Below are 57,326 nucleotides of genomic sequence, written 5' to 3'. Positions count from 1 at the left end.
GAATGATGTAAACCGACCGCGGCAATCCCTAATTTCTGAGCACGTTCAATGCCCAATTTCATTGCTTCCCAAGCGGCAACCTGACCAAAGCCCTGATTGGCATGCAGCGTCAACACCGCACCAGCGTCTTTGGTCAGCGTTGGGCGCTGATTAAGCTGCAAATGACCTTGTGCCAACGACGCCATGTAGCTGGGGATCATACCTACGCCGTGGGAGTCGTGTCCTGCCAGGTTCGCAGCAACTAAATGATCGGCAACCAAGCCAGCTTCTTCTGTTGTGCTGCCGGCATAAAGCCAAATCGCCTGAACAAACTGATGTAATCGACTGGCATTAATACGATGCAATTGACTCACGCTAATCTCCTTTTTATGAAGGGTTTTCATCCTGCAGTGAAAGGTAGGCCAGCGGCAAGTGTTGGTTAGATATCAAGGGGCTTTTTAAGAGCAGGGCCGCAAAATGCGGCCCAAAGTTTTGAGGATTAATGGGGTTGTTCGAAACCGGCTTTCACCATCTGTTCGCGCAGTGCACGCGCTATTTCGCGGTTACCACCCGTGACAGGATAAATCACGTTATTTACCACATCGTCTAAATAGGGTTCATCAAACTCTTGCAAGGTAAGTTGAGTACCGCCTTCATCATTGATAGCGAAAGAACCCTTGATGTGATCGCCGCTATTTTTAGCCTTAAGACTATAGCGACCCATGCTGGTATTAATCGTGCTCATAAGATCTCCTTGTTACTGATTTCAAATTCATCACAATTCTGGCCTGCCTTTGCCGCTTAAATTTTAGCTGGCCCTGCTTCGCTAAACGAAGCGGTGTCCCAGAAATAATGATTATCTTGCGACCTGTCTCGCAGAAAAAAAATGGACACTAAGCGGCTTAACGGGGCAGAGTTGGTCTTTGAGAGCGAAGCAGCAAAGGTAAAATTTTCACCTATACTGTTTACAGGAAAGGCTTTTTTATTAGGTAAGGGAGAGGGAAATGAAAATAATTTTGTGGGTCATCGCCATCATTTTTATCGTTGGGCTGTTAACGCTGACAGGGGTGTTCAAACTCATTTTCTAATAAAGCGGGCACCTTACCGGGTGCCCGAATTTCCTCTCAATTGCCTGAATCTCTGTTTTGACGTACGGGTGAACAGGGCGAGAGGGGGCTGTTACGCGTTACAGGTAACAAATCTTTTACCGCAAGATGTTTCTTACAGTATGCACAACAGGCGCCGTGGAAAGGTTTCAAACTTGCTTTGCAATCAATAAAGGTAAACTTTGCGCTGCCACATGCAGTGCAGCGAATTTTCATCACCATGGCATCTTCGCCTCCTTCCTGGAATTGAATAAGACCAATCTTATCAAAAACACATCAAAAATAGTTAAGATTTTCTAATTTATAACACGTTGCGATCATTTCTTTTAGCGCATTGAATCTAAGAATATTTTCCTGTTTCGTAGCTGTTTTTTGAGCAATTCAAGCTCCGCAAAAATCCTTTTCATTGATAAGGATCATGTTTTTTAGCTGTTTGCGGATAATCTCGCCATCAATGGCCTGTTTTCGCATTTAATGTGACCAGATGCGAAAGTTCTTGGCGGTGCCTCACCTCTTTCTGCGGCACAATTTCTTAAAATCGACTTCATGTTTATCTCCAGTTTGGAGCGCCTCATTAAGATGCCCGCTTGGCTTCAACACTGGGTTTAGAACTCGCCATTTAAAAAATCGGCAGGAAAAAGCAGTGAACAGGTATTGTCTTCTCGTGATCTGGCCTCTTGTTCCAGCACTCATGCTCTCATTCTCACTTCAGGCCGCAACGTTGCTTCAGGGAGTGCAGTCAGGTTGGGAAACCTTAAATCATAATGTGCAACAGACCTGGCAGCAGCCAGACAGCGTGGATGTCTATGTGCCAGCGATAACCTGGCATAACCGCTGGACCTACGATGAGGAACATATTGATCGCTATAACGAACATCCATGGGGCGCGGGTGGCGGCGTTTCTCGTTATGACGAAAAGGGGAACTGGCATGGCCTGTATCTCATGGCCTTTAAGGATTCTTTCAATAAATGGGAGCCGATCGGTGGATACGGTTGGGAAGCGACCTGGCGACCGTTAGAAAATCAGTCATTCCACTGGGGCGTAGGTTTTACTGTGGGAGCCACAGCGCGAGATAACTGGAATTACTTCCCCGTTCCTGTGCTATTACCCTTGGGTTCAATAGGTTATGGCGCATTGAGTTTTCAAATGACTTACATTCCGGGCACTTATAACAATGGAAATGTCTATTTTGCCTGGCTACGTTGGGCATTTTAGGCAAGCGAAAGAAACATAAAGTGTGACGCATCTAAAGAATGTCGATATTTATCACTTTTCCATCAATTCAAGCTGGACAAATCTCTCTGCAATTGCTGTACTAGACGCCGACACAGTTTAGTGTCCATTTTTCATGTAAAGGTAATATTAGATGTCTAAGATCAAAGGTAACGTTAAGTGGTTTAATGAATCTAAAGGATTCGGTTTCATTACTCCTGAAGATGGCAGCAAAGATGTATTCGTACACTTCTCTGCAATCCAGAGCAACGGCTTCAAAACTCTGGCTGAAGGTCAGCGCGTTGAGTTTGAAATCACCGACGGCGCGAAAGGCCCATCTGCTGCTAACGTTATCAGTCTGTAAGTTAACAGTCAGAATTCTAAAAACCCGCCAATTGGCGGGTTTTTTTATGCCTGTTATTCCTCAATTGCCATGCATTGATATTCCTCTAGCCCTCCTGCCCACCACCGTAGCAATGCCCGATCTTGGTGACTGAATCACTCTTTTTCCACGAACCGGCATCAGGTGCGTTGAAGATGCAAATTTAATGGCTTACGGATGACGGCGCACATTCTGCGGTGTCAGTCACAAATAGTTCTCGTAACATAATCATAACAAGCGTTACTTGCAGATTTTTCATTCTCAACGCTATATAACAGAACGACAGGAATTACCCCCTTCAGGAGAGAAAATGAATATACGTCAGGCACAGGCAAAGGACAGTTTCGCATTGAGCGCGTTGTTAGCGGAGCTAGGCTACGGCGGAACGGAGAGTTTTATTGACCAGCGCCTTGCTCAGCTCATCACGCATCCGAATGAAATGCTTTTAGTTGCGGAGCATGGCACGCAGGTGCTGGGCTTTTTGTCGATGCATTTTATTCCACAGCTGGCGTTGGCCGGTGATTTTGCGCGTATCAGTTATTTCTGCATTGCTGAAGGTGAGCGCAGTAAGGGTGTCGGTCAGCAGCTTATTCAGCACGCTGAAGCCATGGCGTCACAACGCGGTTGCGACCGCATGGAAGTGCATTGTCACGTATCACGACTAAAAGCTAATCAGTTTTATGCGCGAGAAGGCTACGAAGAATCGCCGAGTTATCATGTCAAAGATTTACGCCCAAACTGATTTCATGTCCGGCAGCAATCACCAGCGCATTGGCGATCATTTCCAACTGTTGCTCGTTCATACAGGCAATACTGACGCGAATAAACTGCGTGTTGCCCAAGCGGCAGCGTTCGCCTGGCAGCACAGCGATACCGCGTGCCGCCAAGGTGATCATCGCAAATTGTTCTGAGAGTACGGGAATATAAATACTCAATCCATCCCGCGCTTCAAGTACTAATCCACGATTCGCTAAAGCCAGCAAGAGTTTCTCCCGCCGTTGGCGGTAAGTTTCCCGGGCGACGTTAATGTGCTGTTGAGTCGCTGCGTCCTCCAGCATCCACGCAACGGCATCCTGCAAAATACGGCTGGTCCAGCTAACGCCAAAATTACGCCAGGCCTGAATGCGTTTGACCATATTTGATGTAGCAGAAAGCACCGCCAACCTTAAATCTGGCCCATACGCTTTGGAGAATGAGCGTACGTGTATCGTGCGGTCGGGAAAAACTTCCCCCAGGCTCCAGGCAGATTCCACGGAAAGATCGCCAATGCCGTCATCTTCGATAATCAGCGTCGAGCTGGTTGCTAATACATCTGCCAACGCCTGACGACGCCCGCGGCTGATATTGTGCCCTGTCGCTGAATGCGTGCGCGGTTGATAAATCACCATCACCGGCGACTTCTCTAGCAATGTTGTTAGCACCTCTGGCAACGGGCCTTCGCTGTCACAAGCTAGAGGCAGGATTTCAGCGCCAACGTTGTCGAGCATATCCAGCAAGCGTGTCGCTGTCGGATCCTCAATGATGACCCGATCGCCAGGCGAAACCAGCGTTTGCACCACTAAATTCATCGCATCAAAACCACCATCGGTCGCTAAATAAGCTTCTGCCGGATAAGGCCAGCGAGGTTGAATCGCGCTGAGCAACTGCGGCGAAATGGCTTCACGATAGTAGCTGTTGAGCTGTGGAGAGTTAAGTGCCGCCTGTAAAGCGGACGATAAATCAGGCAGCAAAGCGGTATCAGGCGATGCCATTGCCAGGTCAGCTTGAATGTTATCGCCATAGTTACCAATTTTCTCAAAGCGAATAGGGCGAGGCGTTACGTTATTTCCACTCACCCAAACGCCACTTCGGCCTTTACCTGCCAGCACTTTCTGCTTCTTTAACTGCGCCCAGGCAGCTGAAACGGTTGCTGGGCTTACGCCTAACACTTCCGCTAAGTCGCGTACCGACGGCATCTGCATGCCAATCGCAATTTGGCCGTCACGTATTAGCGTGGAGGCAGCCAGCGCAATGCCTTTTACGGAAGCATCATTAATTTGGCTACTTAGCCAGTGAAGATCTACGGTTTGCGTCATAAGAAAATAATTTGTTCAGTAACAAAGAAAAGATTGTTCAGGATAGTGTTCCAGATCTAGTATCAAATTCAAGCACTATTTGGTGATTAAATCATCGCAGCTCAACTGCATTGGCAGAGACGGGGAAAAAATGGAAAGGCTTACCATCAGACTAGCGGTACGTGACTGGGACTATTTTACGCCGCTGGCACTTGGCGACATCAAGCCGGAAGGCTTTGATTTAAAAATTGATCGCGTCGGGACGCTGGTAAATGACATTGCAACCAGCCCTGATTACGACGCAGGCGAAGTCTCCTTTAGCCGTTACGCGCAAGGCCGGGCGAAAGGTGATCACTCGCTGCTTGGCCTGCCGCACTTTTTGATGCGTGGCTTTCGCCAGCGCTGCATTATCACCACCACCGCAAGTCCGCTCACTTCGCCAGCACAGCTAAAAGGAAAGAGAATTGGTGTTACGGGTTGGCAAGATTCAGGTAACACCTGGACGCGCACAGTGCTGCGTGAAGCGGGAGTGGAAATTGATGATGCTTATTGGTTTGCCGGTCGATTAACTGCCGACCATCCGATTGTTGACCGTTTGGCAGGATTTGGCCGTCCGGGCCGTATCGAACCTGCGCCAGAAGAGCGCCCACTGATTGAGTTGCTGAAAGCGGGTGAGCTGGATGCTGTGTTTACCCCCTTCATGCCAGAAGGTTTTTTCCTGGCGGAATCGGGCTTACGTCAACTGCAAACCGATTTTTATCAGGCCGAGCTTGATTATTTTAATCGTGTTGGATATGTGCCAGGCATCCACATTTTGGCAATGAAACCCGCGCTGGCGGAGCAGCATCCTTGGCTGCCTCAGGCGTTGAGTGACCTCATTACCCGTTCCTATCACGTATGGATGCAAAAGCGCGAAAAGTATGCCGACACCACGCCGTGGTTACTGGACGATTTGCGACGTACCGCGCAGGAATTGCCAGCCAACTGGAATGAAAACGGTTTTACCGTTAACAAGAAGATGATCACGGACTTTGCCAATGAGCTGTATCAACAAGGTCTGACCAAAACATTGCTGACGCCGGAGCTTCTATTCCCGGTGGCAGGTAAGGGGGAATGATGATGAAAGTCGCGATGGGGCAATTTGCCGTTAGCCGTGAATGGCAGGATAACGCGGATATTTGCCTTGATTTAATGAGCCGGTCCTTAGCGGGTGGCGCGCATCTACTGGTACTGCCTGAAGGCGTATTGGCGCGTGATATCGCCGATCCCGATTTAGTTCTGAAAGCTGCGCAGCCGCTGGATGGCCCATTTTTAACCCAACTCTTGGCAGCCAGTAAAGGTAACGACCTCACCACGATGATGAGTGTCCATGTGCCAACGCAAGAGCAAAAGGCGCTCAACGTCCTGATCGCCATTCGCAATGGTGAAATCATTGCTGCTTACGAAAAGCTGCATCTTTATGACGCCTTTGCCATGCAAGAATCACAGCGCGTTAATCCCGGCCATGTCATTCCACCCTTAGTTGAGGTGGCGGGTATGAAGGTGGGATTAATGACCTGTTATGACGTGCGTTTCCCGGAGCTGGCGCGCCGTCTGGTGCTGGATGGTGCCGATGTGCTGGTACTGCCTGCCGCCTGGGTCAAAGGGCCGCTGAAAGAGATGCACTGGGAATTACTCACTACCGCGCGGGCACTGGAAAACACCTGCTACATGGTCGCGGTGGGAGAATGTGGACCACGCAATATTGGCAATAGCCTGGTGATTGATCCGCTCGGCGTCGCGATTGCAAAAGCGCCGGAATCCACCGCGTTGGTGTTTGCCGATCTCGATCCGCAGCGGATCGCCTACGCTCGCAGCGTTTTACCGGTCCTTGAAAATCGTCGTTTTGCACGACCAGAACTAAAAACACACTGACAGCATTGGGGAAAATAATGAAAAAGATAGCGACCGCACTCACGCTGGCTTTAGGTATGACTGCAACTTTAGCCCATGCTGCTGATGCCATTGCGGTTCAAAAAGTGGATCAGGCACTGCACGATTGTCTGCCAGAAGAGATCAAAACAGCCGGGAAAATGATTTCAGTTAACAACGGCTCCTTTCCTCCGTATGAAATAGTCAATGGCCCACACTCAATGGATGGCGCATCCGCTGACTTAACCACAGCGCTCAGCCAGCTGCTGGGCGTTAAAATTGAACATGCAACGGTCAGTGGTTTATCAGGCGTATTGGCTGGGATTAATTCGGGACGCTATCAGTTAGCAATCGGTCCGGTAGGCGATTATCCAGACCGCCAGCAAAAAGTCGACTTTATCGATTACGTGCAAGAGTTTGTGGTTTTTGGCGTTCAAAAAGGCAATCCGTCAAAAATTAATAGTCTGGACGACACCTGCGGCAAGCGGATTGCGGTTATGGCTGCCGGCTCTGCCGAACAAGTTATTCGTAAGCAATCTGCCGCTTGTACCGCTGCCGGTAAACCGGCGGTCACTGTGCAATCTTTTACCGACCAACCCTCCTCTATTTTGGCGGTACGTTCTAAGCGCTCTGATGCCTTTTTCTCTTCACAAGCGCCGCTGACTTATTTTGTTGAACAGGCGAATGGTCAGCTTGAACTCGCAGGCACAGGTCAGAAAAATGGTTTTGGCGATATCTTCCAGGGCACCGTTGTGCCGAAAAACTCTCAACTGGGTAAAGTTGTACTGGATGGTTACAAAGCGCTGTATCAAAACGGTACTTATGCAGCAATCATGAAAAAGTGGAAGTTGGACGGCAACATGATTACTGAACCGGGCGTTAATCTGGCGAAAGGGGCGGCTAAATGAGTTTACACACCAACGATTCACGAGCCATGGACAAGGCCAACGTGCAACAGCGCGACGTGGCTTTTGCCCACAGTGCGCCCTCATATGGACGCTGGGTCTCCTGGATTGTGGTGCTGGTTATTGGCTCGAACCTGATGTGGCTGGTAGCGACCAATCCCAATTTCGAATGGAAAGTGGTGCTGCAATGGTTCACGGAAGGCACAGTCTTGAAAGGGTTGCAGGTCACGCTCGGACTCACGGTGGTGTCGATGATTCTCGGCACCCTGTTGGGTTTAATTCTGGCGGTCTGGCGTTTGTCAGAGAATAAATTACTGAGCGGTCTTTCCGGTCTCTATATCTGGTTCTTCCGGGGTACGCCGCTGTTGGTGCAACTCATTTTTTGGTACAACCTGTCGACGCTGTTCCCGACCTTATCGATTACTGTGCCCTGGACCGACATCACTTTTGCCAGCTGGAATACCAATGATCTCATCACACCGCTGACGGCAGCAATTGCGGGACTGGCGTTGAATGAAGCGGCTTATATGGCGGAAGTGATTCGTGCTGGCCTGCTCTCGGTCGACAACGGTCAGGTAGAAACCACTCAGGCCTTTGGGATGAGTCGAGCGCGTGCACTGCGCCGCATTATTATTCCACAGGCGATGCGTTCCATCATTCCACCTACTGGCAACCAGCTCATCAGTATGATCAAAGCCACTTCGTTGGTGAGCGTTATCGCGATGGGCGATCTGCTTTATTCCGTGCAGGCCGTCTACAACCGCACCTTCGAAATTATTCCAATGCTGATGGTGGCGGTAATTTGGTATCTGCTCATCACCTCAATTCTCAATGTGGGACAGTCCGCTATTGAACGCTACTACGCGCGTGGTACGAAACGCGTGGCGGTTACGGCCAAACGTGCCGCTACGCCATTTGCCAATACGTCGTTGGTGCGTAAGGAGGACGTATGAAAACAGCTGAACCTTTAGTCAGCGCGCGAAACGTGCAGAAAAGTTATGGCGACAATGAAGTGCTCAAAGGCATCGACCTTGATGTCTATCCCGGTGAAGTGGTGGTTATTCTTGGCCCATCAGGGTCGGGGAAATCTACTTTTTTACGCTGCATTAATCATCTGGAAGATATGAACGGCGGCTCGATTATGGTCGGCGATCAGCAGATTGGTTATGAGCTAAAACGCAGCGTGTTACATCGTTTGTCACCGCGAAAAATTGCCCAGCAACGGCAGAAAATTGGCATGGTGTTTCAGCAGTTCAATCTCTACCCCCATATGACAGTGCTGCAAAACATCATTGAAGCGCCGATTGGTGTGCATAAATTTCCCCGTCAGGCAGCGTTAGCGCATGCTAAAGAGCTGCTGGCAACGGTGGGGTTGAGCGACAAAGCGGATGCCTGGCCGCGACACCTTTCTGGTGGACAGCAACAGCGTGTCGCCATTGCTCGCGCATTAGCGATTAAGCCGACCTTAATGCTATTTGATGAACCGACTTCGGCGCTGGATCCTGAATTAGTGGGTGAAGTGCTGGCCACCATGCGCACGCTGGCCGATCAAGGCTTAACCATGATTGTGGTCACGCACGAAATTGGTTTTGCACGCGAAGCAGCCGATCGCGTGGTGTTCATGGATGGTGGGGTGGTGGTGGAGCAAGGAACGCCGGATGAGGTCATTGCGAATCCGCAGCATCCACGAACGCAGGCTTTTTTAAGTCGTTTTATTTAAGCGTTTATGATTAGGGTAGATTCAATCGATTTCGCGCAAAGCGATCTTACTCTGTTACAGATTGCAGTTGAGGTGATTGAGAAACTGCGCCTAAATAAGATTCACCGTTTTTCGCTAAGGTTTAAAAGTTAATTATGGAAGGTATCAGTATTGCCAAACTGCTGATCATCGGTGCGCTTATCGTACTGCTCTTTGGCACCAATAAGTTACGTTCACTGGGTGGCGATCTGGGATCCGCAATCAAAGGCTTCAAAAAAGCCATGAAAGATGATGACTCCAGCGCAACTAAGAACACAGCTGAAGAAATTCCAGCAGAACGCGTATCACATAAAGAGTAAATCAACGTCAGTTGACAATAAATGTTACTTTTTATTTCTGATGGAAGAGAGAAAACCAGACTTAATCAGTCTGGTTTTTGTTTTTTAATGCAGGCTGACCACTGAGTTGAGTTCGAGATCAACGTCAACCGGCCTAACCCGATCCCAGGCAAAACCGGTCTCACTTAGCGTTAGCGATAGCGTGTCGACAATCTCCGAAAGATCAATTTCAAAATCCTCAACGGGTAATGTAAAGCCCTGCTCGATCTCAGATTGCAGTAAAATAAATTCATCTTCTGGAATTAATAAATCTTCAGAAAACAGGGCAGTTACCGCTTCAAACATGTATTGACCGCTCACCGGCGCAAGCGTTGATGTTGAGCTCTGCAGTGCGTTTAGTTGATATAATCCTTCTCCCCAATTTTCAGGTTGCTCGGAAATCCATTGAACTTGTGCATCTGTTACGGTACTCCCCTCCAATATGCTGTTGAGATAGATGTCCATTAATGCATCAGCTTCTGAACTGCCATCAAACGTCAGGTTTGGCTGTGTTATCTCATCATCAGATTGATCCTTCGCATTATCCTTAACTGTTTGCTGATAACGTTCTGTGTTTTGTATCGGATGACTGTAGACATCGCTTAGCGGTGTGGGGACTTCCAGCAAACTGGACCCGATGAGGTTAAGCGTTTCAGGCTCAAAAGCAGCAAGCGACGAATGAGGCTCAATTTCAGCAGCAGAGCAACTCTTCCATTCTGACTGTGAAACTGATGCTGAATTTGATAAGGCATGGGCGTTGACGAATTCAGCGGAAGGATAAAGTGATAAAGGGAGTGTCGTCGCGGCAGGCGCTAATGGAGAAGTCTGCGTCTTGAGGCTTAGCTCAACAGCATAGCGCTGTTCAATATGAAGCGCAGTAGCCAGCGCGGCCATGCCGCAACTCGCGTGAGCCGTAAGGTTAGGATTAGTTGTGTTAACAGGCGCAGTTCGAATTTTTATGGCATCAAGATTTTCGTCTGAACCGCCAGACAACATATCGCTAGCCAGGTGATCAGTATCGTCCGGTATGAACCAATCGGGAAACGCTGAAGGGGTGGAATGAGGTTCCATAATCTGACCTATAAAAGCAGCTGAGGATTAAAATGACAAAATGGCTTATAGCCTCAGCGGATAAAGCGACAGATTAGTTGAAGAGATTAAGGGCAGGGGATAATCAGGCCGTACCAGGTGGCACGACCTATATAGCGTTACTTAACTTCCAGGCCTTTAGCCTGCATATCGGCATGATAAGAAGAACGAACAAAAGGACCACAGGCGGCATGCGTAAAGCCCATCGCCATCGCTTCTTCTTTCATCTCATCGAATTCTGCCGGGCTGACATAACGTTGAACCGGCAAATGGTGGCGACTAGGCTGCAAATATTGACCCAGCGTAAGCATAGTCACGCCATGGCGACGCAAATCGCGCATCACTTCCACAATTTCAGCGTTGGTCTCGCCTAACCCGACCATCAATCCTGATTTGGTCGGAACAGATGGATGCGCTTCTTTAAAACGCTCCAGCAGTTTGAGCGACCAGTCGTAGTTAGCACCAGGACGCACCTGACGGTAAACGCGCGGTACGTTTTCCAGATTGTGGTTAAAAACATCTGGCGGCGTTGCAGTCAGAATTTCCAGCGCACGATCCATACGGCCACGGAAGTCAGGCACCAGAGTTTCGATTTTGATGGTAGGACTTTTTTCACGAATAGCGCTGATGCAATCGGCAAAATGTTGAGCGCCACCATCACGCAAATCGTCGCGGTCAACGGAAGTGATCACCACATAACGCAGCGCCATGTCAGCAATGGTTTGTGCCAGCTTACCGGGTTCGTTAGCATCAGGCGCGTTAGGGCGGCCATGAGCAACATCGCAGAATGGGCAGCGACGGGTACAGATGGCACCAAGGATCATAAAGGTTGCCGTACCGTGGTTAAAACATTCGGCGAGGTTAGGGCATGACGCCTCTTCGCAGACCGAGTGTAAACCGTTTTTACGCATTGCCGCTTTAATGCCCTGGATACGACTGGAATCCGCAGGCAACTTGATTTTCATCCATTCCGGCTTACGCAACATCTCTTGCCGTTCGGTGGTCACAGTCTTAACTGGGATCAACGCCATTTTATCTGCGTCACGATATTTGACGCCGCGTTCCATCTGAATTGGTTTACTCATAAAATCTGCAGGTTCCGGTCGGATTGCGATTTGAAAGCTTTCTCACACATCGAGAAGGGTGCTTTCAACTTTATTTGAAAAAAGTGCAAAAATTATATCATCTGATTGGCCGGGAAGCAGCCATCCTGAGCGTTGAAACGTTACATATTTGTAAATACGCATTCACAGTTAACGCATTACTGGGTTTGGCTCAGTCTGCCACTCAACGTTTTCATAATTCAACAGGCGGGCAAATGCCGCTACTAGCAAAGGTTGAACCTCGTTAACGCTTACGTCACGATTAAAATGTTGCAGTTGCGTCATGCTCATTCCTGCATAACCGCAAGGATTGATACGCAAAAAAGGCGATAAATCCATGGCGACATTAAGCGCCAGACCATGGAATGAGCAGCCTTTGCGAATGCGTAAACCCAGCGAGCAGATTTTTTCATCACCAACATAGACGCCAGGTGCATCGGCGCGCGCGCGCGCTTCAACGCCAAAGTGCATGAGTGTTGCAATCACTGTTTCTTCCAGGGCCGTAACCAGTTGGCGGACGCCAATTTTACGTCGCTTGATGTCAATCAGCACATACATCACCTGTTGGCCGGGACCGTGATAGGTGACCTGACCGCCGCGATCGCTTTGTACTACAGGAATATCGCCTGGCATTAAAACATGTTCCGCTTTGCCTGCCTGACCTTGCGTGAAAACCGGATCATGCTCCACCAGCCAAATCTCGTCGCGGCTGCTGCCGTCACGTTGATCGGTATAGTGATGCATAGCTTCAGAAGTGGATTGCCAGTTGCAAAGACCTAACTGGCGAACAAGAAGAGTTTCGACTGACAAAACGCGGGTCCGCTAAAGGGGGAAAGGCTGAGTATAACGTCGGCAAACAGTAAGACCAACTCCCTTTGCCGACGTTATCATTTACAGCACCATACGAACGATTTCGATCTTGCCCAGCTCTTCGTACAGCTTTTCCACCTGCTCAATGTGCGTGGCGGTAATAGTAATATTGACGGAGTGATAGTTGCCCTTGCTGCTCGGCTTCACTTCGGGAGAATAGTCGCCGGGCGCATGGCGCTGCACCACTTCAACCACTTGATCAACCAGCTCCGGTTGTGCCAAGCCCATTACTTTATAGGTAAATGGGGTAGGAAATTCGAGCAGTTCATTCAGTTTGGTTTTCATATTGACTCCGGTGCATAAAAAAGGCTCCCGCCTGAGCGGGAGCATCATAATAACGTGATATGGGGGCGCTGTGGCGACTTTTCAATCGCCCGCAGAGATTAGCCGAACCAGTGATGGAACATCAGTTTGATGTAGTCGACGATACGGCTGAAGAATCCACCTTCAGTGATTTCGTTTAACACCACCAGCGGGCGCTGATCGATGGTTTTACCGTCCAGCTGGAAGTTAATGCTACCCACAACCTGATTTTTCTGCAGCGGTGCGTGCAGCTCAGTATTGTTCAGCACATAGCTGGCTTTCAGATCTTTCATCCGTCCACGTGGAATGGTCAGGTAGGCATCTTTATCTACGCCTAGCTGAACACGATCGCTGTTACCAAACCACACCGGCTCGGAAGCAAACTCTTTACCTGCTTTCAGTGGCGCGACGGTTTCAAAGAAACGGAAGCCCCATGTCAGCAACTTTTTGCTTTCGGTTTCACGACCTTTATAGGTATGTCCACCCATTACGGCAGAGATCAAACGCATCTGGCCTTCGGTAGCAGAAGCGACAAGGTTATAGCCCGCTGCGTTGGTATGACCGGTTTTGATCCCATCAACATTCAGGTTAGTGTCCCAAAGCAGACCATTACGGTTCATCTGACGGATATTGTTGAAGGTAAATTCTTTTTCTTTATAAACCGCGTATTCATCTGGCACATCGCGGATCAGTGCTTGACCAATCTTCGCCATATCGCGTGCTGAACTGTATTGACCTTCCGCATCCAAACCGTGAACCGTCTGGAAATGGGTGTTTGTCAGGCCGATGGCTTTTACGTAGTTGTTCATCAGGTTAACGAACGCATCCTGGCTACCGGCAACGTAATCGGCCATCGCCACACAAGCATCGTTACCTGATTGCAGCACAATGCCGCGCGTCAGCTGTGAAACCGGAACACGATCGCCAGGCTTCAGGAACATCAACGAAGAGCCTTTAAACACGGGGTTGCCGGTCGCCCAGGCATCCTGACCCACAGTAACAATATCGTCCTGATGGATTTTGCCGGATTTAACCGCTTGTCCAATCACATAGCTGGTCATCATTTTGGTCAGACTGGCGGGATCGCGACGCGCATCAGCATTCTTTTCGGCCAACACCTTACCTGAATGGTAATCGATGAGCACATAAGCTTCGGCATCAATGTCCGGTACGCCCGGAATCATAGTCTTGAGATTAACATCATCAGCAATAGCGGCATGGCTGAGAGAGAAAGCGATCAGTGATCCCACTGTCAGGCGTTTCAGCAAACGAGATGATTTCAGCGTGTTCATGTATAGGACTACAACATCCGTGGTTTTAAGGTTTAAAAAGATAACTCATCATAACAAATGCCTGATTTACAGGCATCTGGCTTAATGAATGGGTTGTTAGCAGACGTTACGACTAAGGTGATTTACATCACATTTCGTGACGCGCGCTGGTAATGAACGACGTAATTTGTGCCTCGGTATTTAATCGCTGTTGTAACGCAGCTGCTTCAGCGCGGGTTTTAAACCCGCCAAGTTGCACACGATAAACGTTGCCTGAAGCTTCAACGGCGCCGGGCACGCCAAAGCGCTGGCTTAAGCTTTTTTGCATTTGCTGCGCCCGAGCGGGATCGTTTAATGCACCGACTTGTACAACATAGCCGACCACCGGATGCGCGCTGTTACTGGATGAGGCAGGGCTGGCAGCAGATGCTGCGGCAGCGGTCGCGATTACTGGAGCGGGCTGCGGCTCGCTGCCCTCCAGTACGCCATTGGCTAGCGGTTGAGGGGCGCCAAGAAAGCCGCTGCTTTGAACCGGTGCGCCCATATTATCGCTGCTTTGCAATGTGCTGTTGCTGATAGCCTCAACGTTTTGCGGAGCGGGTTCTGATTGCGCTGCGCTGCCGCCGTTCATCACCGATCCGCCGCTCAAATCAGGGCGAGCAGGAAGTGAGTAGCTTTGCTTAGCGACAACGGTACCGATGGTGCCGGGTCCCGAAAGAGTGCCATCTGGTGCCACGTTAATGTAGTCAACGCGTACGCGAGAATTGTTGGAAATGTTGAGGCGATCTCCTGCGGCACGCGACAAGTCAATAACGCGACCTGGCGTATAGGGACCACGATCGTTAACGCGTACCACGATTTGACGACCATTGGCGATATTGGTCACACGAACATAGCTTGGCAGCGGCAGGGTTGGATGCGCTGCCGTTAAGGCATCGGGATCGTAGCTTTCGCCCGTTGCCGTACGATTGCCTTTTGCTTCATCACCGTACCAGGCCGCTATACCAACCTCGCTGAAATTCTGAGGATTTTGGTTGATGCGGTAGGTTTTGCCATTGACGCTGTAATCCTGGTTGGTGCCGGGATTGACGGGCTCATAACGCGGTTCCACACCAGGAATTTCAACCACCGGGCCATTATAAGCCGGTTGCGGCGGCGCACTATTTTGCGGTTCCGGGGTGGAACAGGCAGCCAAAATCATTGATGCCAGTGCAACGCCAAGCCAATCCTTACGCATCTGCAGCCTCTTAAACACTTTTAGATAACATTTTTCGGTGAGTATGGATCGACATCACAATGCCGAATCCCGCCATAAGTACGATCAGCGCAGAGCCGCCATAACTGACCAACGGCAACGGAACGCCAACCACCGGTAAGATACCACTAACCATGCCAATGTTAACGAAAACATAAACGAATAAAATCAGCATTAAACCACCCGCCATCACGCGGCCAAACGTGGTTTGCGCACGTGCTGCGATAATCAAACCGCGCATGATCAACAACAAATAAAGCGCCAGCAAAGCCAGCACGCCAACAAGGCCTAACTCTTCTGCCAGCACCGCAAAGATGAAGTCAGTATGACGTTCGGGTAAGAATTCGAGTTGTGATTGCGTACCTTCCAGCCAGCCTTTGCCACGCAGGCCACCAGAACCAATGGCGATTTTGGATTGGATTATATGATAGCCGGCTCCCAGCGGGTCACTCTCGGGATCAAGCAACATCATCACGCGGTCGCGCTGATAGTCATGCATCAGGAAGAACCACAAAATAGGTATGAAAGCAGCCACCAGCAATACTGCGACGCCAATTAATTTCCAGCTCATACCGGATAAGAACAGAACAAATAAACCTGAGGCCGCCACCAGAATTGAGGTGCCAAGGTCAGGCTGTGCCGCGACCAATAGCGTAGGCACAAAGATTAGAATCAAGGCGATGCCGGTATTTTTCAGTGTAGGCGGGCAGACGTCGCGGTTGATAAAACGCGCCACCATCAGCGGTACAGCAATTTTGGCGATTTCCGAGGGCTGAAAACGCACCACGCCCAGATCCAGCCAGCGTTGCGCACCTTTACTGATTTGACCAAAAGCATCGACTGCTATCAGTAAGATGACGCAAATAATATAGAGATAAGGCGCCCAGCCTTCATAAACCCGCGGTGGAACCTGCGCCAGGACGATCATGATTACCAGGCCCATGACAATCTGGCCAATTTTACGCTCCATCATGCCTGGATCTTGCCCGCTGGCACTCCAGATAACGATGGCGCTGTAGGTCAGCAGACCTAAAATAACTAACATAAACAATGGATCGATATGGATACGCGTCCAGATCGATCTTTTTTGCGGACTATCGTTCATGGACATGATTATTCACCTTCATAGCCGGGCGGCGTGGGCGCTGCGTCCGGCAGGACAGTATTGTTATCACCTAACATAATGTGATCCAGAATCTGGCGCATCACGGTACCGACCGCCGGGCCAGCGCCGCCGTTTTCCAGAATGATCGTCACGGCAACGCGTGGTTTGTCGTAGGGGGCAAAGGCTGTCATCAATTTGTGATCACGTAAGCGTTCGGCAATTTTATGCGCGTTGTACGTTTCGTTCTCTTTCAAACCGAATACCTGCGCCGTACCTGATTTGGCCGCGATTTTGTAAGGTGCATCCGCGAAGCTTTTGTGTGCAGTACCGTTTGGGCGATTGGCAACGCCATACATGCCATCTTTAGCAATTTCCCAATAACCTGAATGGATATCACCAATAGGGGCCGAGGGTGCCTGACGGTAAGGTACTATCGTACGGCCTTCGCGTGTGGCACGCAGCATATGCGGCACTTTAATCTCGCCATCGTTAATCAGGATCATCATCGCTTTATTCATCTGCAAGGGCGTGGCCGTCCAGTATCCCTGACCAATACCAACAGGAATGGTATCGCCTTGATACCACGGTTTTTTAAAGCGCTTCTGTTTCCATTCGCGCGTCGGCATGTTGCCCGCGCTTTCCTGTGGAAGGTCAATACCGGTGCGATGACCATAACCAAACTTGTTCATCCATTCGGAAAGGCGGTCAATACCCATGTCATAAGCGACCTGATAGAAAAAGGTATCGGCGGATTCTTCCAACGATTTGGTCACATTGAGGCGGCCATGTCCCCATTTTTTCCAGTCGCGGTAACGCTTTTCAGAACCGGGAAGTTGCCACCAGCCTGGATCGAACAGGCTGGTATTACGATTGATCACACCGGCACTTAAGGCAGAGACGGCGACATAGGGTTTAACGGTTGACGCTGGCGGGTAAGCCGCTTGTATCGCACGGTTGTAGAGCGGACGGTTTTCATCGGCCAACAAGGCGCGATAATCTTTTGACGAGATGCCATCAACAAACAGGTTCGGGTCATAGCTTGGCGTTGATACCATCGCCAATATTTCGCCGGTACGCGGATCGCTAACCACGACCGCCGCACGGCTTCCCGCCAGCAGCGTTTCAATATACTGCTGCAGTTTAAGATCGATGGTGAGATAGATGTCGCGGCCCGCCTGTGGCGACTCCTCATGCAGCTGACGAATCACGCGGCCGCGGTTGTTTACTTCAACTTCTTCATAACCTGTCTTACCGTGCAGCAGATCTTCATAGAAGTTTTCGATGCCCAACTTGCCGATATCATGAGTCGCTGCGTAGTTTGGCCATTTACCTTCTTTATCAAGGCGAGCGACATCGCGATCGTTGATCTTCGACACGTAACCCACAACGTGCGTCAGCGTCTGACCAAAAGGATAGTAGCGACGTTGGTAGCCTTTAACTTCGACGCCGGGAAAGCGATATTGATTAACAGCAAAGCGGGCAACCTGAATATCATTCAGGCCGGTTTTAACCGGAATTGAGGTAAAGCGTCGTGAGCGCTTGCGCTCTTTTTCAAAGGCTTCAAGATCTTCGTCGCTGAGATCGAGCACCGGACGTAAATTTTCTAACGTCTGTTTAAGATCATCGACCTTTTCTGGTACTAACTCAGCCTGATAAATAGTGCGGTTCGACGCCAGCGGCGTACCGTTGCGGTCATAGATGATGCCGCGACTGGGCGCAACCGGCACCAGTTTGATGCGGTTTTCGTTTGAGCGGGTACGGTAATCGTCGAAACGTAAAATCTGCAGGTGGTACAGGTTGACCACCAGCACGGAGGAAAGCACTAAAATACCGACGAAAGCGATCAACGCCCGGCGGACAAAGAGTTTCTGTTCGGCGCTATAATCGCGAAAGGCGTTGCTTTGTAATTTCATCCGCTACTTGTAAGGTCTGATGTGGGCTTATCGGTCATTCACGATGATAAGGGTGATTTGCCGTAATGCTCCATGCACGATAAAGACTTTCAGCAACCAGCACGCGCACCAGCGGATGGGGTAGCGTCAATGCTGAAAGCGACCAACTCTGCTCGGCCGCAGCTTTGCAGGCGGGCGCTAAACCTTCCGGGCCGCCAATCAGCAGGCTGACATCACGTCCATCCTGCTTCCAGCGCTCCAGCTGCTGCGCTAATTGTGGCGTTTCCCACGGATGTCCGGGGATATCCAGCGTAACAATGCGATTGCCTTTGCCGACCGCCGCCAACATCGCTTCACCTTCTTTTTCAAGAATGCGTTTGATGTCAGCATTTTTCCCACGCTTACCCGCCTGAACCTCAATCAATTCCAGCGGCATATCTTTGGGAAAGCGACGCAGATATTCCATGAAACCGGTCTGCACCCAGTCGGGCATTTTGGTGCCAACGGCAACGAGCTGCAGTTTCACGCGTTAGCTCCAGAGTTTTTCCAGTTCATACAACTGGCGACTCTCTTCCTGCATGATGTGCACAATAACTTCACCCAGATCAACAATGACCCAATCGGAAGCATTTTTACCTTCAACCGACAGCGGCGCCATACCCGCTGCGCGAGATTCCTGCGCAACGTGCTCGGCAATCGAAGAGACATGACGTGTCGAGGTGCCGGTGCAGATAATCATGCAATCGGTGATGCTGGATTTACCTTGCACATCAAGTGCAATGATGTCCTGGCCTTTAATATCATCGATTTTATCGATAACGAACTCTTGGAGTGCTTTACCTTGCAAAAGGTTCCCCTCAAAACTGGTGATGGTGGACCGGCTGAAAGCCCGGATAGTGCTCAGAATAAATGATGCACAGACTAAATGATGTACGGAATGACGCAGCCAAAAATCAAGCGGCGCAGTATAGCATGGGGAAATCAGTCGCGATATAAGCCAGCGCGGTCGATATAGGCAATAACGGCGGCAGGTAGAAGATCATCACAAGCGAGATTCTGATGGCGGCGCTGACGGATTTCAGTAGCGGAAATATTATACAACGGCGTTTCAGCCAGCCAGATACACCCTGCTGCCCGTTGATGCAGTTGCTGAACATCCTGCGTGATATGGTCATCAAGCCACGCCTGCATCTCGGGCGAATCCATTTCGGTGGCATAGCCAGGGCGTTTACAGACCAGCAGGTGACACAATGACAACAAATCTTGCCAGCGATGCCATTTTGCCAGCGTAAGCAAAGAATCCTGGCCAATAATAAAACCCAGCGGCTGCTGTTGGCCACGCTCAGCGCGCAGGGTTTCTAGCGTCGCGACGGTCCACGATGGCGTTTCACGTTGCAGTTCGCGCGTATCAATCTCAAACAGCGGAAGCGTTTCGGTAGCGCAACGCAGCATATCAACGCGCTGTGCGGCACTCGCTTCTGGCTGAGGACGATGTGGCGGCACGTTATTGGGTAACAAGGTAATGCGTTTTAATCCAACTTGTTGCGCCAACGCTTCAACAGGGCGCAAATGGCCAAAGTGAATCGGGTCAAAGGTGCCACCAAACAGCGCGTGTAGTTCAGACATGAGCAAAACTCGTTGGAAAGGCGCGGCTGGAAATCAATAACGACAACGTTTCGAGCTGAGGCCAAACAGGCTGACCATAATCTTGCTTTAAGGTTATCTCGATCTGTGCCAGCAAATGAATGGCGCGCTGTAAACGGACAGCATCCAGTCTTTGTAGTGCTTCGGTAAACAAAGCGCGACGATTTTGCCAGATGCGTTGTTGATCCATCAGCGTGCGCAGCGGCTGTTGCGTCTGATGGCGCTGCAAGTGCAGTAATGTCAGCAAATCGCGTTGCAGCGTGCGCATTAAAATTACCGCTTCGCTATCTTCTTTTTCTAACTGATGAAGGATATGCAGGGCGCGGCGGCTTTTACCCGCCAGCAAAGCATCCACCCAGTGAAAAGGGGTAAAATGTGCGGCATCGCTTACGGCTTCTTCAACGCGCGGCAAAGTGAGTTTGCCGTCGGGCCACTGCAGCGATAAACGCTCCAGCGCTTGTGCCAGCGCCAGCAAATTACCTTCATAGCAGTAACACAGCAGCTGCACGGCCGCGTCATCGATGTTTAACTGCATCGCTTTAGCACGGTTAACAACCCAACGTGGCAGCTGCGCCTGCTCTGGCGTCTGACAGGGTACTAACACAGCGTGCGCCGACAACGCTTTGAACCAGGCGCTGTTTTCCTGTGCTTTGGTCAGTTTTGCCAGACGGCAAATCAACAGAATATCGGCATGCAGCAGTCCAGACAGCTTGAGCAGTTGCTCTGCCATCGCCGCATTGGGGCCATTTTCGGGAAAGTGTAGCGTCAGGGTTTGGCGTTGTGCAAACAGGCTGAGCGACTGGCAGCTGACAAACAAACTGTCCCAGTCGGTGTGAGCATCCAGCGTGAAGCTGAAATGCTCTTCAAAGCCTTGCGCATTCGCGGTGACGCGGATGGCATCGGCACTCTCCTGCAACAACAAAGGTTCGTTACCGGCTAACAAATAACAGGCGCGCAGCCCCTCACGAAGCTGCGCGCTGAGTTGTTCAGGATAAATCCTGATCATTGCAAACTGGTAGCAGAGGAAGAGGGCACTTCCGCTGAATCTTCACCCGGCACCGGAATGGACGATTCAGGTAATGTCTCTTTGTTGTTGATTTGCGCAGCATGCACGGTAAGCAGCTTACGCACCAACTGCTCTGCAGCACGTTGACGCATCTCCTGAACGATCAAGTCCTGCTCGGCATCTTTTGCCAGCGCCGCATTCGGATTATCAAAGAAGGAGCGATAAACCGTGGTGCTGATGGGATAGATGCCTTTACCCGGCAACAGGACCTGCGCAGTTACCGTCATCACCAACTGATATTCTGCGGTGGTGCCGCTGATAAATACCGAAGCGGTGTCACGACCTTGCCTTTCTCCGCCAAGACGCAGCGTGGGGATATCGATGCGGTTCTGCTTAGTGTCCTGAACAATATTGACGTTATTAAGGCGCAGCTGCTGACGCACTGTACGTGTCAGCGGACCATAAGGATCGCCAGAGTTAACAATCAGCGTTTTCAACTCAGACGGCACCTGCGTGGTGCCGCGTGGATGAAAACCACAGCCAGCGGTGATCAACACCGCCAGCGTGACAAACAGCCTGATAATCGGATGTCGCACAGTTCCTCCTGAACTTAACCTACGACCAGGTTAAGCAGTTTGCCCGGTACATAAATCACTTTACGAATAGTCACGCCGTCAAGGTACTTCGCCACCAAATGTTCTTGCGCAGCGCGTGCCTGAACTTGCTCCTGAGTTGAATCGGCTGGAACGGTGATTTTACCACGCACTTTACCGTTTACCTGGACCACGACTAACAGTGAATCTTCAACCATTGCCGCTTCATCGGCTACTGGCCAAACTGCATCATCAATCGAGCCTTCGCCACCCAGCGTTTGCCACAGAACGTAGCACGCATGCGGAGTGAAAGGGTAAAGCAGACGTGTAACCGCCAGCAGCGCTTCGTGCATCAGGGCGCGATCTTGTTCGCTCTCCTGCGGCGCGCGCGCCAGTTTGTTCATCAATTCCATGATAGCCGCGATCGCCGTGTTAAACGTCTGACGGCGACCAATGTCATCGGCGACCTTGGCGATAGTTTTATGCAGATCGCGACGCAGCGCTTTCTGATCATCGTCCAGGCTGGCCACATCCAGCGCCACAGTGGCACCTTTTTGCGTGTGATCAAACACCAGTTTCCACACACGCTTCAGGAAGCGGTTAGCACCTTCGACGCCTGATTCCTGCCATTCCAGTGTCATTTCTGCTGGCGAAGCAAACATCATGAACAGACGCACGGTATCCGCACCATAGCGCTCAACCATCAGCTGGGGATCAATGCCGTTGTTTTTTGACTTCGACATTTTGCTCATGCCAGCGTAAATCACTTCGCGGCCCTGATTGTCAACAGCCTGAGTAATGCGGCCTTTCTCATCACGCTCAACGGTGACATCAACCGGAGAAACCCAGTTGCGCTCGCCATTGACGCCCAAATAGTAGAACGCATCTGCCAGTACCATGCCTTGACACAGCAGGCGTTTAGCCGGTTCGTTCGAGTTAACCAAGCCAGCATCGCGCAGCAATTTGTGGAAGAAGCGGAAATACATCAGGTGCATGATGGCGTGTTCGATACCACCCACATACTGATCAACCGGCAGCCAGTAGTTTGCAGCAGCCGGGTCCAGCATGCCTTCGTTGTAGTTAGCGCAGGTATAACGTGCGTAGTACCACGACGATTCCATGAAGGTGTCAAACGTGTCGGTTTCGCGCAGCGCAGGTTGGCCGTTTACCGTGGTTTTTGCCCACTCTGGGTCGGCTTTGATTGGGCTGGTGATGCCATCCATGACGACATCTTCCGGCAAAATCACGGGCAGCTGATCTTCTGGCGTTGGCATCACGGTGCCATCTTCCAGCGTTACCATTGGGATTGGCGCACCCCAGTAACGTTGACGAGAAACGCCCCAGTCACGCAGACGATAGTTTACTTTGCGTACGCCAACGCCTTTTGCTGCTAGCGCTTCAGCAATGGCATTGAAACCGGCAGCGTGATCCAGACCGCTAAATTCACCGGAATTGAACAGCGTGCCTTTTTCAGTCATCGCTGCCGCGCTGACGTCAGGCTCGCTGCCATCAAGGTTCAGGATAACCGGCTTGATTTGCAAATCGTACTTGGTCGCAAATTCCCAGTCGCGCTGATCGTGACCCGGAACGGCCATGACCGCACCGGTGCCGTATTCCATCAGCACGAAGTTAGCGACCCATACTGGAAGGGACTCACCCGTCAGCGGATGGATAACAGACAGGCCGGTAGCCATGCCTTTTTTCTCCATGGTCGCCATATCGGCTTCAGCCACTTTGGTGTTGCGACATTCGGCGATAAAGTCAGCCAGAGCCGGGTTGTTCACGGAGGCTTGAGTGGCTAAAGGGTGACCTGCGGCAACCGCTACGTAAGTTGCACCGATAAAGGTGTCTGGACGCGTGGTGTAGACGGTGACTTTTTCTTCACTGTTAGCCACGTCAAAAGTGATTTCTACACCTTCCGAACGGCCAATCCAGTTACGCTGCATGGTTTTGACCTGCTCAGGCCAATCTTCCAGCGTATCCAAATCGTTCAGTAATTCTTCAGCGTAGTCGGTGATCTTCACGAACCACTGCGGAATTTCTTTGCGCTCAACTTTGGTGTCACAGCGCCAGCAGCAGCCATCAATAACCTGCTCGTTTGCCAGCACTGTTTGGTCGTTCGGGCACCAGTTCACCGCCGACGTTTTTTTATAAACCAGGCCTTTTTCGTACAGCTTGGTGAAGAACCACTGTTCCCAGCGATAATATTCTGGCTGGCAGGTCGCTAGCTCACGGCTCCAGTCATAACCAAAGCCCAGCAGTTTTAACTGGTTTTTCATGTAGGCGATGTTGTCGTAAGTCCACGGCGCAGGTGCGGTGTTATTTTTTACCGCTGCACCTTCTGCAGGCAGACCAAACGCATCCCAGCCAATCGGCTGTAACACGTTTTTGCCGAGCATACGCTGATAACGCGCGATTACGTCGCCGATGGTGTAGTTACGAACGTGACCCATGTGTAGGCGGCCAGAAGGATAGGGCAACATGGAGAGGCAATAATATTTCTCTTTACCTTCCTGCTCAGTCACTTTAAACGTTTCGTTTTCATCCCAGTGCTGCTGCACGCGGGATTCAATCTCTTCCGGGCGGTATTGCTCTTGCATGGCTGCCTGTGGTCCTTAATGAATAACACTTTGCTTACTTTAAGATCCGCATAGCATACCCATAAGGCCGCGTATCAACAACACTTCCCACTTTCGCTGGCGCGATTTCTGCTTAAAGCGCCTGAGCCTTCACCCTTTTGTCATTCGCCTCTCAGACGACACGGCAAATATGCCAAAACGTCTAAACTTAGTGCAGGCATTGAGCGCATAAAGGAGAATTAAATGAACAAAGTGGCTCAGGAATATCGCGAGTCGTTAGCGGTTTTGACCGAGCGCCTTCGCCATGGCGATCGTAACGTTGATACGCTGATTGCTGAACGACGTAGCCAGTTGCTCGCCAGCAGTGACCTCAGCGTTGGTGAAGTCGATCAGGCGCTTTCATCGGTTCGGCGAGATTTAGAAGAGTTTGCACGCAGCTATGCTGAAGTTGAGGAGCCGTTAGGTGATTCAGTGTTTATGCGAGTGATTCGTGAAAGCGTGTGGAAAGAGTTGGCTGACATCACCGATAAGAGCCAGCTGGAGTGGCGGGAGGTGTTTCAGGATCTGCATCACCATGGCGTATATCAAAGTGGTGAAGTGGTGGGGTTAGGAAATCTGGTGTGTGAAAAGTGCCAGTTTACACGCGCTATTTACACGCCCGAAACTTTGTCACGTTGCCCGGAATGCGGGCACGATCAGTTTCAACGCCAGCCGTTTGAACCTTAATTTAAATGTTTGATAAAACAGGCGGGCCTCACAGCCCGCCTGTTTTTTAGTGCAGGATTTTAGCGAGGAAGTCTTTAGCGCGATCGGATTGCGGATTGTTAAAGAAGTCATCTTTATTGGTGTCTTCGATAATTTTACCTTCATCCATAAAGATCACGCGGTTAGCCACTTTACGCGCAAAGCCCATTTCGTGGGTTACCACCATCATTGTCATGCCTTCCTGTGCCAGTTCGACCATCACGTCCAGCACTTCATTGATCATTTCAGGATCGAGCGCTGAAGTCGGTTCGTCAAACAGCATGGCAATGGGATCCATGCAGAGCGCGCGGGCAATCGCCACACGCTGCTGTTGGCCGCCAGAAAGCTGGCCTGGAAATTTTTGTGCATGTGCTGCCAATCCGACGCGAGTCAACAGCTTTAGGCCTTTTTCACGCGCTGCGGCTTTGTCACGTTTCAAGACTTTGACTTGCGCCAGCACCAAATTATCGATGATGCTGAGGTGCGGAAAGAGTTCGAAGTTCTGAAACACCATGCCGATCTGGCTGCGTAACTTGGCCAGGTTAGTTTTCTTGTTGTTTACTTCGGTTCCGCTAACCGTGATGTTGCCTTGCTGAATCGGCTCCAGCCCATTGACGGTTTTGATCAAGGTTGATTTACCCGAACCGGACGGTCCGCAGACCACCACCACTTCACCGGTTTTCACTTCGGTTGAGCAGTCGGTCAGCACCTGAAAGTGACCATACCACTTAGAAACATTTTTCAGGTTAATCATTTAAACCGTCCTTTTTCTTTTTAGATAACTGACCAACAACGACGCGCTCAGGCTGATAACGAAGTAAACCAGACCGGCAAACAGAACCATTTCAACCTGGGTACCGTCACGCTCACCAATGGTAGAAGCGGTACGGAAGAAGTCAGCCAGGCTCAAGACATAGACCAACGACGTATCCTGAAACAGCACGATACCTTGCGTTAGCAGCAGCGGTACCATGGCGCGGAACGCCTGCGGCAGGATGATAAGTTTCATCGACTGCCATTGCGTCATGCCCAGCGCCAACGCCGCATTACCCTGACCGCGTGAGATACTAATGATCCCGGCACGGATAATTTCTGAATAATAAGCGGCTTCGAACAGTGAAAAAGCCACCATTGCCGAAATCAGGCGAATATCGGTTTTCGGCGATATCCCCAGAACCTGCTGTAAGAAGCTCGGCACCACCAGATAAAACCACAGCAGCACCATCACCAACGGCACTGAACGGAACAGGTTGACGTAAAGTTTGGCGAACCAGCTGATGGGCTTGAAAGTAGATAAACGCATTACTGCCAGCAAGGTGCCCCAGATAATGCCGAAGATCACCGCGGTGAGGGTGATTTTGAACGTGATAACCAAACCGTTTAGCAGGTAGGGCAGGCTGGGAGCAATGGAGCTCCAGTCAAATTCGTACATTATTTCCCTCCTACATTGCCAGGCAGACGCACTTTGCGCTCTACAAAACTCATCAACAGCATGATCACCAGGTTAATCGCCACGTAGGCCAGCGTAATAGCCGTAAAGGATTCATAAGCGTGTGCGGAATAGTCGAGCAGTTTGCCCGCCTGTGCAGCCATATCTACCAAGCCAATAGTCGAAGCGATAGCTGAGTTCTTCACCAGGTTAAGCATTTCCGATGTCATCGGCGGCACAATCACGCGATACGCATTCGGTAGTAACACATAACGATAGGTTTGCGGCAGGGTTAGCCCCATCGCCAAACCGGCATTTTTTTGTCCGCTTGGCAGCGACTGAATCGCCGCTCGTACCTGCTCGCAGACGCGGGCCGCGGTAAACAGGCCAAGACAGATCGTAGAGGAGATGAAAAATTGAATGTTGGGATCCAGCTCGGCTTTAAACCACATCCCTAAGTTTTCACCCACCAGTTCCGGTGCCACCAAGTACCAGAAGAAAAACTGAACGATGAGCGGGATATTACGAAACAGTTCCACGTAGCACGTACCAATGGTCGACAACAGACGATTGGGTACAGTGCGCAGAATGCCGAAAAATGATCCTACACAGAAGGCGATAATCCAGGCACAACAGGAGACGGCGATCGTCACCTGAAAACCGGACCACAGCCAGCCAAGGTAGGTCGTGTTACCGAACGGGGCCTGTTCGAGAAAAATGCCCCAGTTCCAATCGATACCCATAACGAGCTCCGGTAAAAAAGGGTAGCTAAGCTACCCTGAAGATTGATGAACGGCTTTTACTGCCTGTTTCAGGGGAACGACCTGTTACAGGTTTGTCTGTCCATGCCGCGGTTTCAGCAATCGAGAGGGCAGCGCGGCTGCCCTTGTTATCATTGTTAATTCAGTGCCTTGTCGTTAGGCTCTTTAAACAGGGCTTTCATGTCATCAGACAACGCAAAGTTCATGTTCAAATTCTTTGGTGGGATCGGCTGCTTGAACCAGGTATCAAACCATTTTTCTGCCTGACCAGAAGACTGCGCTTTAACGATGGTGTCATCCACCAAGGTTTTGAATTGTGGATCTTCTTTACGCAGCATGCAGCCATAAGCTTCTTTCGATTGCGGCGTGCCTAAAATTTCCCAGTTATCAGGTTTCTTCGCTTTTGCACGTTCGCCTGCCAGTAATGCATCGTCCATCATGAAGGCCACAGCGCGACCGGTTTCCAGCGTGCGGAAAGAATCACCGTGATCTTTAGCGCTGATAATGCGCATTTCCATTTTCTTCTCATCGTTCAGCTTATGCAGCAGAACTTCTGAAGTCGTACCGGATGTCACGACCACAGTTTTGCCTTTGAGGTCGGTGAAATCTTTAATCGGACCGCCTTTTTTCACCAGGAGGCGCGTGCCGATCACAAAAATGGTATCGGAGAAGGCGGCCTGTTTCTGACGCTCAAGGTTGTTGGTGGTTGATCCACACTCAAAATCGTAAGTCCCGTTCTGTAACAGAGGGATACGGTTTTGTGAAGTGATAGGGATCATTTTGACCTGCAGGTCAGGCTTGTTCAGCTTCGCTTTGATGGCTTCTACAATGGCGTTGGAATAAGCCTGAGAATAACCGACGACTTTTTGCTGGTTGTCATAGTAAGAAAAGGGAACTGATGATTCACGGTGCCCGACGACAATGACATCATTGTCATTAATCTTTTTCAGGGTGCCGCTGAGATCTTCCGCTTGGGCCGCTCCAGCTGCTGCGCTTAACAGCAGAAGAGATAATGCCACTTTGCGTATCTGCATGTTCCAACTCCTTCGTATGGAAATTGCACAGAATTTATCCTGTGCTGATTATGATGTTGTGTGTATTTTCTGCTGCTTTTCTGGTCATCCCACAGCGCAAGCGCGCTCAGAATAGTCACTAACATAGCGGATTGTTAACGTGATGAAACAAAAAAGTTTCTTTTTTGCGAGGCGATTCGCACCAAAAAAAGGCAAAAACACATCCATGCGCGATAGCGGTGCGCGGGATTGATTTCTTTTGGTGCAGACGGCCTGGCAACGCGTCATCAAATGGTATGTCTGCGAAAACTCCTGAGTTAAATAGCAATCATCGTGCCAGAAAGCGCGATCGAGTAGATGAGGATGCAGAGACGTTGGTAGCGGAGGGTGACGAAAAGAGGTGGGATACAGAGATTATGAGAAGAAAAAACGGCGAAGGAGCCTTCGCCGTTTTGCGTTGAGATAAACCTAACGCCGACGGCGGATAACAGCAATAAGCGCCGCTAAGGCCGTTAATATCCAGACTGGCCAAACGCCAGCGTGTGCATAAGGTGTTTCACCGGTAGTGGGCGTGACTTTTTCAGTTAATACGCCGCGGGTAAACTGCGACAGCATCTTCTCAACATCGCCATTGGCATTCACTACTGCGGTCACGCCATTATTGGTGCTACGTAACAGCGGGCGGCCTAATTCCAATGCACGCATTCGCGCCATCTGGAAATGCTGCCACGGGCCGATTGAGTGCCCAAACCATGCGTCATTGGATACCGTTAACAGGAAATCAGTATCGGGACGTAAATTGGCGCGTACCTGTTCGCCCAGCACAATTTCATAGCAAATCGCGCTAGTAAGGTGGTAGCCCGCCACGCTCAGTTGCGGTTGAATATAGGCACCGCGACTGAAAGAGGACATTGGCAGATCAAAGAACGGCGCCAGCGGGCGGAGTAAATCAGCCAGCGGCACGAATTCGCCAAAGGGAACCAAATGATTTTTTTGATAACGATTGGCGCTGAAGTAGTTATAAGGCTGTTCTCCACCCAACGCGATTACTGTGTTGTAGTCGTGGTAGCGGTTCTGCTCCAGACGTGAATCAACGATGCCGGTAATCAATGCGCTGCCACGCTGGTGTAATTCATCATCAAGTGAACGCAAAAACGCTTGCTGGTTGCTTTCTAAATCAGTGATAGCAGACTCAGGCCAAATAATGATCGGCGCTTTGCCCATCAGCGGCTGACTCAGGCTGGTATAAACGCGTAGCGTATTCAGTAATTGCTGAGGATCCCACTTCATCGACTGCGGGATATTACCTTGTACTAAAGCCACTTCAACGCTGCGCTGAGGCAGCGGTTGAACCCACTGGATGTAGCGTAGAGGCCAAGGCAGTGCCAGTAATATCAAGCCGGCGATCAGGCTTTTGCCGCTGCGTTGTTGCAGAGCATGCACCAGCAGGCCAGCAATAATCATCAGCACGAAGGTCAGCGTTTCTACCCCCGCCAGCGGAGCAAGCCCTTTGAGCGGACCATCAATCTGGCTGTAACCAAATTGCAGCCAAGGGAAGCCAGTTAGCACCCAACCGCGTAAGAACTCAGTGATTTGCCACAATGCTGGTGCGGCTAGCGCCAGACGCCACAATGTAGCGCGCGGCCAAAATCGATTGAGCAAACCTGCAAATAATGCGGGGTAGATAGCTAAATAGGCGGCCAGCAGAACCACCAAGAAAATATTCACCGGTCCTGGCATGCCACCAAAGGTCGCGATGCTGACGTAAACCCAGTTTATGCCGCTACCAAACAGACCAAAACCCCAAACGAAGCCGATGACTGTAGCCTGCGGGCTGGTTCGATTGAGCGTCAGGAGCTGCAGGCCACACAGCGAAAGCAGCGCAGCAGGCCAAAAATCATAAGGGGAAAAGGCGAGGGTGCCAAAGGCACCCATAATTAAAGCCAGCAGAAGGCGTACCCGCTGACGCGAGTAGAGAGAGGCTAAAACCATAAACTTATTCGTCATCCAAGTGAGGTAGCGGCGAATTTTCCGGAATTGTTACGTGAACCTGGATGATACGGCGGCTGTCAGCCATCGCGACTTTGAAATGGTAACCATCAATGTCAATACTTTCCCCACGTGCGGGAAGGTGGCCGAATCCCTGCATCACCAGTCCACCGATGGTGTCGACTTCATCATCGCTGAACTGCGTGGCAAACACCTCGTTAAAATCTTCTATTGGCGTCAATGCACGCACAGTGAAGGTTTGACGGTTTAGCTGGCGAATATCACGATCTTCTTCTTCGTCATACTCGTCTTCAATCTCACCCACGATCAACTCAAGAATGTCTTCAATGGTGACTAAACCTGAAACACCACCAAACTCATCGATGACAATCGCCATGTGATAACGCTGCGAGCGAAATTCTTTCAGCATGCGGTCAACGCGCTTACTCTCAGGCACCACAACCGCAGGACGCAGCACTTTTTCCATGCTGAACGGTTCTGATTCACTGCTCATAAATGGCAGCAAATCTTTTGCCATTAAGATGCCTTCGACATGATCTTTGTCTTCGCTGATTACTGGAAAACGCGAATGCGCGGATTCGATAATGAGCTCAAGGCACTCTTCGAGGTTCTGATTGCGTTTGAGAGTGATCATTTGCGAGCGTGGAATCATGATGTCACGCACGCGCTGTTCTGCAATGTCCAATACACCTTCGAGCATGTCGCGGGTATCCTGATCGATCAGGTCTTTATGATTGGAATCGCGGATCAGCTCCAGCAGTTCGTCACGGCTTTTTGGTTCACCGTGAAACAGTTGGTTGATCAACAGGGAAAAAAATCCCTTTTTACTACTGGGTGCATCGCTGTTTTGAGAATGGTCATCGCTCATGGCGGTTTTTGTCGATCTCTCTGATAAGAAAATAAAACTGTCGGCGTTAGTGCCAACAGCAGGATGACCTGAACCAAAGGCTCAAGCGTCTTCTTTCTCCGAAATGTACGGATCGGGATACCCAAGAGCAAGCATTATCTCGGTCTCGATTCCTTCCATTTCTTCGGCTTCTTCGTCTTCAATGTGGTCATAGCCCAACAAATGCAGCGTACCGTGTACCACCATATGCGCCCAATGCGCTTCAACAGTTTTGCCTTGTTCAGCAGCCTCTTGCTCGACAACCTGACGACAAATAATCAGATCGCCAAGCAGCGGCAATTCAATACCGGGTGGGGCTTCAAACGGAAATGACAGCACATTGGTCGGCTTATCTTTACCGCGATAAGTCAGATTAAGCTCATGACTTTCTGCTTCATCAACCAGACGAATAGTGACTTCACTTTCTGGTTGAAAGGGCATAACCGCCGCTTCCAGCCAACGCTGGAACTGTGTTTCTTCCGGCAAGCCCGTGGTGTGCTCGCAGGCGAGTTGAAGATCAAGGATTACCGAACTCATTTGCTCTCCTGCGCGGCAACATGCGCCGCCAGCGCTTCACGTTTACGCTCTTCAGCCTGTTGATCGCGACGTTTTTGATCGGCTTCTTCCCAGGCTTCATAGGCGACAACGATGCGTGCGACCACGGGATGACGGACAACGTCTTCGCTATGGAAGAAGTTGAAACTGATCTCTTCCACTTCCGAAAGCACCTCAATTGCGTGGCGCAGGCCAGATTTGGTGTGACGCGGCAAGTCTATCTGCGTGACGTCGCCGGTAATCACCGCTTTTGAATTAAAGCCGATACGCGTCAGGAACATTTTCATCTGTTCGATGGTGGTGTTCTGGCTCTCATCCAGGATGATGAACGCATCATTGAGCGTACGGCCACGCATGTAAGCCAGCGGCGCGACTTCGATAACGTTGCGCTCCATCAGCTTTTCAACGCGTTCAAAGCCCAGCATCTCAAACAGCGCGTCATAAAGAGGGCGCAGGTAAGGATCAACTTTCTGGCTGAGATCGCCTGGCAGAAAACCCAGTTTTTCACCCGCTTCCACGGCGGGGCGCGTCAGCAGAATACGACGAATTTCCTGACGCTCCAGCGCGTCAACTGCCGCAGCCACCGCCAGATAGGTTTTACCGGTACCCGCCGGGCCGACACCGAAGGTGATGTCATGGTCGAGGATATTCGCGATGTACTGCGCCTGATTAGGCGTGCGCGGCTTAATGACGCCACGTTTCGTTTTGATGTTCACCGCTTTGCCAAAATCAGGCACGCTTTCTGCGGTTTGTTCCAGTACGCGACTCTCTTTGATCGCCAGGTGAATTTTTTCTGGCTCGATATCGGGGATATCACCGCGAACGGGGGCCGTATCAACGTAGAGCGTTTTAAGGATATCTGCCGCCGCGTTCACGCACAGCGCGCGTCCAACTAACTTGAAGGCATTGTCACGGCGATTGATTTCAATGCCCAAACGACGTTCCAGTTGTTTAATATTGTCATCAAATGGACCACACAGGCTCATCAGACGGCGGTTATCGGCCGGTTCAAGGGCGATTTCACGAGTTTCGATATTCAAACGAATCCTTTGGGTCACTGAGGGCCAGTTGAAGTGGGGGTTTGACGCACCGTTTGGCTTAAACGAATGCGCCATAACGAAATTATTTATGTCGTAAAGCCTGGACGCAAGCTTCAGAAAAGATATTTGGGCGGCTCTTTCAGAAACCAAGTGCAACAAACTGAATTTGGCGGCAGCACTGCGCGCGCTGCCGCAAAGTAAAGCAGGGATCAAGGCTGGAAAGTACCTACGCCGATTTCGTTCTCTTTACGCGTACGCGCAATGACCGACGCCGGGCTTTCAACAACGCGTAGACCCATCTCATCCTCAGTGCGGACCAGTTTGCCACGCAGCGAATTGGTATAGACGTCGACAATCTCGACATCGACAAATTTGCCTATCATCTCTGGCGAGCATTCGAAGTTAACCACGCGGTTGTTTTCAGTGCGTCCCGTCAGTTCCATCACGTTCTTACGCGAGATGCCTTCAACCAGAATGCGTTGCACGCTGCCCAGCATACGGCGGCTAATGGCCAGTGCCTGCTGGTTAATACGATCTTGCAGAATCCACAGACGCTGCTTTTTCTCTTCTTCGCTGACGTCATCGGGCAAGTCCGCCGCTGGCGTGCCGGGACGTGCAGAATAAATAAAGCTATAGCTCATGTCGAAGTTGATGTCGCCAATCAGCTTCATGGTCTGCTCGAAGTCCTGCTGCGTTTCGCCAGGGAAGCCGATGATAAAGTCAGAGCTAATCTCAATCTCCGGGCGTGCCGCGCGCAGCTTACGGATAATCGCTTTGTACTCCAGTGCGGTATGCGCACGTTTCATCAGTGTCAGAATACGATCAGCACCGCTTTGCACCGGCAAATGCAGGAAGCTCACCAGTTCCGGTGTATCGCGATAAACCTCGATGATGTCATCGGTAAATTCGATGGGATGGCTGGTGGTGAAGCGAATACGGTCAATGCCGTCGATAGCAGCAACCAGACGCAATAACTCTGCAAAAGTGCAGACATCACCATCAAAGGCTGCGCCACGATAGGCGTTAACATTTTGACCCAGCAGGTTGACCTCGCGAACACCTTGCGCAGCCAGTTGGGCAATTTCCAACAAAATGTCGTCGCTCGGACGGCTTACTTCCTCGCCGCGGGTATAAGGCACCACACAGAAAGTACAATATTTATTGCAGCCTTCCATGATGGAAACGAAGGCGGTTGGGCCTTCTGCACGCGGTTCTGGCAGACGATCAAATTTCTCAATTTCAGGAAAGCTGATATCAACAACCGGGCTTTTGCTTCCGCGTACGGTGTTAATCATTTCTGGCAGGCGATGCAGGGTTTGTGGACCAAATACGATATCCACGCAAGGCGCGCGCTGGCGAATATGATCCCCTTCCTGTGACGCTACGCAACCGCCGACGCCGATGATCAAATCAGGGTTGCGCTCTTTTAATTTTTTCCAGCGGCCCAACTGGTGGAAAACCTTCTCCTGCGCTTTCTCTCGGATAGAGCAGGTGTTAAGCAGCAGGATATCCGCCTCTTCAGCTTCCTCAGTCAGCGTGTAGCCATGCGTACTGTTCAGCAGGTCAGACATCTTAGATGAATCGTACTCATTCATCTGACATCCCCAGGTTTTGATATGCAGTTTTTTTGTCATCGAACTAGCCATTGATTCAGAGCAGTGAAGTGCAGGGCGCGTATTGTAATGCTTTGATGCTGTTGTGACCAGCCTAAGGGCTTTTCTGATCGTGCCGGATTTTTTCCGGTACACTTTGCTTAATCGGTCCCGCTCGCTGCTGAAGCTGGCGGAGAAAAGTAAAAGGATATGAGCAATGCAGGATAATCAGTTTGATGTCGTGGTGGTCGGCGGTGGCATGGTCGGAGCAGCACTGGCTTGCGGATTGGCGCTGGAAAAATTTCGCGTAGCAGTGATTGAGCGCGCGGAGCCGGCACCGTTTGTGGCTGACAGCGAGCCTGATATTCGTATTTCTGCCATTGGTTCTTCTTCTGTAGCCATGCTAAAGCAGCTTGATGTCTGGTCACGTATTGAGGCCATGCGCTGTGCGCCGTATCGCAAGTTAGAAACCTGGGAATGGCAAACCGCGCAGGTCAATTTTGATGCGGTGTCGCTGGGATTGCCAGAATTAGGTTTTATGGTGGAAAACGGTGTTTTGCAGCGGGCTTTATGGGAGCGGATGCAGCAGCTGGAGGTTACGCTGATCTCACCGGCAACGTTAGAACATCTACAAGAAGAAAATGGTGGCTGGCGGCTGAATCTCGATAATAGCCAAACTTTGCATGCGCGTTTGGTGGTGGGCGCAGATGGTGCCAATTCGCAGGTGCGGCAGATGTCGGGCATTGGTATTCATGGCTGGAGTTATGCGCAGTCATGTTTATTGATTGGTGTAACTTGTGAACACCCAGCAGGCGATACAACATGGCAGCACTTTACTCCACAAGGCCCACGTGCTTTTTTGCCGCTCTATGGTAATCATGCTTCGCTGGTTTGGTATGACTCGCCAACGCGCATTCGTCAATTACAGACGATGGCACTGCCACAGCTAGAAAAAGAGATTGCTGCCCATTTCCCTGCGCGTTTAGGCCGCTTTAAAGCGCACGCTGCAGGCGGTTTTCCGCTGGTACGCCGTCATGCTTCTCGCTATGTTCTTCCGGGGTTAGCGTTGGTAGGTGATGCAGCACATACCATTAATCCGCTAGCAGGACAGGGCGTAAACCTTGGTTATCGCGATATTGACGCCTTAATTGATGTGTTGAGCGAATCGCGCAGTCAGGCAGAAGATTGGGCCTCTGAACGTGTGCTGTTACGTTATCAACGACAACGACGCAACGATAATTTGTTGATGCAAAGCGGCATGGATCTGTTCTATTTCGCCTTTAGCAATCACCTGCCACCGCTTAAATTTATACGTAACCTTGGGTTGATCGCTGCAGAGCATTCTGGCGTGTTAAAACGTCAGGCGCTGCGTTATGCATTAGGACTGTAATGACAACGAAATAATGGGTGGATCTGCGTAGAGGATGAAACGCGTTGAAATCTGGCGCCTCTGGATATACGGACATTACACTTCTGAATTTTAATGTTCAGGGTGTAGAGGCGTTTTTTGATATGTCGATGCTGTGCGGTAAGTGTGCGCGGGGCTATTGAAAGGTGAACTGCAACAGACAGAAACAATAAAGCCCGCAAAAGCGGGCTTTATTATGCAATTTGGCTGGGGTGCAGGGATTCGAACCCCGGAATGCTGGTATCAGAAACCAGTGCCTTACCGCTTGGCGACACCCCAATTATGGGAATCAAATTGTCTTTATATGGCTGGGGTGCAGGGATTCGAACCCCGGAATGCTGGTATCAGAAACCAGTGCCTTACCGCTTGGCGACACCCCAATAAAATGGTGGCTACGACGGGAATCGAACCTGTGACCCCAGCATTATGAGTGCTGTGCTCTAACCAGCTGAGCTACGTAGCCTAATTTTATTGCGTTTATTGCTTTGCTTTTTCGAAGATGGCTGGGATACCTGGATTCGAACCAGGGAATGCCGGTATCAAAAACCGGTGCCTTACCGCTTGGCGATATCCCATTCGTCGACTCGCAACCACGAGAAACTTCGAAAATTGGCTGGGGTACCTGGATTCGAACCAGGGAATGCCGGCATCAAAAGCCGGTGCCTTACCGCTTGGCGATACCCCATCCACGCTTGCCGAATCATGAAATGGTGCGGGAGGCGAGACTTGAACTCGCACACCTTGCGGCGCCAGAACCTAAATCTGGTGCGTCTACCAATTTCGCCACTCCCGCAAAAAAAGATGGTGGCTACGACGGGAATCGAACCTGTGACCCCAGCATTATGAGTGCTGTGCTCTAACCAGCTGAGCTACGTAGCCATCTTTTTTTCGCGCAACCTTCATCGGCGTTGCGGGGCGCATTATGCGGAGTTGACCAGACAGCGTCAACAATTTTTTTGTCGTTTTTTACCTTAAAGCGCCTGTTTGTTTGGCTTATAACCAGGCTGATGGTTTATTCGGCAATTATTCAGTATTTACAAGGCGAATGGCAAAAAAAATGGGCCACAAAGGGCCCATTTTCAAATCAATTATCTTGCTTATTTATAAGCAGATTGATGCACACCAACCGCACGACCTGAAGGATCGTCCATTGATTTAAACGCTTCATCCCACTCAATCGCTTTTGCAGAAGAGCAGGCTACAGAAGGTCCGCCTGGTACACATTCAGCAGCACTTGGCAGCGGGAACAGCTCTTCGAAGATTTCACGATAGAGATAGGCTTCTTTAGAGTTTGGCGTGTTATAAGGGAAACGGAAGTGCGCCGTCGCCAGCTGCTGATCGCTGATTTGCTTCGCAGCAACTTCTTTCAAACTGTCAATCCAGCTGTAGCCCACGCCATCTGAGAACTGCTCTTTCTGGCGCCACACCACGCTTTCCGGCAAGTAAGAAGAGAAGCATTCACGCAAAATGTGTTTTTCCATCTTACCGTTGCTGCCACACAGCTTATCTTCCGGGTTGATGCGCATGGCGACATCAAGGAATTTCTTATCCAGGAAGGGGACACGCGCTTCCACGCCCCATGCAGACATGGCTTTGTTAGCACGCGCGCAGTCGAACATATGCAGTGCCAGCAACTTGCGGACGTTCTCTTCATGGAATTCTTTCGCGTTCGGCGCTTTATGGAAGTAGAGATAACCGCCAAAGACTTCATCTGCACCTTCACCCGACAGCACCATTTTAATACCCATCGCTTTGATCTTACGTGACATCAGATACATCGGCGTAGACGCGCGGATAGTGGTGACATCGTAAGTTTCAATGTGGTAAATCACATCGCGGATGGCATCCAAACCTTCCTGCACGGTGAAATGAATTTCATGGTGCACGGTGCCCAGATGTTCGGCCACAGCTTTCGCTGCTTTCAGATCCGGTGAACCTTCAAGACCCACGGCAAAAGAGTGCAGCTGTGGCCACCACGCATCGCTCTTATCCTGATCTTCAACACGTTTTGCTGCATAACGTTTGGTCACCGCAGAAATAATGGACGAGTCGAGGCCACCAGAAAGCAACACGCCGTAAGGAACGTCAGACATCAAATGGCTTTTCACTGATTCTTCCAGTGCGTGTTTCAGGCCCGCAGCATCGGTTTCGTTATGCTCAACGTTTTTATATTCCATCCAGTCACGCTGCCAGTAACGGCGGATTTCTCCGTCAGTGCTGGAAAGATAGCTTCCCGGCGGGAATTCTTTGATAGAGCGACAAACCGGCACCAGCGCTTTCATTTCAGACGCGACATACAGGTTGCCGTGCTCATCATTACCCATATACAGCGGAATGATACCGATGTGATCGCGGCCAATCAGGTAGGTGTTTTTAACGCTGTCATACAGGATGAATGCGAACATGCCTTCCAAATCATCCAGGAAGTCGACGCCTTTTTCCTGATAAAGCGCCAGGATCACTTCACAGTCAGACCCGGTCTGGAACTGATAGCGATCGCTTAATTCTGCACGCAGCGCCTGATGGTTATAGATTTCACCGTTAACAGCCAGCACGTGAGTGTGGTCGGCGTTATACAGCGGCTGTGCGCCGTTATTGACGTCGACAATTGAGAGGCGTTCATGTGAAAGAATCGCGTGGTCATCCGCATAGACACCTGACCAATCTGGTCCGCGATGACGCATTAAACGTGAACATTCCAGCGCTTTTTTGCGCAGCTCAACAGGATCGGTTTTAAGATCCAGCACACCAAAAATTGAACACATAACTGACTCCTGAGCTTACCTAACGGCGATGTTATCTTTTGTGTTTGCAGCAGCCTGTCGCTGCCTGATGCATAAGAAAATGCGCTATTTCATGCATCCAATGCAAGAGGAATCATGATTTACTGATAAAAAGATTGTTGGTAGTGCGATATATTTGATGATTCATCAATAAAATCACCATTTAATTGATGAATCGATAATTAAATAACGAAATTGGTCGTTATTTAATCACGGGTGTGGCGGTTTTCAGCAAGAAAAGATGACGCACCGCACATTCTTATCGCTGCGTCATAAGAAGAATGAATCAGAACAGGTCGATATCGGCCACAGAAGGATAAATCCAGTCTGGACGGAAAGGCATGGCATCAATATCACTCAAGGTTGAAACACCAGAAAGCACCAGTATCGTTTCAAGTCCCGCCTGAAAGCCTGCCAGAATATCGGTACGCAAATTATCTCCGACAATCACCGTCTCTTCGGAGTGAGCCTGCATTTTATTAAGTGCAGCACGCATGATATAGGGGCTTGGCTTACCCACGTAGAAAGGGCGGCGGCCAGAAATCTTCTCAATGCCTGCGCAAAGCGCGCCACAGGCCGGGACAAATCCTCGAGCATGCGTATCTGGATTGGTTGCAATAAAGCGTGCGCCACTGGCAACAAAAAAAGCGGCTTTATGCATCATATCCCAGTTGAACGAGCGGGTTTCACCCACGATAACAAAATCGGGATTGACGTCAGTGATCGTAAATCCCGCTTTATAAAGCTCATGAATCAACGCACCTTCACCGATAACGTAGGCTTTTTTGCCTTCCTGACGACGCAAGAAATCTGCAGTGGCCATTGCTGAGGTATAAAAAACCGAATCCGGTACATCAATACCTGCCGAGGCAAAGCGGTTAGCCAAATCCTGACCGGTTTGTGAGGGATAATTGGTGAGTACCACCAGCGGCATCTCTTTTTGCACGATGCGTTGTAAAAACTCTTTAGCGCCGGGCACAGCGGTATTGTCGTGCATCAGCACGCCGTCGATATCACAGATTACGTTTTTAATTGTCATAGTTTCGTTCCGATGCAGCCCGCCAGATTGGCAGGCTCGACTTAGTCTTCGAGAAGATGTTGCAGCAGGATGCCATTGAGCATGGCACGTTTTGCCAGCGCAAAAGCGCCAATGGCAGATTGGTGATCCAACTGTGAGCGCACCACCGGTAAATTTTTGCGAAACGCTTTAAGTGCTTGAGTATTGATACACCCTTCAATCGCGGGCAGCAGCACTTTCTCCGCATCGGTGATTTCACCTGCCAGCACCACTTTTTGCGGATTAAACAGGTTAATCGCAATCGCGATAGCTTTGCCTAAATAGCGGCCGACATATTCGATCACTTCACATGCCAGCGCATCACCCTGATTTGCAGCTTTGCAAATCTGAGGCATGCAGCAATCATCTTGCGTCAACACGCTGGGATAGCCTTGACTCAATAAATGGCGTACGCGATTTTCGATCGCGCCATTTGCAGCAATGGTTTCCAGACAGCCGAAATTACCGCAATGGCAGCGCTCGCCCAAAGGATCGACCTGAATATGACCAATCTCGCCGACATTGCCATTGCTACCCAGAAAGATGTGTCCGTTAGCGATGATGCCTGCGCCAGTGCCGCGGTGTAAACGCACCAGAATAGAGTCAGCACAATCACGACTTGCACCGAAATAGTGCTCAGCAAGCGCCAGGCTACGAATATCGTGGCCGACAAAACTGGTCACGTTGAAGCGTTTTTTCAGGCTGGCAACCAGAGGCCAATGGCTGACTGAAATATGCGGCATATAGCGAATCACGCCGTTTATAGGATCAACTAAGCCGGGGAGAATCACCGATATTGCAATCAGCTCACGGATTTTACGCTGGTGGAGTTCAATAAAGGCGGCGACGGCATTCAGCAGCGCGTGCTCCAACGTTTCTTGCGTACGTTCCGGCAACGCATAATCTTCTTGAGCCAGTGATTTCCCGCTGAGATCAAACAGCGTTAGCGTGGCGTCGTTACGGCCCAAACGCACGCCGATGGTATGAAAGTTGCGGGTTTCAGTGATGATGGAAATCGCGCGGCGCCCGCCGGTGGACGCCTGTTGGTCCACCTCTTTAATCAGGCCGCGCTCAATCAGTTGGCGGGTAATTTTTGTGACGCTGGCGGGCGCAAGCTGACTCAATTCGGCAATTTGAATGCGCGAAATCGGCCCTTGTTGATCGATTAGCCGATAAACGGCCGCGCTATTGAGTTGTTTGACAAGATCGACATTTCCTATTTGTGTCTGGCCGCCAGTGGTCATTCAGTGCTTACTCGCTCAGGACGTCGTCTCCATTGACAAACGTCTTAGTGATTTTAAAGTCGCGTGTAAACACAGTCAGGTTTGCGATTTTTCCTGCTTCGATCGTGCCCAACTGTTTTTCCACGCCCATTGCCCGTGCAGGATAAAGTGACGCCATACGCAACGCTTCATCCAATGCAATGCCGACATGTTCGACGCTATTTCGCACGGCATCAATCATGGTTAATGCTGAACCACTCAGCGTGCCATTCTCATCCACGCACAGGCCGTTACGATAGTATATTGTTTTACCTGCAAAAATAAATTTATCGATGTCTGCGCCAGCCGGAGCGGTGGCATCGGACACTAACACCAGTTTGTCGCCTTTAATCCGTTTTGCATTACGCACATTAGCGTAATGAACATGTAAACCATCGGCAATAATGCCGCAGTATACATCAGGCGAATCAAACAGCGCACCGATAAGACCAGGCTCACGACCAGCAAAAACAGGCATGGCATTATAGAGATGCGTCGCAAAGGTCACACCCGCTGAAAAACCTGTTTTGGCTTCTTCATAGGTCGCGTTTGAGTGGCCTGCAGAGACAATAATACCCGCATCAGTCAGTTGACGAATGACATCGCTACCGGCGTTTTCTGGTGCCAAAGTCACTTTGGTGATGACGTCTGCGTTATCACACAGGAATTGCACCATTTCAGGATCGGGCAAACGGATCAGCGCAGGATTATGGGTGCCTTTTTTCGCCGTGCTTAACCACGGACCTTCAAGATGCAATCCCAGCGCCTGATGCTGATGCTTGTTTAGATAAGCACGCATGGTTTCAATGGCGCGCTTCATCAACGCATCGCTGCTGGTAATCAAGGTAGGAAGGTAGCTGGTACAACCCGATTTTTCATTGGCGCGCTGCATAATTTCCAGCGTTTGAATGCTGAGCGCATCAATGTCGTCATTAAACTGCACGCCGCCGCAACCATTCAGCTGTAGATCGATAAAACCGGGAGCGATGATGGCACCTGAGACATCGCGCTGCTCAATATCTGCGGGCAGCGCCTCGTGAGAGCAAACACGCTCAATCTTACCCTCAGCAATAACCACTGCGTGGTTGTCCAAAATCTCATGGCCGCTGTAAATACGACCGTTAACTAATGCATACATCTTTCTTCTCCCGGCTAGGCCTGCTTTGATTTAAGGGCAACAGCAGACATCTACAACGTAGTCTTAAACACCTTTCATATTTTCCGCTTCCATCTCGCGGAAATATTTAACCGTTTTCACTTTTAATTCCATCGTGGAGGGCTCATCACAAACCACAACGGATTTTGCATGCAGTTGCAGACAGCTAATGGTCCACATGTGGTTAACGTTGCCTTCAACTGCCGCTTGCAGCGCCTGCGCTTTGACATGGCCCGTCACTAAAATCATGACTTCTTCGGCATCCAGTAACGTGCCAACACCCACAGTCAGGGCGTATTTTGGCACCTGATCAACATCGCCGTTGAAGAAACGTGAATTGGCAACGCGCGTATCGTGTGTCAGCGTTTTGATACGCGTGCGGGAAGCCAAAGAAGAGGCGGGTTCGTTAAAGGCAATGTGTCCGTCGTTGCCGACGCCGCCCATAAACAGATGAATTTTACCCAGCGCACGAATTTTCTCTTCATACTGGCGACATTCTGCGTCAATGTCAGGCGCATTGCCATTCAGAAGGTTGATGTTTTCTGTTTGAATATCAACGTGATCGAAAAAGTTACGGTACATGAAACTGTGATAGCTTTCTGGGTGCTCTTTCGGTAAGCCAACATATTCGTCCATGTTGAACGTCACTACGTGCTTGAAACTAACCTGGCCCGATTTATGCATCTCAATAAGATGTTTATACGCTTCTAGCGGCGTTCCGCCGGTAGGTAAGCCGAGAACGAAAGGGCGATCGGCGCTTGGATTAAAGGCATTGATGCGGTTGACGATATGACGTGCAGCCCACTTGCCTACTTGGGTCGGCGTGGCTAAAGGAATCAGTCTCATGTTTCACCTCAATATTAAAGAATTGGGAAAGGTTAGACGCTGTACCGTTGTGCTAATAATCAGCCTAAACTGATTACGCGTTATCGCCATGGTAATTCTGCGCCTTGATATTTTGGATCATAAAATAAGTTTGGCGTGATAGCCAGACGCAGCTGCATCAAGAGACGTTTTTTGGTGATAAAAATCACAGAAAGCGCGGTTTTAATTTGCGAGGCGAATTAATTTATCATTACACTCGCAGCGTGACCAAAAGTGTTATTACAGATCTTTGTTGCTGACAAAAAAAGAGTAAGCGGCAACAAAGCAATAAGCGTGTCTCATAGGGGGAAGGGCAAATGTTAGGTTATTTACAGAAGGTTGGCCGCGCACTCATGGTGCCGGTAGCAACCCTGCCAGCAGCAGCGATATTAATGGGGGTTGGTTACTGGCTTGATCCTGACAGCTGGGGCGCAAGTAATGCGCTAGCAGCGTTGTTGATCAAATCGGGTGCTGCCATTATCGAAAATATGTCTGTGCTGTTCGCGATTGGTGTGGCGTACGGCATGTCTAAAGATAAAGATGGTGCAGCCGCTCTGACCGGTTTTGTCGGTTTCCTCGTCGTTACCACGCTTTGTTCACCCGCTGCGGTAGCAATGATTCAGAAAATGCCCGTGGAACAAGTTCCCGCTGCATTTGGCAAAATAAATAACCAGTTTGTCGGCATTCTTGTCGGTATCTTATCGGCCGAAGTCTATAACCGCTTCAGCCATGTTGAGTTGCCTAAAGCCCTTTCTTTCTTCAGCGGTCGTCGACTGGTGCCCATTCTGGTCTCCTTCCTGATGATTCTGGTCGCGTTCATTTTAATGTACATCTGGCCGATTATTTTTGGTGGGCTGGTCAGCTTTGGTGAGCACATACAAAAACTTGGTTCGATCGGTGCAGGGGTTTACGCCTTCTTTAACCGCTTACTGATTCCGGTTGGCCTGCATCACGCATTGAACTCGGTTTTCTGGTTTGATGTTGCAGGCATTAACGATATCCCTAAATTCCTTGGCGGTGCGCAATCTCTGGCTGATGGCAGCGCAACAGTGGGTATCACAGGTCGCTATCAAGCGGGCTTCTTCCCGATCATGATGTTCGGCTTGCCGGGCGCCGCGCTGGCAATTTTTCACTGTGCACGCCCAGAGAACCGCGCCAAAGTTGGCGGGATCATGCTGGCAGCTGCGTTTGCAGCCTTCTTTACCGGAATTACCGAACCGTTGGAATTCTCCTTCATGTTTGTGGCGCCGGTACTGTTTTTCATCCATGCCGTATTAACCGGTATTTCTGTTTTCATCGCCGCGAGCATGCATTGGATTGCGGGCTTTGGTTTCAGTGCCGGTTTAGTGGATATGGTGCTTTCAACCCGTAACCCATTAGCCACTCACTGGTACATGCTGATCCCACAAGGCCTGGTCTTCTTTGCCCTTTACTACGTGGTATTCCGCTTCACTATCCTGAAGTTCAACCTGATGACGCCTGGCCGTGAATTAGCCGTTGCGGGTGATGAGACGGATGGCTACGACGTTAACGTTGATAAAACGGGCGATGGCGAAAACGCGACGGAGTCTCTGGCACGCCGCTATATCGGTGCGATTGGCGGTTCTGAAAACCTGACAGCTATCGATGCGTGTATTACGCGTCTACGTTTAAATGTGAAAGATTCTGCACAAATCAATGAAGGTGTGGCTAAACGTCTTGGCGCATCGGGCGTGATTCGTCTGAATAAGCAAAGCGTACAAATCATTGTAGGGACGCAAGCTGAAAGCATTGCTTCTGCGATGAAACGCGTGCTGACCAAAGGTCCGGTGGCTGCCGCAGCGAGTAATAGTAGCGCGCCAGCGGCGACAGAGACTAAGCCGCAAGCCGTATTGAACAGCGATAAAAAAGTCATTGCCACACTGGTCTCACCAGTCAGCGGTGAGGTTGTGGCTCTGGATGCAGTGCCGGATGAAGCTTTCGCTAGCAAAGCCGTTGGCGAAGGTTTAGCGATCAAGCCTACCGATAAGCGGGTGGTTGCGCCGATTGCGGGAACCATTGTGAAGATCTTCACCACCAATCATGCGTTCTGCCTTGAAACGGATAATGGCGTTGAAATCGTGGTGCATATGGGCCTGGACACCGTGGCATTAGGTGGTAAAGGTTTCACACGCTTAGTCGAAGAGGGCGCAACGGTCGTTGCTGGCCAGCCGGTGCTGGAAATGGATCTTGAATTCCTTAATGCCAATGCACGATCCATGATCAGTCCTGTTGTGGTAAGCAACAGTGATGATTTTGGCGGTTTGAATCTGTTAGCAAGCGGACAGGTGATTGCCGGCGAAACCCGGCTGTATGAAGTAATAGGTTAATTACTCCGCGACACAACCCCAAAGGCAGGAAGCGATTCCTGCCTTTTTGTTTTAAACGCTTAACAAACGGTTGTTTCCCTACGACGCTTTGTGGATCATACTCCGATACTTCGTGGTACAAATCACCCGCTATTCGTATTGAGGATTTTTGTAATGAGTGAGGCTGAAGCCCGCCCAACTAACTTTATTCGTCAAATCATTGACGAAGATTTGGCGAGCGGCAAGCACAGCAGCGTGCATACCCGTTTTCCGCCAGAGCCTAATGGTTATCTGCATATTGGTCATGCAAAATCGATTTGTCTGAACTTCGGTATTGCTCAAGATTACCAGGGTCAATGCAACCTGCGTTTCGACGACACCAATCCGGTCAAAGAGGATGTGGAGTTCGTTGAATCCATCATGCGTGATGTGCAATGGCTGGGCTTTGAGTGGAGTGGCGAAGTTTGTTATTCCTCAAACTATTTTGATCAGCTTTATCACTATGCGGTCGAACTCATCAATAAAGGCCTGGCCTATGTGGATGAACTCACGCCTGAAGAGATTCGTGAGTACCGTGGCACCTTAACGGCGCCGGGTAAAAACAGTCCTTACCGCGATCGTACCCCAGAAGAGAACCTGGCACTGTTTGAAAAAATGCGTGCGGGTGGATTTGAGGAAGGTAAAGCCTGCCTGCGCGCTAAGATCGATATGGCATCTAACTTCATTGTGATGCGCGATCCTGTGCTGTATCGCATTAAGTTTGCTGAACATCATCAGACGGGCAATAAGTGGTGCATCTATCCGATGTATGACTTTACCCACTGCATTTCCGATGCGCTGGAAGGCATTACCCATTCGCTGTGTACGCTGGAATTCCAGGATAACCGTCGTTTGTATGACTGGGTTTTGGATAACATTACTATTCCAGTTCATCCACGTCAGTACGAGTTTTCACGTCTGAATCTGGAATATGCAGTGATGTCGAAGCGTAAGCTGACGCAATTAGTCAGTGAAAAGCATGTAGAAGGCTGGGACGATCCGCGCATGCTGACCGTTTCAGGCCTGCGTCGTCGCGGTTACACGGCGGGCTCTATTCGTGAGTTCTGCCGTCGTATTGGCGTGACCAAACAAGACAATATCGTTGAGATGGCTTCGCTGGAATCGTGTATTCGTGACGATCTGAATGAAAATGCACCTCGTGCTATGGCGGTGTTGGATCCTTTAAAAGTGGTGATTGAGAATTTGCCTGCGGGCCATAACGAAATTATCACTATGCCAAATCATCCAAACAAGCCAGAAATGGGCACGCGCGAAGCTCCGTTTAGCCGTGAAATTTGGATCGATCGTGCTGACTTCCGAGAAGAGGCGAACAAGCAGTACAAGCGTTTGGTGCTGGGTAAAGAAGTACGCCTGCGTAATGCTTATGTGATTCGCGCTGAGCGTGTAGCTAAGGATGAAGACGGCAATATCACTTGCATCTATTGCACGTGCGATGTGGACACGTTAAGTAAAGATCCTGCTGATGGCCGCAAAGTTAAAGGCGTGATTCATTGGGTTTCTGCTGAGCATGCGCTACCTGCCGAATTCCGACTTTACGACCGTTTGTTCAGCGTACCGAATCCTGGTGCGGCAGAAGATTTTCTTGCTGCCATCAACCCAAATTCGTTGGAAATAAAACACGGTTTTGTCGAACCTGGCCTACGAAATGCTGAAGTGACCTCACCTTATCAGTTTGAGCGTGAAGGATATTTCTGTGCTGACAGCGTGTACTCAAAGCCTTCACAGCTAGTGTTTAACCGCACTGTGGGATTGCGTGATACCTGGGCAAAAATCGGCGATTAAAAATTTCGATTACCGACACGATAAAAAAACAAAAGGGCGATTAATCGCCCTTTTTTATTACTGCGTTTCCTGTCAATACAACCAGATATGCTGCTTTACATCAAATTGACCCTGCAAGCATATCTGGGAGAAATCTTAGTTTAGTAAAATTAATCAATTACAAGGTGTGAATTGCTTTTTTTCAGGTAGGCTAAGCGCTCTCAAGCGTTGCTATGCGGGTTACAAAAGGAAAAAAAATGACCGTTCTCGCCCAGGAAGCTAAACACAGTGTCGTAGTTTTACATCAACTAATTGAACGTATTTTCAATAATACAGCGACAGCGGATGATAGCTTTCATCTCCTGCTTTCGCACTTTCATCCCGACTTTTGTATGGTGACGCCGCAAGGAAGGCAACTGAATTTAAACGAAACTGAAGCGCTTTTTCTTCAACTACAAGGTCAGCGTGAAGGGATGCGTATTGCGACCAGTGAACATGTGGTGATTTCTGAGCAAGAAAATGAAGTCATCATTCAATATCGTGAACTGCAAATGATGAACGGTCAAAATCAGAGCCGCATTTCACTGGCGATTTTAGATTGCAGCACCTCGATTCCGCGTTGGCGCTACTTGCAGGAAACACTCGTTGCCTGAGATCCAGACGCAAAAAAAGCCGGTTATAAACCGGCTTTTTCATATCAGTGCAGAGCAACTTACTTGTCGTGAAGCGTTTCGTCTTCGCGACAATCACCCAGTGAGCAGTGACCGTAAAGGTACAAGCTATGGTTGGATAATTTAATGCCATGGCGGGTAGCGATTTCATGCTGGCGCGTTTCAATCGACTCATCGCTGAACTCAATCACTTTGCCGCAATCCAGGCAAATCAGGTGATCGTGGTGATGCTGTTGCGTCAATTCAAAAACAGACTTGCCGCCTTCAAAGTTATGACGGGTTACAATGCCAGCATCATCAAACTGGTTTAATACGCGATAAACCGTTGCCAGACCAATCTCTTCGCCCATATCAATCAGGCGTTTGTATAAATCTTCCGCGCTGACGTGATGGCATTCAGGTTCCTGAAGCACTTCCAGAATTTTAAGTCTGGGCAGCGTGACTTTCAGGCCAGCCTTCTTTAATGCGGTATTGTTGTCAGTCATGCGGATTTTGTCCTGTTACTTTAATCACTTTTGTGGCGCTTGGCCTTGAATGTCGATCTACACCCATTCTCATTTGCGTCTCATTATAGAACCGAAGCAACGAAATGAAAACCGAGTGAAATGCTGGAAATCACCATTAGCTGTGAGGAATTTACCGAGCCGGGGAGGATTTCTACAGAGGTCTGTTAACATTTCGTTCAGCCTCATCTCATATCCAGAGAAATAAGCGGATGACCGATAGGGGTATTCTACAGATTAAACGAAGAAAGTTAAAAAAATGTGGCTATTATTTCTATAGGAATTTCCACTGATTCGATGTGAGCCAGCGCCCACATCGAATCAGTAAGCATTAAGCTTCGATAATCTCTTTGAGCTGTAGCTCATCAAAAATCTGCTTAACCCATTTTTCAACGCGTTCGTTGGTCAATTCTGGCTGGCGATCTTCATCAATCGCTAAACCCAAGAAGTTTTTATCATCGGCCAAGCCTTTGGAGGCTTCAAAGTGATAGCCTTCAGTCGGCCAGTGTCCAACAATCACTGCGCCATTAGGTTCGATAATGTCACGAATGGTGCCCATCGCGTCACAGAAATATTCTGCGTAATCTTCCTGATCGCCACAACCAAACAACGCGACTAATTTGCCGTTGAAGTCGATCTCTTCCAGCGTTGGGAAGAAATCATCCCAGTCGCACTGCGCTTCGCCGTAATACCAGGTTGGGATGCCCAGCAGCAAGATATCAAACGCTGCCAGATCTTCTTTGGTGCTTTTCGCGATGTCATGCACTTCCGCAACGTCTTTACCCAGCTGTTTCTGGATCATTTTTGCAATGTTTTCGGTGTTGCCGGTATCGCTGCCAAAGAAGATGCCTACGAGTGCCATGGGTAAAATAACCTCTTAAATCCTGATGATGAGATGTGTGCTAAAACAGCACATTTCTGCGAATAATAGCAGACGTGACAAAAGCGCGGAACTTGTAAAGCCGTGACATTTGTTTTTGCGTGCGTTTTGCTCGTGTCAGTCTAGTTTGAGTTGTTGCAGCAACATTTGTTCAATCAATTCGCTGCGACTGAGATTGCGCTGTTCCGCCAGCGTATTAAGTGCTTCAACGGCTTCACTGTTCATTTTAAGCTCGACACGGCGTAACCCGCGCCCTTTGTCACGTTTCAGTTGATTGCGTTTATTTATACGCAGCTGTTCATCGCGCGAAAGCGGACTGGTTTTAGGGCGACCGGGACGACGCTCCTCAGCAAACAGATCAAGCGTGGTGCGGTCAGTGTGTTCTTTTGCCATGGCTTAGTGAAACTGAATGGGCGCGAGCGGCGTTTACGCTGCGCAGATTATAAATTATTGGCCCTTACCGCGGCAGAAATAGCCGTCGGCAAATTTTTAGCGCGCCATCATACTCCACGCTAACCGCGTACGCCAATCCTAAACTTTCACCGCCAGGTAATTGCTTTTAAAGCGCAAAAAACCGACGAACACTGCGTAAAACGGCATCAGGTTTCTCAGCATGCACCCAATGTCCCGCTCCGCTAATCACATGTGCATGAGCTGCCGGGAACTGTTTCAGTAAAGCATCGCGATACTGATTATCCAGATAGGCAGAATCACCGCCGCGAATGAATAACGCAGGATGTGGCCAAGCCGGAATATCTTTCCAGCCAGAAATGGTCGCGTAATTGTCCCACAGTACCGGCACGTTAAAACGCCATTCTCCATCCTGAAAAGATTTGAGAATGAACTGAATCACGCCTTCTTCATTGATCACGTTGCGCATAACATTAGCCGCTGCACTGCGCAGCTTAACGCCAGATTCTGTGACCGCCCGGATAGCAGCAAAAATTTCATCGTGACGACGGGTTTGATAATCAACCGGAGCGATATCAATCATAACTAACTGTTCAATGCGTTCGGGAGCCAGTGCGCTCATCGTCATAGCTATTTTGCCGCCCATAGAGTGACCTATGACAGAAACGCGATCGATACCATGCGCATCCAACGTGTCAAACATATCCTGCGCCATTACAGCGTAGTTCATCTCCTCAGAGCGCGGCGACATGCCATGATTACGGACATCAACCTGGATGAGAGGACGATCATCCTTTAATCCACGCGCCAGCACGCCAAGGTTATCAAGGCTACCAAAAAGTCCATGAATAAGCAGGATGGGCCGGGAATCAACAGTAGATTGTTCAGTTTGCAGACGGGCGTTCAAAATCATGGCAAAGTTCTTAAGTTTGAGACCTAAGCTTAGGTTATCATGGATTCACCTTTTCAGGCGCGCCGGTTCCAGCGGCATTAGGACATATTCTGACTTTTGCCCATAAACCGTTTGAATGCTAACAGCCCGCCTGAATTTAACTTTATAATCCTGATGTTAGAATCCGCTCACATTTCGAATTGCCAAACTTTGCTAAGGGCTTTTCAGGTAATGCATGGTTCTGTCATGAGTAAAAAACCGTACGGAATAAGATGAAAACGATCGAAGTTGACGAAGAGCTCTACCGTTATATTGCCAGCCATACGCAACATATTGGCGAAAGCGCATCAGATATTCTGCGTCGCATGCTGAAGTTTACTGCCGGTCAAACGGCACCTGCAGCGGCTGCGCCAAACGCGGCGAAGCCAGACGTGAATGACGCGCAAGCTGCGCGTGTAGAATCGCGCCCGCAAGATCGCGTGAGAGCCATGCGTGAGCTAATGCTTTCTGATGAGTATGCGGAGCAGAAGCGAGCGGTTAATCGCTTTATGCTGATTTTGTCAACACTCTATCGTCTTGATACCGAAGCGTTTGCCGAGGCAACTGCCTCGCTGCAAGGCCGTACTCGCGTTTACTTTGCGGGCGATGAGCACACGCTGTTGCAGAATGGCACCCACACGAAGCCAAAGCACGTTCCTGGCACGCCGTACTGGGTGATCACCAATACCAATACTGGTCGCAAATGCAGCATGGTCGAACACATTATGCTGTCAATGCAGTTCCCGCCGGAACTGACAGAGAAAGTTTGCGGCACCATTTAAACTGAAGCGTCAGGGAGAAGCGCCAATGGCCAATCACCCCCGTGCCGGGCAGCCTGCCCAGCAGAGCGATTTGATTAACGTTGCACAATTAACATCACAGTATTATGTCCTGAAGCCTGATGTGGCGAACCCGGAACATGCGGTGAAATTTGGCACATCTGGCCATCGCGGTAGCGCAGGGCGTCAAAGCTTCAATGAGCTGCACATTTTGGCTATCGCGCAGGCGATTGCTGAAGAGCGCAAAAAGAATGGCATTACTGGCCCATGCTACGTAGGTAAAGATACCCACGCGCTGTCAGAACCCGCTATTTTGTCGGTGCTGGAAGTGCTGGCGGCCAACGGCGTTGACGTTATTGTTCAGCAGGATAATGGCTATACGCCAACGCCTGCGATCTCCAACGCAATTCTTGAACATAATAAGTCTGGCGGCGCGCTGGCTGATGGCATTGTTATTACGCCATCCCATAACCCGCCTGAAGATGGCGGCATCAAGTACAACCCACCAAACGGTGGTCCAGCTGATACCAATGTCACCAAAGTGGTGGAAGATCGTGCAAATCAGCTGATCAAAAATGGCTTGAAAGAAGTCAAACGTCTGCCGCTGGATGAAGCGCTGGCAAGTGGTCATATCGTAGAAAAAGATCTGATCCAGCCATACGTCGAAGGGTTAGCGCAGGTTATCGACTTTGCCGCAATCCAGAAAGCGGGATTGAAAATTGGTGTCGATCCACTTGGCGGCTCCGGTATGGCTTACTGGCAGCGCATTGCAGAGCACTACAAGTTAGATCTTACCATCGTTAACGATGCTATCGATCAAACCTTCCGCTTTATGCATCTTGATAAAGATGGCGTGGTGCGTATGGATTGCTCGTCCGAGTGCGCAATGGCGGGCCTGTTGGCTTACCGCGACAAATTCGATTTAGCATTTGGTAACGATCCTGATTACGATCGCCACGGTATCGTTACGCCTGCGGGCTTGATGAATCCAAACCATTATCTGGCGGTAGCGATTAACTATTTGTTCCAGAATCGTCCGCAATGGGGCAAAGAAGTTGCCGTAGGCAAAACGCTGGTTTCCAGTGCGATGATTGACCGTGTTGTTAATGACATTGGTCGTAAACTGGTAGAAGTACCGGTTGGTTTCAAATGGTTTGTGGATGGTCTTTTCGACGGCAGCTTCGGTTTTGGCGGCGAAGAGAGCGCGGGTGCATCCTTCCTGCGCTTCGATGGTACGCCATGGTCAACGGACAAAGACGGCATCATTATGTGCTTGCTGGCCGCTGAAATTACGGCTGTGACCGGTAAGAACCCGCAGCAACATTATGATGAGCTGGCTCAGCGCTTTGGTGCGCCAAGCTACAACCGTTTGCAGGCTTCTGCTACATCGGCACAGAAAGCGGCGCTCTCTAAGCTGTCGCCAGAAATGGTGAGTGCAGACACGCTGGCGGGTGATCCGATCACCGCACGGTTGACTGCAGCGCCTGGTAACGGTGCCTCAATTGGTGGTCTGAAAGTGATGACGGAAAACGGCTGGTTTGCAGCGCGTCCTTCTGGCACTGAAGACGCCTATAAAATCTACTGTGAAAGCTTCCTTGGTGCTGAACATCGCGCACAGATCGAGAAAGAAGCAGTAGAAATCGTCAGCGAAGTGCTGAAAAACGCCTGATAAAGGTGTAATGAAAAAGGCGCCGCTGGCGCCTTTTTTTATGGCATAAATCGATAACCAATCCCGGTTTCGGTGAGCAAATGCAGCGGCTGAGTCGGGTTGCCCTCCAGCTTTTGCCGCAGATGTCCCATATAGATACGCAAATAATGGCTGTGTTCGACCGCGTTCGGCCCCCATACCTGACTAAGCAATTGACGCTGAGTCATCACCTTGCCCGCGTTGTTCAGCAAAACGCCCAGTAAACGAAACTCTATCGGAGTGAGATGAATCTCTTCGCCTGCGCGAATCACGCGACGTGCAGCAAGGTCAACGGTCACGTCTGCAAACGCCACTTTAGGCTCAGGATTAATGCCGCTAAAACGACGTAAGGCCACCCGCACTCGCGCCTGTAACTCGCCAATCCCAAAGGGCTTGGTCAGGTAATCATCCGCACCGGCATCCAGCGCATCGATTTTATCTTGTTCATCACTGCGCGCCGACAGCACAATCACCGGAATGGCGCTCCATTGCCGTAGTTCACGGATAAACATGTTTCCATCACCATCAGGCAAACCCAAATCGAGAATCACCACATCCGGCTTGCGTGTGGCGGCTTCAATCAGGCCACGTTGCAGGGTGTCCGCATCAAACACTTTTAAGGCTTCGCCTTCTAATGCCAGTCGAACGAAACGACGTATTTCTTTTTCATCTTCAATGATCAAAACCGTAGCCACGTGCAACCTGCCATCAAATCAACATTTACTCGCTACTTTAACAACAAATGATCAGCGCGTCCGTGAATGTTCAATTGAGAAAATAACCACTAAAGAAACAACGCCATTACAAGTGTGTAACTTACTTACGGCGTGCATTCTTAAAAGCGATAAATTTGGTCTGGAGGGTGGTCGGATGAGTAGTAAAATTACACAGCTGGGCGTAATATTAGAGTCAGATCACATTTACTCACTTATTACGCTTAAAAAGGAGGCAAACGATGTATCCCGCTTATTCACGCAACAAAATTATTTTGCGTCGTGCCTTGGTGATTTTACTCGGCGTTATGGCGTTACCGATCATGCTTTTCCGTAAAGATCGCGCCCGTTTTTACAGTTATCTGCATCGCGTGTGGTGTAAAACCAGCGCTAAACCCGTTTGGCTGGCGCAGTCAGAAGCGGCAGGAGGAATTTTTTGGTAATTTACCCATCCAAATAGTCAGCCCGGTCATTTTACCGGGCTTTTTTTTAAGCATTATCTTCTCAGAATTTCTCTAAACTTAACCTTCAATCCCTTACAGCCAAATAATTTTCAGCTACACTTAAACCTCTACAAGATTTCAGAGGTTGTACAAGTATGAGTGAGAAAATTCCAGTTGGGATCAGTGCTTGCCTGCTTGGCGATACCGTCAGATTTGATGGTGGTCACAAGCGATTAACCTTCGCAACGGAACAGCTCACGCCGTTTGTGCGCTTCGAACCTGTTTGTCCAGAAATGGCGATTGGTCTTCCCACGCCACGTCCAGCATTACGTTTAGTAAAGCAAGAAGACGATGATCTGCATCTCTGCTTCAGCAAAGATGGGGGAGAAGAGGTTACGCAGGAAATGCGCACATGGTCTGAACAGCGGGTGAAAGCAATGCATCATCTGTGTGGCTACATTCTGTGTGCTAAGTCCCCGAGTTGTGGCATGGAACGCGTGCGCGTTTACGAGCCTGAATCCAACAACAACCGCAAAGCGGGAACCGGCATTTTTACCGAGTTTCTGCGTAAAGAGATGCCTTGGCTGCCACTTGAAGAGGATGGTCGCCTGCACGATCCTGCATTGCGCGAAAACTTTGTAGGACGCATTTGTGCGTTGCACGAATTCAATCAAATGTGGAAGGCAGGTTTGACGCGTGCGCGTCTCATTGCGTACCACAGCCGTTATAAACTGCTGCTACTTGCGCATTCTCAAGAAAAGTACCGCGAGCTAGGGCCTTTTGTCGCGTCAATGAGCCAGTGGGATTCGCTGGAAGCGTTCGCTTTTGAGTATCGCAATCGCCTGATGGAACTGATGTCGCATCCTGCATCACGGCGTAATCACACCAACGTATTAATGCACGCTCAAGGCTATTTCCGCCGCCAACTCAGCTCGCCACAGCGGCAGGAACTGGCAACCTTGATTGACCATTATCGTCAGGGTACACAGCCGTTGCTGGTTCCTATCACCATTCTTAAGCACTACATGGCGGAATATCCGCATCCATGGCTGGCTCAACAGCGCTACTTTGATCCCTATCCCGAAGCGCTGCGCCTGCGTTATGGGCAATAATTCGGACCTGATATGACCACCCATTTAGTTTGGCTGCGTAATGATTTGCGCATTAACGATAATCTGGCTTTGCACGCGGCATGTCGCGACAGCAAAGCCAAGGTGGTTGCGCTGTACATTGCTACGCCGAAACAGTGGCAGCAGCATGATATGGCACCGAAGCAGGCTGCTTTTATTTATCAAAGCTTGCTGCTGCTACAAGAGACTTTAGCCGATCGCGGTATCGAACTTTATTATCATCAATGCACTGACTTCAATGCGTCTGTTGACTACCTCACAACATTCTGTGAGCAACATAAAATTGATAACCTCTTCTATAACTACCAATACGAATTCAATGAGCGGCAGCGTGATGCGAAAGTTGAAAAACAGTTGGATGAGAACGGCGTAATTTGTCAGGGTTTTGATGACAGCGTGCTGTTGGCGCCTGGCAGCGTTCAAACCGGTGATCGCAGCATGTACAAGGTGTTTACGCCGTTTAGCAAAGCTTTTGTCCGTCGGCTGCATCAAGGCTTGCCGGAATGTGTTCCAGCGCCGAGAGCACGTGACGGCGCGCCATTAAGAATTCACAAAAAAATCCCCCCCTTTAGTTATCAAGCAGCTGACTTTGATCAGGCTCTTTTCCCTCCCGGTGAAGCCGCTGCGCTGAGGCAGTTACGCCATTTCGCCACTCAACCGATTCTGGATTATTCATCCGCACGGGATATGCCTGCCGTTGATGGCACAAGCCGCTTGTCGGTTTATCTGGCAACCGGCGTGCTTTCGCCGCGCCAGTGTTTGCATCGGGTTCTGAAAGAACATCCTGCGGCATTGGATGATAATCGCGTTTTTGTCTGGCTTAATGAGTTGATCTGGCGTGATTTTTATCGGCACTTGATGGTGGCTTATCCCGCGTTGTGCAAGCATCAGCCCTTTATTCAGTGGACACATAACGTTGAATGGCAGCAAAACGATGAACACTTCACTGCATGGAAAGAGGGCAGAACAGGATATCCGATTGTTGATGCTGCTATGCGGCAAATGAATGATATTGGGTGGATGCACAATCGTTTACGCATGATCACCGCCAGCTTCCTGGTAAAAGATTTGCTTCTCCACTGGCATGGCGGTGAGCGTTATTTCATGCAGCAATTAATTGACGGTGATTTGGCTGCCAATAACGGCGGTTGGCAATGGGCGGCGTCAACCGGCACCGATGCTGCACCCTATTTTCGTATTTTTAATCCGACAACGCAGGGCGAGCGCTTCGATAAGCAAGGTGAATTTATTCGCCACTATTTGCCTGAGCTCAGTGACGTGCCAGACAGCGATATTCACCAACCGCACGCTTGGGCGAAGAAACACAACAAGGTACTCGATTATCCGGCACCAATCGTGGAACATAAGGAGGCACGTAAAAAGACATTAGACGCCTTTGAGCGCGCAAAAAATGCGGCTTGAGGCGGCAAGGGAGCCGAAATGAATCACTACGAATTAGAGCAAATCGTCAATCAGCAGCTGGATACACACAGCTTCAGCGATTACGCACCCAACGGATTACAGGTTGAAGGCCGCGCCGAAGTCAACACTATCGTTACCGGGGTTACTGCCTGTCAGGCATTAGTGGATGAAGCCGTAAAGCGTAACGCCGATGCGATTCTGGTTCATCACGGTTATTTTTGGAAAAATGAACCGGCGGTAATTAAAGGCATGAAGCGTAATCGCCTGCGTGCGCTGCTGGCTAACGATATTAATTTGTATGGCTGGCATCTGCCGCTGGATGCGCATGCAACGCTGGGTAACAACGCACAGCTGGCGCAGTTACTGGATATTGATGTACGCGGTGAAGTGATGCCACTGGTATTTTGGGGCGAATTAAAAACGCCGCTGACCGGGGAAGAACTGGCTCAGCGCATTGCCCAGAAACTGGGGCGTGAACCGCTGCACTGTGGCGATAACGCACCCGCGCAAATCCGTCGTGTTGCGTGGTGCAGCGGCGGCGGCCAAGGCTTTATCGACAGCGCCGCCGACTTCGGCGTTGATGCTTATATCACCGGTGAAGTCTCCGAGCAGACTATTCACAGCGCCCGTGAGCAAGGTTTGCATTTCTTTGCAGCAGGCCATCACGCGACTGAACGCGCGGGCATTAAAGCGTTGGGCGAATGGCTGGCTG

56 protein-coding genes and 7 tRNA genes (2 of these 63 only partly in view) are annotated in these 57,326 nt (G+C 50.0%); 20 read left to right on the top strand and 43 right to left on the bottom strand.

Annotated elements, in window-relative coordinates:
* Positions 1-353, bottom strand: partial view of a malate/lactate/ureidoglycolate dehydrogenase gene (locus tag MUG06_RS09160; protein ID WP_215847376.1) — the 5' end (the start) only. It extends 730 nt beyond the left edge of the window; 353 of the gene's 1,083 nt are visible here — the first part of the coding sequence; its start codon is at positions 351-353; its stop codon lies off the left edge, out of view.
* A 125-nt stretch (positions 354-478) separates the two neighbouring features.
* Positions 479-724: a hypothetical protein gene (locus MUG06_RS09155; RefSeq protein ID WP_215847375.1), complete on the bottom strand. Its 246-nt coding sequence runs from the start codon at positions 722-724 to the stop codon at positions 479-481.
* A 1,004-nt stretch (positions 725-1,728) separates the two neighbouring features.
* Here MUG06_RS09155 and pagP point away from each other — a divergent pair.
* From pagP to MUG06_RS09140, 3 genes are all read left to right on the top strand, one after another.
* On the top strand, positions 1,729-2,301 hold the full coding sequence (gene pagP, locus MUG06_RS09150; RefSeq protein WP_243078359.1) for a lipid IV(A) palmitoyltransferase PagP: 573 nt from the start codon (positions 1,729-1,731) through the stop codon (positions 2,299-2,301).
* Positions 2,302-2,452: 151 nt separating this feature from the next.
* On the top strand, positions 2,453-2,662 hold the full coding sequence (gene cspE / locus MUG06_RS09145; RefSeq protein WP_006118399.1) for a transcription antiterminator/RNA stability regulator CspE: 210 nt from the start codon (positions 2,453-2,455) through the stop codon (positions 2,660-2,662).
* A gap of 328 nt (positions 2,663-2,990) precedes the next feature.
* Positions 2,991-3,422, top strand: coding sequence for a GNAT family N-acetyltransferase (locus tag MUG06_RS09140; RefSeq protein ID WP_243078358.1), 432 nt, complete (start codon positions 2,991-2,993; stop codon positions 3,420-3,422).
* On the opposite strand, the gene MUG06_RS09135 is transcribed toward MUG06_RS09140, so the two are convergent.
* Positions 3,400-4,755, bottom strand: coding sequence for an aminotransferase class I/II-fold pyridoxal phosphate-dependent enzyme (locus tag MUG06_RS09135; RefSeq protein ID WP_215847373.1), 1,356 nt, complete (start codon positions 4,753-4,755; stop codon positions 3,400-3,402). The two genes, MUG06_RS09140 and MUG06_RS09135, sit on opposite strands and share 23 nt — an antisense overlap.
* Positions 4,756-4,885: 130 nt before the next feature.
* On the opposite strand from MUG06_RS09135, the gene MUG06_RS09130 reads away from it, so the two are divergent.
* The 6 genes from MUG06_RS09130 (at position 4,886) to tatE (ending at position 9,608) form a co-directional block, all read left to right on the top strand.
* Complete coding sequence (locus MUG06_RS09130; protein ID WP_243078357.1) at positions 4,886-5,851, top strand: nitrate ABC transporter substrate-binding protein; 966 nt, start codon at positions 4,886-4,888, stop codon at positions 5,849-5,851.
* Between the two features lie 2 nt (positions 5,852-5,853).
* Positions 5,854-6,648 carry a deaminated glutathione amidase gene (locus MUG06_RS09125; protein ID WP_215848320.1) on the top strand — a complete coding sequence of 265 codons (795 nt, stop codon included), beginning with the start codon at positions 5,854-5,856 and terminating at the stop codon, positions 6,646-6,648.
* A 17-nt stretch (positions 6,649-6,665) separates the two neighbouring features.
* Positions 6,666-7,553, top strand: coding sequence for an ABC transporter substrate-binding protein (locus MUG06_RS09120; RefSeq protein WP_243078356.1), 888 nt, complete (start codon positions 6,666-6,668; stop codon positions 7,551-7,553).
* Complete coding sequence (locus MUG06_RS09115; RefSeq protein ID WP_243078355.1) at positions 7,550-8,503, top strand: amino acid ABC transporter permease; 954 nt, start codon at positions 7,550-7,552, stop codon at positions 8,501-8,503. The genes MUG06_RS09120 and MUG06_RS09115 overlap by 4 nt, the downstream gene beginning before the upstream one ends.
* A complete protein-coding gene (locus tag MUG06_RS09110) occupies positions 8,500-9,270 on the top strand; it encodes an amino acid ABC transporter ATP-binding protein (protein WP_243078354.1) in 771 nt (256 codons plus the stop codon). The genes MUG06_RS09115 and MUG06_RS09110 overlap by 4 nt, the downstream gene beginning before the upstream one ends.
* A 134-nt stretch (positions 9,271-9,404) precedes the next feature.
* Entirely contained in the window at positions 9,405-9,608 is a 204-nt protein-coding gene (gene tatE / locus MUG06_RS09105) for a twin-arginine translocase subunit TatE (RefSeq protein ID WP_215847369.1), read from the top strand.
* 84 nt (positions 9,609-9,692) lie between these two features.
* Here tatE and MUG06_RS09100 read toward each other — a convergent pair whose 3' ends face one another.
* The 14 genes from MUG06_RS09100 to leuS all read right to left on the bottom strand — a co-directional run bounded on the left by MUG06_RS09100 (position 9,693) and on the right by leuS (position 24,357).
* A complete protein-coding gene (locus tag MUG06_RS09100) occupies positions 9,693-10,697 on the bottom strand; it encodes a hypothetical protein (RefSeq protein WP_243078353.1) in 1,005 nt (334 codons plus the stop codon).
* A 137-nt stretch (positions 10,698-10,834) separates the two neighbouring features.
* Positions 10,835-11,800, bottom strand: coding sequence for a lipoyl synthase (lipA, locus tag MUG06_RS09095; RefSeq protein ID WP_215847367.1), 966 nt, complete (start codon positions 11,798-11,800; stop codon positions 10,835-10,837).
* Positions 11,801-11,968: 168 nt separating this feature from the next.
* Positions 11,969-12,628, bottom strand: a complete 660-nt coding sequence (lipB, locus tag MUG06_RS09090) for a lipoyl(octanoyl) transferase LipB (protein ID WP_243078352.1) — start codon at positions 12,626-12,628, stop codon at positions 11,969-11,971.
* A gap of 81 nt (positions 12,629-12,709) precedes the next feature.
* On the bottom strand, positions 12,710-12,973 hold the full coding sequence (gene ybeD / locus MUG06_RS09085; RefSeq protein ID WP_215847365.1) for a DUF493 family protein YbeD: 264 nt from the start codon (positions 12,971-12,973) through the stop codon (positions 12,710-12,712).
* Positions 12,974-13,071: 98 nt separating this feature from the next.
* A complete protein-coding gene (gene dacA / locus MUG06_RS09080) occupies positions 13,072-14,283 on the bottom strand; it encodes a D-alanyl-D-alanine carboxypeptidase DacA (protein ID WP_243078351.1) in 1,212 nt (403 codons plus the stop codon).
* Positions 14,284-14,410: 127 nt separating this feature from the next.
* Positions 14,411-15,499, bottom strand: coding sequence for an endolytic peptidoglycan transglycosylase RlpA (rlpA, locus tag MUG06_RS09075; protein WP_243078350.1), 1,089 nt, complete (start codon positions 15,497-15,499; stop codon positions 14,411-14,413).
* A 10-nt stretch (positions 15,500-15,509) separates the two neighbouring features.
* Complete coding sequence (gene mrdB / locus MUG06_RS09070; RefSeq protein WP_215848319.1) at positions 15,510-16,622, bottom strand: peptidoglycan glycosyltransferase MrdB; 1,113 nt, start codon at positions 16,620-16,622, stop codon at positions 15,510-15,512.
* Positions 16,623-16,630: 8 nt separating this feature from the next.
* The gene (mrdA, locus tag MUG06_RS09065; protein ID WP_243078349.1) at positions 16,631-18,535 is read right to left on the bottom strand and encodes a peptidoglycan DD-transpeptidase MrdA; all 1,905 of its coding nucleotides are present in this window, start codon (positions 18,533-18,535) and stop codon (positions 16,631-16,633) included.
* A 34-nt stretch (positions 18,536-18,569) separates the two neighbouring features.
* Positions 18,570-19,040: a 23S rRNA (pseudouridine(1915)-N(3))-methyltransferase RlmH gene (gene rlmH, locus MUG06_RS09060; RefSeq protein WP_215847363.1), complete on the bottom strand. Its 471-nt coding sequence runs from the start codon at positions 19,038-19,040 to the stop codon at positions 18,570-18,572.
* Positions 19,041-19,043: 3 nt separating this feature from the next.
* On the bottom strand, positions 19,044-19,361 hold the full coding sequence (rsfS, locus tag MUG06_RS09055; RefSeq protein WP_215847362.1) for a ribosome silencing factor: 318 nt from the start codon (positions 19,359-19,361) through the stop codon (positions 19,044-19,046).
* 134 nt (positions 19,362-19,495) lie between these two features.
* Entirely contained in the window at positions 19,496-20,140 is a 645-nt protein-coding gene (gene nadD / locus MUG06_RS09050; protein WP_215847361.1) for a nicotinate-nucleotide adenylyltransferase, read from the bottom strand.
* On the bottom strand, positions 20,133-21,164 hold the full coding sequence (gene holA / locus MUG06_RS09045; protein WP_215847360.1) for a DNA polymerase III subunit delta: 1,032 nt from the start codon (positions 21,162-21,164) through the stop codon (positions 20,133-20,135). The genes nadD and holA overlap by 8 nt, the downstream gene beginning before the upstream one ends.
* Positions 21,161-21,760 (bottom strand): LPS assembly lipoprotein LptE, encoded by a 600-nt coding sequence (gene lptE / locus MUG06_RS09040; protein WP_215847359.1) that lies wholly within the window; start codon positions 21,758-21,760, stop codon positions 21,161-21,163. Before lptE ends, holA begins: the two co-directional genes overlap by 4 nt.
* Before the next feature lie 14 nt (positions 21,761-21,774).
* Positions 21,775-24,357, bottom strand: coding sequence for a leucine--tRNA ligase (gene leuS, locus MUG06_RS09035; RefSeq protein ID WP_243078348.1), 2,583 nt, complete (start codon positions 24,355-24,357; stop codon positions 21,775-21,777).
* 222 nt (positions 24,358-24,579) lie between these two features.
* Between leuS and MUG06_RS09030 the strand changes: the two genes are divergently transcribed.
* Positions 24,580-25,062, top strand: a complete 483-nt coding sequence (locus MUG06_RS09030; protein ID WP_215847358.1) for a zinc ribbon-containing protein — start codon at positions 24,580-24,582, stop codon at positions 25,060-25,062.
* Between the two features lie 46 nt (positions 25,063-25,108).
* Here MUG06_RS09030 and MUG06_RS09025 read toward each other — a convergent pair whose 3' ends face one another.
* The 9 genes from MUG06_RS09025 to miaB all read right to left on the bottom strand — a co-directional run bounded on the left by MUG06_RS09025 (position 25,109) and on the right by miaB (position 34,408).
* Positions 25,109-25,834, bottom strand: coding sequence for an amino acid ABC transporter ATP-binding protein (locus MUG06_RS09025; protein WP_215847357.1), 726 nt, complete (start codon positions 25,832-25,834; stop codon positions 25,109-25,111).
* Positions 25,835-26,512, bottom strand: a complete 678-nt coding sequence (gene gltK / locus MUG06_RS09020) for a glutamate/aspartate ABC transporter permease GltK (protein ID WP_215847356.1) — start codon at positions 26,510-26,512, stop codon at positions 25,835-25,837.
* Positions 26,512-27,252 (bottom strand): amino acid ABC transporter permease, encoded by a 741-nt coding sequence (locus MUG06_RS09015; RefSeq protein ID WP_243078347.1) that lies wholly within the window; start codon positions 27,250-27,252, stop codon positions 26,512-26,514. The genes gltK and MUG06_RS09015 overlap by 1 nt, the downstream gene beginning before the upstream one ends.
* Positions 27,253-27,407: 155 nt before the next feature.
* On the bottom strand, positions 27,408-28,304 hold the full coding sequence (locus MUG06_RS09010; RefSeq protein ID WP_215847355.1) for an amino acid ABC transporter substrate-binding protein: 897 nt from the start codon (positions 28,302-28,304) through the stop codon (positions 27,408-27,410).
* A 447-nt stretch (positions 28,305-28,751) separates the two neighbouring features.
* Positions 28,752-30,275, bottom strand: a complete 1,524-nt coding sequence (gene lnt, locus MUG06_RS09005) for an apolipoprotein N-acyltransferase (protein ID WP_243078346.1) — start codon at positions 30,273-30,275, stop codon at positions 28,752-28,754.
* Between the two features lie 4 nt (positions 30,276-30,279).
* On the bottom strand, positions 30,280-31,161 hold the full coding sequence (gene corC, locus MUG06_RS09000) for a CNNM family magnesium/cobalt transport protein CorC (RefSeq protein ID WP_243078345.1): 882 nt from the start codon (positions 31,159-31,161) through the stop codon (positions 30,280-30,282).
* A gap of 81 nt (positions 31,162-31,242) precedes the next feature.
* On the bottom strand, positions 31,243-31,716 hold the full coding sequence (gene ybeY / locus MUG06_RS08995) for an rRNA maturation RNase YbeY (RefSeq protein WP_243078344.1): 474 nt from the start codon (positions 31,714-31,716) through the stop codon (positions 31,243-31,245).
* On the bottom strand, positions 31,713-32,774 hold the full coding sequence (locus MUG06_RS08990; protein ID WP_215847352.1) for a PhoH family protein: 1,062 nt from the start codon (positions 32,772-32,774) through the stop codon (positions 31,713-31,715). Before MUG06_RS08990 ends, ybeY begins: the two co-directional genes overlap by 4 nt.
* 209 nt (positions 32,775-32,983) lie before the next feature.
* Positions 32,984-34,408, bottom strand: coding sequence for a tRNA (N6-isopentenyl adenosine(37)-C2)-methylthiotransferase MiaB (gene miaB, locus MUG06_RS08985; protein ID WP_215847351.1), 1,425 nt, complete (start codon positions 34,406-34,408; stop codon positions 32,984-32,986).
* A 175-nt stretch (positions 34,409-34,583) separates the two neighbouring features.
* On the opposite strand from miaB, the gene ubiF reads away from it, so the two are divergent.
* A complete protein-coding gene (gene ubiF / locus MUG06_RS08980; protein WP_215847350.1) occupies positions 34,584-35,756 on the top strand; it encodes a 3-demethoxyubiquinol 3-hydroxylase in 1,173 nt (390 codons plus the stop codon).
* A gap of 222 nt (positions 35,757-35,978) precedes the next feature.
* Here ubiF and MUG06_RS08975 read toward each other — a convergent pair.
* The 12 genes from MUG06_RS08975 to nagB all read right to left on the bottom strand — a co-directional run bounded on the left by MUG06_RS08975 (position 35,979) and on the right by nagB (position 42,878).
* A tRNA-Gln gene (locus MUG06_RS08975) sits at positions 35,979-36,053 on the bottom strand.
* Between the two features lie 26 nt (positions 36,054-36,079).
* A tRNA-Gln gene (locus tag MUG06_RS08970) sits at positions 36,080-36,154 on the bottom strand.
* Between the two features lie 6 nt (positions 36,155-36,160).
* Positions 36,161-36,237: transfer RNA gene (locus MUG06_RS08965), tRNA-Met, on the bottom strand.
* 37 nt (positions 36,238-36,274) lie between these two features.
* Positions 36,275-36,349 (bottom strand) — tRNA-Gln (locus MUG06_RS08960).
* Positions 36,350-36,384: 35 nt separating this feature from the next.
* Positions 36,385-36,459: transfer RNA gene (locus MUG06_RS08955), tRNA-Gln, on the bottom strand.
* Between the two features lie 23 nt (positions 36,460-36,482).
* Positions 36,483-36,567, bottom strand: a tRNA-Leu gene (locus tag MUG06_RS08950).
* A gap of 9 nt (positions 36,568-36,576) precedes the next feature.
* A tRNA-Met gene (locus MUG06_RS08945) sits at positions 36,577-36,653 on the bottom strand.
* A gap of 218 nt (positions 36,654-36,871) precedes the next feature.
* Complete coding sequence (asnB, locus tag MUG06_RS08940) at positions 36,872-38,539, bottom strand: asparagine synthase B (protein ID WP_243078343.1); 1,668 nt, start codon at positions 38,537-38,539, stop codon at positions 36,872-36,874.
* A 304-nt stretch (positions 38,540-38,843) separates the two neighbouring features.
* The gene (locus tag MUG06_RS08935) at positions 38,844-39,596 is read right to left on the bottom strand and encodes an HAD-IIA family hydrolase (protein ID WP_215847349.1); all 753 of its coding nucleotides are present in this window, start codon (positions 39,594-39,596) and stop codon (positions 38,844-38,846) included.
* Positions 39,597-39,637: 41 nt separating this feature from the next.
* Positions 39,638-40,858, bottom strand: a complete 1,221-nt coding sequence (locus tag MUG06_RS08930; protein WP_215847348.1) for an N-acetylglucosamine repressor — start codon at positions 40,856-40,858, stop codon at positions 39,638-39,640.
* A gap of 7 nt (positions 40,859-40,865) precedes the next feature.
* Positions 40,866-42,014 (bottom strand): N-acetylglucosamine-6-phosphate deacetylase, encoded by a 1,149-nt coding sequence (gene nagA, locus MUG06_RS08925; protein ID WP_243078342.1) that lies wholly within the window; start codon positions 42,012-42,014, stop codon positions 40,866-40,868.
* 63 nt (positions 42,015-42,077) lie between these two features.
* On the bottom strand, positions 42,078-42,878 hold the full coding sequence (nagB, locus tag MUG06_RS08920; RefSeq protein ID WP_243078341.1) for a glucosamine-6-phosphate deaminase: 801 nt from the start codon (positions 42,876-42,878) through the stop codon (positions 42,078-42,080).
* A gap of 335 nt (positions 42,879-43,213) precedes the next feature.
* On the opposite strand from nagB, the gene nagE reads away from it, so the two are divergent.
* The 3 genes from nagE (at position 43,214) to MUG06_RS08905 (ending at position 47,697) form a co-directional block, all read left to right on the top strand.
* Positions 43,214-45,244: an N-acetylglucosamine-specific PTS transporter subunit IIBC gene (nagE, locus tag MUG06_RS08915; RefSeq protein ID WP_243078340.1), complete on the top strand. Its 2,031-nt coding sequence runs from the start codon at positions 43,214-43,216 to the stop codon at positions 45,242-45,244.
* A gap of 153 nt (positions 45,245-45,397) precedes the next feature.
* A complete protein-coding gene (gene glnS, locus MUG06_RS08910) occupies positions 45,398-47,065 on the top strand; it encodes a glutamine--tRNA ligase (RefSeq protein ID WP_215847344.1) in 1,668 nt (555 codons plus the stop codon).
* Between the two features lie 236 nt (positions 47,066-47,301).
* Positions 47,302-47,697, top strand: a complete 396-nt coding sequence (locus MUG06_RS08905; RefSeq protein ID WP_215847343.1) for a hypothetical protein — start codon at positions 47,302-47,304, stop codon at positions 47,695-47,697.
* A 59-nt stretch (positions 47,698-47,756) separates the two neighbouring features.
* Here MUG06_RS08905 and fur read toward each other — a convergent pair whose 3' ends face one another.
* The 4 genes from fur to ybfF form a co-directional block, all read right to left on the bottom strand.
* Positions 47,757-48,200 (bottom strand): ferric iron uptake transcriptional regulator, encoded by a 444-nt coding sequence (gene fur, locus MUG06_RS08900; RefSeq protein WP_215847342.1) that lies wholly within the window; start codon positions 48,198-48,200, stop codon positions 47,757-47,759.
* A gap of 349 nt (positions 48,201-48,549) precedes the next feature.
* Positions 48,550-49,080: a flavodoxin FldA gene (fldA, locus tag MUG06_RS08895; RefSeq protein WP_215847341.1), complete on the bottom strand. Its 531-nt coding sequence runs from the start codon at positions 49,078-49,080 to the stop codon at positions 48,550-48,552.
* A gap of 135 nt (positions 49,081-49,215) precedes the next feature.
* The gene (ybfE, locus tag MUG06_RS08890; protein WP_215847340.1) at positions 49,216-49,491 is read right to left on the bottom strand and encodes a LexA regulated protein; all 276 of its coding nucleotides are present in this window, start codon (positions 49,489-49,491) and stop codon (positions 49,216-49,218) included.
* Between the two features lie 166 nt (positions 49,492-49,657).
* Positions 49,658-50,422: an esterase gene (gene ybfF, locus MUG06_RS08885; protein ID WP_243078339.1), complete on the bottom strand. Its 765-nt coding sequence runs from the start codon at positions 50,420-50,422 to the stop codon at positions 49,658-49,660.
* 251 nt (positions 50,423-50,673) lie between these two features.
* On the opposite strand from ybfF, the gene seqA reads away from it, so the two are divergent.
* Together seqA and pgm are read left to right on the top strand one after the other, a co-directional pair.
* A complete protein-coding gene (gene seqA, locus MUG06_RS08880; protein ID WP_243078338.1) occupies positions 50,674-51,222 on the top strand; it encodes a replication initiation negative regulator SeqA in 549 nt (182 codons plus the stop codon).
* Positions 51,223-51,247: 25 nt separating this feature from the next.
* The gene (pgm, locus tag MUG06_RS08875; RefSeq protein WP_215847337.1) at positions 51,248-52,888 is read left to right on the top strand and encodes a phosphoglucomutase (alpha-D-glucose-1,6-bisphosphate-dependent); all 1,641 of its coding nucleotides are present in this window, start codon (positions 51,248-51,250) and stop codon (positions 52,886-52,888) included.
* Between the two features lie 38 nt (positions 52,889-52,926).
* Here pgm and kdpE read toward each other — a convergent pair whose 3' ends face one another.
* Entirely contained in the window at positions 52,927-53,601 is a 675-nt protein-coding gene (gene kdpE / locus MUG06_RS08870) for a two-component system response regulator KdpE (protein WP_243078337.1), read from the bottom strand.
* Positions 53,602-53,861: 260 nt separating this feature from the next.
* Here kdpE and MUG06_RS08865 point away from each other — a divergent pair, with 260 nt between their 5' ends.
* From MUG06_RS08865 to MUG06_RS08850, 4 genes are all read left to right on the top strand, one after another.
* On the top strand, positions 53,862-54,062 hold the full coding sequence (locus MUG06_RS08865) for a YbfA family protein (protein WP_215847335.1): 201 nt from the start codon (positions 53,862-53,864) through the stop codon (positions 54,060-54,062).
* A 155-nt stretch (positions 54,063-54,217) separates the two neighbouring features.
* Complete coding sequence (locus MUG06_RS08860; RefSeq protein WP_243078336.1) at positions 54,218-55,174, top strand: DUF523 and DUF1722 domain-containing protein; 957 nt, start codon at positions 54,218-54,220, stop codon at positions 55,172-55,174.
* Positions 55,175-55,186: 12 nt separating this feature from the next.
* The gene (gene phrB / locus MUG06_RS08855) at positions 55,187-56,614 is read left to right on the top strand and encodes a deoxyribodipyrimidine photo-lyase (protein WP_243078335.1); all 1,428 of its coding nucleotides are present in this window, start codon (positions 55,187-55,189) and stop codon (positions 56,612-56,614) included.
* A gap of 18 nt (positions 56,615-56,632) precedes the next feature.
* A protein-coding gene (locus tag MUG06_RS08850) for a type 2 GTP cyclohydrolase I (RefSeq protein WP_243078334.1) crosses the window boundary here: on the top strand, positions 56,633-57,326 show its 5' portion. It continues 50 nt past the right edge of the window; the window shows 694 of its 744 coding nt (coding positions 1-694); the start codon lies at positions 56,633-56,635; the stop codon falls past the right edge of the window.

The organism is Pantoea sp. MQR6, from assembly GCF_022761075.1.
GTDB classification, from domain to species: Bacteria; Pseudomonadota; Gammaproteobacteria; order Enterobacterales; family Enterobacteriaceae; genus Pantoea; species Pantoea phytostimulans.
Note: the sequence above shows the minus strand (reverse complement) of the source record. Positions and strands in the feature narration are given on the sequence as shown.

What these genes read in the sequence shown, in the direction of transcription:
- dacA (WP_243078351.1), bottom strand. Translation starts at nt 14,283, where the DNA reads ATGAACACGCTGAAATCATCTCGTTTGCTGAAACGCCTGACAGTGGGA.
- MUG06_RS09155 (WP_215847375.1), bottom strand. Translation starts at nt 724, where the DNA reads ATGAGCACGATTAATACCAGCATGGGTCGCTATAGTCTTAAGGCTAAA.
- ybeY (WP_243078344.1), bottom strand. Translation starts at nt 31,716, where the DNA reads ATGAGTTCGGTAATCCTTGATCTTCAACTCGCCTGCGAGCACACCACG.
- mrdA (WP_243078349.1), bottom strand. Translation starts at nt 18,535, where the DNA reads ATGAAATTACAAAGCAACGCCTTTCGCGATTATAGCGCCGAACAGAAA.
- MUG06_RS09120 (WP_243078356.1), top strand. Translation starts at nt 6,666, where the DNA reads ATGAAAAAGATAGCGACCGCACTCACGCTGGCTTTAGGTATGACTGCA.
- holA (WP_215847360.1), bottom strand. Translation starts at nt 21,164, where the DNA reads ATGATCAGGATTTATCCTGAACAACTCAGCGCGCAGCTTCGTGAGGGG.
- MUG06_RS08865 (WP_215847335.1), top strand. Translation starts at nt 53,862, where the DNA reads ATGTATCCCGCTTATTCACGCAACAAAATTATTTTGCGTCGTGCCTTG.
- mrdB (WP_215848319.1), bottom strand. Translation starts at nt 16,622, where the DNA reads ATGAACGATAGTCCGCAAAAAAGATCGATCTGGACGCGTATCCATATC.
- lipA (WP_215847367.1), bottom strand. Translation starts at nt 11,800, where the DNA reads ATGAGTAAACCAATTCAGATGGAACGCGGCGTCAAATATCGTGACGCA.
- gltK (WP_215847356.1), bottom strand. Translation starts at nt 26,512, where the DNA reads ATGTACGAATTTGACTGGAGCTCCATTGCTCCCAGCCTGCCCTACCTG.
- seqA (WP_243078338.1), top strand. Translation starts at nt 50,674, where the DNA reads ATGAAAACGATCGAAGTTGACGAAGAGCTCTACCGTTATATTGCCAGC.
- nagE (WP_243078340.1), top strand. Translation starts at nt 43,214, where the DNA reads ATGTTAGGTTATTTACAGAAGGTTGGCCGCGCACTCATGGTGCCGGTA.
- ybfE (WP_215847340.1), bottom strand. Translation starts at nt 49,491, where the DNA reads ATGGCAAAAGAACACACTGACCGCACCACGCTTGATCTGTTTGCTGAG.
- nagB (WP_243078341.1), bottom strand. Translation starts at nt 42,878, where the DNA reads ATGAGACTGATTCCTTTAGCCACGCCGACCCAAGTAGGCAAGTGGGCT.
- MUG06_RS09100 (WP_243078353.1), bottom strand. Translation starts at nt 10,697, where the DNA reads ATGGAACCTCATTCCACCCCTTCAGCGTTTCCCGATTGGTTCATACCG.
- MUG06_RS08935 (WP_215847349.1), bottom strand. Translation starts at nt 39,596, where the DNA reads ATGACAATTAAAAACGTAATCTGTGATATCGACGGCGTGCTGATGCAC.
- tatE (WP_215847369.1), top strand. Translation starts at nt 9,405, where the DNA reads ATGGAAGGTATCAGTATTGCCAAACTGCTGATCATCGGTGCGCTTATC.
- corC (WP_243078345.1), bottom strand. Translation starts at nt 31,161, where the DNA reads ATGAGCGATGACCATTCTCAAAACAGCGATGCACCCAGTAGTAAAAAG.
- MUG06_RS09115 (WP_243078355.1), top strand. Translation starts at nt 7,550, where the DNA reads ATGAGTTTACACACCAACGATTCACGAGCCATGGACAAGGCCAACGTG.
- lnt (WP_243078346.1), bottom strand. Translation starts at nt 30,275, where the DNA reads ATGGTTTTAGCCTCTCTCTACTCGCGTCAGCGGGTACGCCTTCTGCTG.
- rlpA (WP_243078350.1), bottom strand. Translation starts at nt 15,499, where the DNA reads ATGCGTAAGGATTGGCTTGGCGTTGCACTGGCATCAATGATTTTGGCT.
- MUG06_RS09125 (WP_215848320.1), top strand. Translation starts at nt 5,854, where the DNA reads ATGAAAGTCGCGATGGGGCAATTTGCCGTTAGCCGTGAATGGCAGGAT.
- pgm (WP_215847337.1), top strand. Translation starts at nt 51,248, where the DNA reads ATGGCCAATCACCCCCGTGCCGGGCAGCCTGCCCAGCAGAGCGATTTG.
- ubiF (WP_215847350.1), top strand. Translation starts at nt 34,584, where the DNA reads ATGCAGGATAATCAGTTTGATGTCGTGGTGGTCGGCGGTGGCATGGTC.
- MUG06_RS08905 (WP_215847343.1), top strand. Translation starts at nt 47,302, where the DNA reads ATGACCGTTCTCGCCCAGGAAGCTAAACACAGTGTCGTAGTTTTACAT.
- nadD (WP_215847361.1), bottom strand. Translation starts at nt 20,140, where the DNA reads ATGTCTGAACTACACGCGCTGTTTGGTGGCACCTTTGACCCGATTCAC.
- nagA (WP_243078342.1), bottom strand. Translation starts at nt 42,014, where the DNA reads ATGTATGCATTAGTTAACGGTCGTATTTACAGCGGCCATGAGATTTTG.
- ybeD (WP_215847365.1), bottom strand. Translation starts at nt 12,973, where the DNA reads ATGAAAACCAAACTGAATGAACTGCTCGAATTTCCTACCCCATTTACC.
- ybfF (WP_243078339.1), bottom strand. Translation starts at nt 50,422, where the DNA reads ATGATTTTGAACGCCCGTCTGCAAACTGAACAATCTACTGTTGATTCC.
- miaB (WP_215847351.1), bottom strand. Translation starts at nt 34,408, where the DNA reads ATGACAAAAAAACTGCATATCAAAACCTGGGGATGTCAGATGAATGAG.
- MUG06_RS09025 (WP_215847357.1), bottom strand. Translation starts at nt 25,834, where the DNA reads ATGATTAACCTGAAAAATGTTTCTAAGTGGTATGGTCACTTTCAGGTG.
- MUG06_RS09030 (WP_215847358.1), top strand. Translation starts at nt 24,580, where the DNA reads ATGAACAAAGTGGCTCAGGAATATCGCGAGTCGTTAGCGGTTTTGACC.
- fur (WP_215847342.1), bottom strand. Translation starts at nt 48,200, where the DNA reads ATGACTGACAACAATACCGCATTAAAGAAGGCTGGCCTGAAAGTCACG.
- MUG06_RS09015 (WP_243078347.1), bottom strand. Translation starts at nt 27,252, where the DNA reads ATGGGTATCGATTGGAACTGGGGCATTTTTCTCGAACAGGCCCCGTTC.
- MUG06_RS08860 (WP_243078336.1), top strand. Translation starts at nt 54,218, where the DNA reads ATGAGTGAGAAAATTCCAGTTGGGATCAGTGCTTGCCTGCTTGGCGAT.
- leuS (WP_243078348.1), bottom strand. Translation starts at nt 24,357, where the DNA reads ATGCAAGAGCAATACCGCCCGGAAGAGATTGAATCCCGCGTGCAGCAG.
- MUG06_RS08930 (WP_215847348.1), bottom strand. Translation starts at nt 40,858, where the DNA reads ATGACCACTGGCGGCCAGACACAAATAGGAAATGTCGATCTTGTCAAA.
- asnB (WP_243078343.1), bottom strand. Translation starts at nt 38,539, where the DNA reads ATGTGTTCAATTTTTGGTGTGCTGGATCTTAAAACCGATCCTGTTGAG.
- fldA (WP_215847341.1), bottom strand. Translation starts at nt 49,080, where the DNA reads ATGGCACTCGTAGGCATCTTCTTTGGCAGCGATACCGGCAACACCGAA.
- phrB (WP_243078335.1), top strand. Translation starts at nt 55,187, where the DNA reads ATGACCACCCATTTAGTTTGGCTGCGTAATGATTTGCGCATTAACGAT.
- MUG06_RS09140 (WP_243078358.1), top strand. Translation starts at nt 2,991, where the DNA reads ATGAATATACGTCAGGCACAGGCAAAGGACAGTTTCGCATTGAGCGCG.
- MUG06_RS09135 (WP_215847373.1), bottom strand. Translation starts at nt 4,755, where the DNA reads ATGACGCAAACCGTAGATCTTCACTGGCTAAGTAGCCAAATTAATGAT.
- MUG06_RS09110 (WP_243078354.1), top strand. Translation starts at nt 8,500, where the DNA reads ATGAAAACAGCTGAACCTTTAGTCAGCGCGCGAAACGTGCAGAAAAGT.
- MUG06_RS09010 (WP_215847355.1), bottom strand. Translation starts at nt 28,304, where the DNA reads ATGCAGATACGCAAAGTGGCATTATCTCTTCTGCTGTTAAGCGCAGCA.
- MUG06_RS09130 (WP_243078357.1), top strand. Translation starts at nt 4,886, where the DNA reads ATGGAAAGGCTTACCATCAGACTAGCGGTACGTGACTGGGACTATTTT.
- glnS (WP_215847344.1), top strand. Translation starts at nt 45,398, where the DNA reads ATGAGTGAGGCTGAAGCCCGCCCAACTAACTTTATTCGTCAAATCATT.
- cspE (WP_006118399.1), top strand. Translation starts at nt 2,453, where the DNA reads ATGTCTAAGATCAAAGGTAACGTTAAGTGGTTTAATGAATCTAAAGGA.